This window comes from Paenibacillus sp. Marseille-Q9583 (assembly GCF_976954365.1).
In genome coordinates this window covers 57,197-100,647 of record NZ_CDRJTB010000015.1, presented here as the reverse complement: position 1 = coordinate 100,647, position 43,451 = coordinate 57,197, and the positions used below count along the sequence as shown (strand labels likewise).

Genomic DNA, 43,451 nt, shown 5'->3' with positions numbered 1-43,451 from the left:
TTAACAGGTACAGCCGCAGTCGAAGCAAGAATTTATAGATCACAGGACGAAATACAAAAGAAAGCACAGGGAGTATCGCGGCTACCGCAATAGATTTAGTTCCCCACTGTTCAGTTATTTTGATGGCTCCTATTTGAGGAGTTATTTGGGGTACCGTCCTTACGGGAGCTATAAGCTTTCGCTCGTAGCGTTCAATTTCGGTTGTCGTGGATTCTTGCTCCGTAGTGAATAATCCGCCAGACCAAACCGGTGGAAAAGAAAACATCATTCCTAGAACTAGGACAATACGAAGAAACCAAAGTAGTGACAAGCGCGCTATATATTGCACCGAAATAACACCTCCCAACTGTATGTAGTATAAAAAGCATACCATACCTTTTCATTTGATTCCAAATTGTTTTGTGAAAAAAATTCATTTGAAAACGATGAAAACAAGAAACCGAACGGGAAAAATGACGTATTTCGTAGAAAAGAAGACTTTTATTATCTTGTATCAGTCAGGAGGAATAAATTTGAGCGAATGGCAGGATTTTAACGGTTTTGATAAACGAAGCTTTTTCGGAAGTTTCATTCATGAGATGCCCCTATTTTTTAAATTATTTGCTTTGTTTATTCTAGGTGTTTTCGTTTTTATAATCTACAAATCAGTGAGAAGCTGGATAGCCAACAACGCGAGTCCCTTGATAAAAGCTAGCTCTAAAGCTGTAACGAAGCGGACTCAGGTATGGGGTGGATCGGGTGAATCGAGCGCAAATACTAGTTATTTTGTGACGTTTGAGTTTGAAGATGGTGGACGCTTGGAATTGCAGGTTCGAGATCAGGATTTTGGTCTGATTGTAGAAGGCGATCGGGGAGAACTCCTTTATCAAGGGACTAGATTCAAGAGCTTTGATCGAGTCAAGCAGACGGAACAGCTTAATTTCTAAAATTGTACATAACGTTCTAGAATCACCATGCCTTTTTTGGGTAAGACTCATATGAGAGGTTTTACCAGAATCTCAATCCCGGAAGGAGGCTATTGTCTTGAATTCAAATGATCCAAAATCGCAGGGGCAGGTACCTTTTCATACACTAAGTGAGGAAGAAGTGCTCAAAAGGCTGGAAACAAGGAAAGATGGTTTGTCTTCCGGTGAAGCGGCTAAACTTCTGGAGCAGTATGGGAAGAACGTACTTCAAGAAGCAAAAACCAAATCTCTGCTAGGAAAATTTATTGAACAATTTAAAAATGTAATGATCTTTATTTTGCTAGTGGCGGCAGTATTGTCTGGGGTTTTGGGAGAATGGACAGATACAGTTATTATTTTGTTGGTAGTCATCCTGAATGCCGTACTTGGCGTTATTCAGGAAAATAAGGCAGAGCAGGCGCTAGATGCCCTGAAAAGTATGTCCTCTCCGCATGCCAGAGTGCGACGTGGAGGTCAGGTCTCAGAGATTAAAAGTGAAGATCTCGTACCTGGGGATATCGTATTGCTGGAAGCTGGAAATGTAGTTCCGGCGGATATTAGACTGTTAGAAGCTGCTTCTTTGAAAACAGAGGAAGCCGCATTAACCGGAGAATCATTACCTTCAGAAAAGAAGGTAGGTGTGCTTGAGGGAAGCGATATTGTTATCGGGGATCGCACCAATATGGCTTATATGAGCAGCAATGTAACTTACGGTAGAGCGGTTGGTGTAGTCACAGCTACAGGAATGCAGACTGAAGTCGGCAGGATTGCTGGGTTTATCTCGGAGGAAGAGAATGATGTAACACCGCTGCAAAAGAAACTGGATGAACTAGGAAAATATTTCACCTTTATTATTCTTGGTGTCTGTGTAGTCATTTTTGCCGTCGGTATATTTGAGGGTAGAGAGCTGCTGGATATGCTTCTCACCTCGATCTCACTTGCAGTAGCAGCGATTCCTGAAGGGCTGCCAGCAATTGTGACGATTATCTTGGCACTCGGAGTGCAGCGGATGGCTAAACGTAAAGCGATTATTCGCAAACTCCCCGCTGTAGAGACGCTCGGAAGCACCGAAATTATTTGCTCTGACAAGACAGGTACTTTGACTCTAAACAAGATGACTGTCGAAAAAGTGCATGTCAATGGAACTACGAAAGAAGCTGCTGAAGGTCTTGAAGGAACACCGGGTGGTGAACTATTGCTTCAGGCTATGACGCTTTGTAATGATTCCAGCATTGACGAAAGAAATTCCTCTGAAGAACCTGGAGGGAATGAAGGAGCTAAGGACCCACAAACTAAGAGTGGTAAAGCGATTATCGGGGATCCTACGGAAACAGCTTTAGTGGACTACGCGCTCAGTATAGGTACTGACAAAAGGGATTTAGAAAAGAAATTCCCACGTAAAAATGAACTGCCATTTGACTCCGATCGCAAGCTGATGACGACGATTCATGAGGTTGAGAACGGACGTTATCGTGTATTAACGAAAGGTGCACCAGATGTGCTTTTGTCCAAATGCAGCCATATCTTCGTGGATGGAGAGATCGTTCCTTTTAATGATGAACATTCACGACATATCATGGAAAGTAATACAATGCTTGCGAATGATGCACTGCGGGTACTGGCATTTGCTTTCAGAGATGAACAGCAGCTACAGACTAACCTCTCCCCGGAAGCTACGGAGAAAGAACTTGTATTTATCGGTTTAGTCGGTATGATTGATCCTCCACGAGAGGAAGTACGGGATGCGGTAGCTATCTGTCGTAAAGCAGGGATTAGACCTGTAATGATTACAGGAGATCATCGAGATACCGCAGCGGCCATTGCTAAAAGATTAGGTATTATCGAAGATGAGACGGGCGTATTGACCGGCAGTGAGCTGGATAAATTCAGTGAAGAGGAATTTGCTGAGAAAGTCACTAATTATTCGGTTTATGCACGTGTATCTCCTGAACATAAAGTTCGGATCGTTAAGGCGTGGAGGAAAAAAGGGAAGATTGTTGCTATGACGGGTGACGGTGTGAATGATGCTCCTGCGCTTAAATCATCAGATATCGGCGTCGGGATGGGTATCACAGGAACGGATGTAGCAAAGGGCGTCTCAGACATGGTGTTAGCAGATGATAACTTTACGACCATAGTTGTTGCTGTTGAAGAAGGACGGAAGGTTTATAGCAATATCCGTAAGGCCATCCAGTTCCTACTCTCAGCCAATCTTGGGGAAGTGCTTACGCTATTCATTGCAACCATGATCGGCTGGCGTATACTCGAGCCAATTCATATTCTGTGGATTAATCTTGTTACCGATACCCTACCGGCACTAGCTCTTGGGCTTGAGAAGGCGGGGGATGATTTAATGTCGAAAAAACCACGCAAAGCCAGTAGCAGTATCTTTGCTGGTGGCGTGGGAATCGGGATCATCTACCAGGGGATATTAGAGGCCGCTCTTACGCTGTTTGTATACCAGTGGGCACATACCCATTACAATGAGGGGATTGCGGTTACGATGGCATTCGCCACATTAGGATTGCTGCAAATTTCTCATGCGTTTAACGTCAGATCCAATACGAAATCGTTGTTCCAGATTGGCTGGTTCAGCAATCGGTATATGCTGTGGGCATCACTGATCTCTACACTTATGCTGGTGCTGGTGATTATCATCCCAGGACTGAATGACTGGTTTGGTGTCTCACATTTAAGCGGGTTACAGTGGGGAATTGTAATTGCTGCAGCACTGGCGATTATAGTGATTGTAGAGTTTGTAAAGCTGTTTGTACGTTTAAGTGGCAAGGGCAAGAACTGGGATTAAGAATACCGCTTTATGCTGCAACAAAGAAGCCTGAACCCTTCCATAGCGGAGGATTCAGGCTTTCTTAATAGGTGCCTTTAGCCAGTGAATATGGGTTACAGAATGCGCTGCATATGCAGGATTACGTTGCTCCAATACCCTGAGTCAAGCTCACTGATCTGAACCCCGGGATCACCCCAGGTATGAATGAACTTTCCATCCCCAATGTAAATACCGACATGCCCGGGTATAGCGTCACTTTCAAACCGACCTGGGACAGTGAAGAATATAAGATCGCCGACATCTAATGCACTGCGTTGTACGCGAGAACCTATATTATCTTGATCCTTGGCTAGGCGCGGTAAGTTTACACCGAATTGTTTGAATACATGCCTTGTAAAAGAAGAGCAATCAAATTTCTTAGTCTCTTCATAAGGCCCGGTACCGAATTCATAAGGCACACCTAAGAATTTTTTGGCATAAGTAACTAATTCCTTCTTGTCTGCTTCAGAAATACTTTGAATGTGAAATGGTTTAGCTTCATTCGATGATTTAGCAGATGGTGTTTTTATAATAGCTTCATGGTCGGTCGGTGTGGCTATGTTGATTTCACCAGACTGAGGATTCCAACCCACCTCCGTTTGAAGAAATTTGGATAGAGCTAACGGTGTGATATAGATTTGACCTTCTTGTCGTCTAGGTGCCTGTGGTAATGTGATTTTCTCACCTAGGGAGAAGACTTGAGTAGAGCCAGGGCGCAGCATATACATAACATCACTGTAGCCAATTTTGGTGTATCCGCCATGAGTAGCATCATCTTTCATACGATAACCGAGTGAAGTAATCGCAGGTTTGAGTGGAATCCAGTACTTTCCTTGAGCATCGGTGATGGCGGACTTTTCATAATAACTTGAGGCTTGCATGCCATCGGGAGTTACGGCGTTTACCTTGGGTTTCTGTGATTGTGAAGAGTAACCGCATGCGGTACTTGATAAAACGGCAGCAAGCAATACAGTAGCAGTGGATAGTAATTTTTTGTGGTTATTAGGCATATGACACGCTCCATGTTCAAACTGTAGTTTAAGTTTGTGCAGGGGGCTTTTTTTTATGTAATGAGGACCAAGGCAATCACTGTAAGACATAACCAAGTCCTTCCTATATTGGTGAGTTATGCGCTATAAAATTTGTATTCTATGGAAGTAGGATAAGTGATTGACGGATAAACAACCTCCATATAATATAGGTTTAATAGATTTCCATCATTTTTGTGAGGTACGTGTAAGCTTATGCTTTAATGCTTTTATCGATAAAAGTGATAATGCTGAGTCGCTCACTTTGATGCACGCGTTAATAATCTAATGAAATGGGGTAATTTAATGAAAAAGAGAAACATTTTTGCAGGTTTAAGCTTATGCTTCATGCTAGTAGCTGCTGGCTGTGGCAACAATAATGCAGCTGTAAACTCAGGAAACGCAACAAACACTGGAAATGCGCCAACGAATGCTGGAACCGCTGATTCCAAAACGTACAAAATCGCAATTTCGCAATACGTTGAACATCCATCACTTGATGCTACACGCGAAGGTATTCTTGCTGCTTTGAAGGATGCCGGTCTTGTTGAAGGAGAGAACCTGAAGGTTGACCTTGAGAATGCTCAAGCTGACCCTGCGAATAACTTGACCATTGCTCAGAAGATTGCTGCTGACACTAATGATTTGGTATTGGCTATTGCGACACCTTCTGCTCAATCGATTGTTCAAGCGCTTAGTAAATCAAGTAAGGACACTCCGATACTGTTCGCAGCAGTGACTGATCCACTCGATGCAAAGATCGTAACTGATCTGGAGCACCCAGGTGGAAATGTTTCTGGTGTATCAGATACGAATCCTGAAGCTATTAATAGATTAATGCAATTCATTGCTACTCAATTTCCTAATGTGAAGAAGCTGGGCATTGTTATCAATGAAGGTGAACCGAATGCTGTAATTATGGCGGATATTGCTAAGAAAGAGCTGGATAAACATGGCATTGAGCTTGTGAAGGCAGCCATTACAAATACTTCTGAAGTGAAGCAAGCTGCTGAATCACTAGCTGGTCGTGTAGATGCATTCTACATTACTTTGGATAACACAGTAGTGAGTGCTGTTGATACGATTATTCAAACAGCTAATGATAAGAAAATTCCGTTCTTCTCCAGCGACCGGGATACCGTTGAAAAAGGCGCATTTGCAACCGTTGGCTTCAAATATTTCGACCATGGTTACCAAGTTGGACAAATGGCAGTGGACATTCTGAAGAATGGTAAAAAGCCAGCAGATATGAAAGTAACGATGCAAGAAAAGCTCGATCTTATCCTTAACCTTAAAGCGGCTGCCGCACAAGGCATAGAAGTGACGGATGCGATGAAAAAAGAAGTTGCCGATCAAGCTAACAATATTATTCAATAAGACATTCTATAGGGGCGATTCCATGAGGGCGCCCCTTGATGCTTGAAAGGAGAAGACTTCTATGTATGATTCAATGCTCGGGGCTGTGGAAATGGGGTTGCTCTATGCATTTATGGCTCTAGGGGTGTATATTACTTTTCGCATTTTGGATTTTCCTGATTTGACTGTAGATGGAAGCTTTACTACTGGCGGTGCTATTGCGGCCGTTATGATTACCAATGGTTATGCACCCTGGTTAGCCACGCTTGCTGCTATTGCAGGTGGGATGCTGGCTGGAATGTGTACCGGTCTACTACATACGAAGGGCAAGATTAATGGATTGTTATCCGGGATTCTAATGATGATCGCACTTTATTCCATCAATCTGAGAATTTTTGGCGGTAAGCCTAACTGGTCACTAATGGGTGATACCACGTTGTTCTCGTCCATCAATCCGCTTCTTGTTCTTCCTTTTATTGTTTTATTTGTGAAAATTCTAATGGATTTATTCTTGCGTACTGATCTTGGGCTTGCTTTAAGGGCTACCGGAGATAATGCAAGAATGATCCGCAGTCTGGGTGTAAACACAGATAACACAACAATTCTCGGCGTCAGTTTATCCAACGGAATGGTGGCACTTTCAGGTGCATTGATCACTCAGTATTCTACTTTTGCGGATTCCTCCATGGGTATAGGGATGATTGTTATCGGCTTAGCTTCGGTAATCATTGGTGAAGCCATTTTCGGTGCTGGAAATGTATTCCGTGCGACGTTGGCAGTTGTGCTGGGATCTATTGTTTACCGAATCGTAGTTGCATTAGCCTTGTATGTCCCATGGTTGAGACCTTCGGATCTTAAGCTGATTACGGCGATTATCGTTATTTTCGCACTTGTATTCCCATCGATTCAGCGTTTCTTGAAGCAGAAGAATATGGCGCGTAAACGTTCGCTTGAATTAGCTGAACAAGCGCTTAGCAGCAAGAGAGGAGGCACCGTCGATGCTTAAACTGGATAACGTATCTAAGCTGTTTAATCCTGGGACACCGGATGAGAAGATCGCGCTACTTGGCATTGATTTGGAGCTTCTTCCTGGTGACTTTGTTACCATCATTGGAAGCAACGGTGCTGGTAAATCAACGCTAATGAACATTATTTCTGGTGTGATGAAGCCGGATCTTGGTTCAGCAAGTATTGAAGGGAATTCGATTAGCCATTTAGCAGAATATCAGCGCAGTCGCTGGATCGGACGCGTTTTTCAGGACCCGATGGCAGGTACGGCTCCTCGGATGACGATTGAAGAAAATTTAGCGATGGCTTATAAAAGAGGGAAGAGCAGAGGATTATCGTTTGGTGTAAATACAGCGAGACGGACGATGTTTCGTGAGGAGTTAAGTCGTCTCGGGATCGGACTTGAGAATCGTCTGCGAGCTAAGGTAGGGTTATTATCCGGTGGGGAGAGACAAGCGCTGAGTTTGCTAATGGCAACCTTTACCCAGCCGCAAATCTTGTTATTAGACGAACATACAGCGGCACTTGATCCTTCACGAGCGGAGCTGATTACTAAACTGACAGAGTCTATCGTCCGTGAGATGAAGCTGACTACGCTTATGGTTACCCATAACATGGAACAGGCTATACGTCTTGGCAATCGTCTTATCATGATGGATAAAGGCCGTATTATCCTTGATATTGATGAAACAAGGAAAAAGGATCTTACGGTAGAACGCCTGCTGGGAGAATTTGAGACCATCAGTGGTCATAAACTGGCGGATGATCGAATGATGCTTGGTTAGTCTTAGTCTTCTATAGGAGTGTCTTAGGCTCAGGATAAGGGCTTAAAGTGAATTCTGACTCTGGATTTCGCTTTAAGTCCTTTTTGTTGTAAATTTTTCCAAATGCTTCAATATCATTTGTGATAGGATATAGTGATGATAAATATTACTTCCCATAATAAGGGTTTGGAGTGAATTGGAGGATGCTTATGTTTTGGAAAAATGTTAGCGCTTACAGGAGTTCGGGAATTTTTAATAAAATGATATTGATCATTTCATTTTTGCTGCTGCTGTCCTTTCTGTTCTCTTTAACCGTCCTGCAGTATGTTTATCGAATTTATGACAAGCAAATCTATGAAAAGGCATCTGAAGTGCTGGGAATGTCATCTATCAGTATAGAGAGTACTTTGAGAGAGCTGGAACAACTTTCTTTTACAGTGGTCTCTGATGAGCAAATTCAGGAATGTCTTCGCCAGTTGCAGGATGATCCTCAACCATATGAGCGGCAGGTCCTACATAATAAAATCATTAACAGATTAGTTGCCTTTGCAGGAGCAGAGAAATACGTTTATTCCATGATGTTGTTGGATACGAATGGCGGCGCTATGACTGCGGGTAATCGGGAAGGTGTATCACAGGATCTCCAGGATCAATTAAAGCCTCTGGCTAAGGAAGCTAGCGGTAGTATTGTGTGGTATCCCCAAGGGAATAAGAATTCACTCCTGGCTGTTCGGCAGATTAAATCTTACACCGGATCAACCTTTACGTTGGACGATTTAGGGACGCTAGTCATTCGAATTCGGATTGATCGTATTATTGCAGATAGCACGAGTAACACTTCGGATGGCGATCAGTTGATTGTTGCAGATGCGACTTCAGGGCTAGCGGTGTATCCCCAAACTCCGATGTTGCTGCCAAATGAGCTTAAAGCGGAAACGGAACGTTCCGAACTTTATCGTACGGCTAAGTATGAAGAAGGAACATATTTTATAACGAAGACTAAATCATCTTATATGGAATGGATGTATATCAATGCGACCCCCTTCAATGAGATGTTCAAACATATTACTTTTGTAAAAAAATTGGTCGTCATCATATTCGCGCTCATATTACTAATTGGATTGCTCTTAGGCTATCGATTAGCCCGAAGTATTGTACGCCCGATTTCAAAGCTGACCAAAAAAATGAAACAAATCGAAAAGGGAGATCTGGATAATCTGGAGGAACAGTCGCTAGGTGTCGTTTCGCAAACTGCGCAGGACGAGGTAAGTCAGCTTAACAGAACCTTTAAAATGATGATCCGCAGAATAAGAGAACTTATCGATGAGAATTATGCGAAGCAGCTCATTATTAGAGAGACCGAGCTTAAAGCACTGCAGGCACAGATCAATCCGCATTTTTTGTACAATACACTTGAATCGATCAATTGGTTAGCGAAGATGAACAAGCAAGCTAAAATCTCAGAAATGGTAGAAGCGCTCGGCTATTTGTTTCGCAGTTCGATTGGTCTTAAAGACCCGTTGATTACGATTGAAAAAGAGCTCACCATTGTGCGCAATTATGTCATTATCCAAAAGTCACGATTTGACGAGAGACTTGATTTCCGCATGGATTTTCCAGAGCATTTGCATGACGCTTTAATTCCGAAGCTGACCCTTCAGCCATTGATCGAGAATGCGATCCGATATGCATTGGAGCCTAATATCGAGCCTTGCACGATTTCTATAATCGTGAGTGAGGAGGAGCATGGCCTTGATATTCGTGTTAGTGATAATGGGCCGGGGATGAGTGCCGAGTTCATCAAAGATTTACAGCAGGGAAGAGTTAAGACACGTGGCGAAGGCATTGGGCTAGCGAACATCGCAGAGCGTATTCAAATCGTATTTGGCCCAGAATGGGGTACAGTGATTGAAAGTGAGCCAGGTCAAGGAACGACAATACATGTACGTATACCTTATTTAAAAGGAGTGCAAGAGAATGTATAAGTTACTGCTGGTTGATGATGAACGATTGATACTAGAAGGCATATCTCAGGTAGTGGACTGGGCGCAGGCAGGAACGGAACTTGTGGGTACTGCGCGAAACGGGATAGAAGCCTTAGCGAAAATAGAGGAACTTCGCCCTGAAATAGTGATTACTGATATTTCCATGCCCGGATTGGATGGACTAGGCTTGGTGCAGAAATGCAGTGAACGGTTTCCTGAGGTAAAGTTCATTATGTTGACGGGGTATAAGGATTTTGACTACGCCTGTATCGCTATGCAGCATGGAGTGAAGCATTATCTGCTTAAGCCGTGCAACGAGAATCAAATTCATGATGCGTTAGTTGAACTGGTAGCAGAGCTCGATGAACTTAAGGGCCGGACGGAATTTGTAAATGATATGAAGCAACGTTTTACTAAAGTTCTACCGCATGTAAAGGAACAATTTTTGAAGGAATGGATCTCTAACAAAACGTACGGGAGTCAAGATTTAGAGTATTATCAGGAGCTGCTAGGCATCGAATTAAATGACAAAGTGGTGCGTTTGATCTTGTTCAGACTGGAAGGCTCTTATGAATATGAGCAACTATTTGCTTTGCAAAATATTGCACAGGATATGCTGCAAGAAACGCTGCTTAGTACAAGGATAGGCGGATTTATTCTGATACTAATGGAAGTCGAAGGAGAGACTGCGCTGAATAGTACACTGCTTGAACGAATTTCTGATGTACGGAAAATGTTCTACAAATTTTATAAAGTGGATGTAACCATTGCGATTAGTGATGCGGACTTCATGATACATTCACGGAGATTGTATCGTCAGACACTGCAATGTCTTAACCACTGTTTTTATATGGAAGAGGGAGGTTTGATCACAGGAAGTGATATTCCTAGTGATGAACTAAGCGGAAGAAATGACATTGAACTAGATGAGGAGCAAATCTGTCTGCTGATTAAGGCGGGCGAACAAAGTGCAGTGGAGTTTGAATTAGAGCGGTTATTTAATCTGCTAGCTGAACAGCGTGTGGATATTAATGTAACGCGATCTTATGTTCTGCAATTGTATTCTGCGATGATACGTTTAGCCGTCCCTGATGAAAGAAATACATTTACTTCAAGTATGGTGGAACTGGCTGAGATCAGGACTTTAAGTGGCCTTAAAGCCTATGTAAAAGATGCTGCTGCTCGTTTAACAGCGATGTATGATCGTCATTTTCGCTGTCGCCAATCCTTAATCGTAGATAAAATGTTCAAAATTATTGCGGATGATTATAAGAATGCGGAACTGTCACTTAGCTCAGTCGCTGCTGAGATGTTATATATGAATCCTGATTATCTCGGGAAAATATTTAAGAAAATCACGGGGGAGAAATTCTCTAATTACGTTACCAATTACCGGATTACTAAAGCATCAGAACACATTATGCATAGTGGTGATGTAAGAGTATTCGAGCTCGCTGAAATGTTCGGCTTCGGTGGGAATGCACAGTATTTTAGTCAAGTGTTCAAAAAAGTAACTGGGCAGACACCCACTGAATTTATGAAACCCTCTCAAGGGAACTGATTATTGAACAAACAAGACGGTTTTTTGTATTCAACAATCACTGAATATTTGAGAAGATTTATACATGAAAGCGCTACCTAAAGGGATCAGAGCCTTTATACTATTATAGGAAAAGGGGACATGAATTTGAAAAAGAGATTCGCTTTACTAGCCGTACCATTGTTGTTGTCATCGATGTTAGCTGGTTGTGGTGGAGGTAATAACAATAATAGTGCTGCCGCTACGGATTCCGCTACAAACACGCCTTCAGAAACGAACCCCGCAGCTACAACTTCAGCAGAACCCGTAACTCTGCGTATAGCTTGGTGGGGTGGAGATACACGGCATTCTTATACACAACAAGTGATTGATATGTATGAAGCCAAATACCCGAATGTAACGATTGAACCTGAATATGCTTCATTCGATGATTACTGGAAGAAGCTTGCGCCTCAAGCTGCAGCGAATAGACTTCCTGATATCGTTCAAATGGATATTTCTTATATTAATCAATATGGGTCTAACGGACAGCTCGAAGATTTGAAGCCTTATTTGAACTCTCAGATACAAGTCGGCGATGTGAATGAGAACGTCCTTAGTACTGGGGTGATCAATGAGAAGCAATTCGGAATTCCATTAGGCGTTAATGTACTTGGTTTTCAATATGACCCAGAATTGCTAAAGAAGGCAGGGGTGGATTCCATTCCTGAAAACTGGACTTGGGATCAATACAAAGAAATTGCTGCGAAAGCCAAATCAGCAGGGCTGTATATTGACGGTTCCATGGCAGCTGACATATTTTTCAACTATTATCTGCGCACAAAAGGGCTGGCACTATATAACAATGAGGGTTCAGCGCTTGGATATGAGGATGATGCCTTGTTCGCTGACTTTTTCGGAATGTTGTCTGGTTTAATTAAAGATGGATCGGTTCCATCCCAAGACAAACTGAGCCAAAACAAAGGTGTTATCGAAGAGTCGGATATTGTAAAAGGAACAGGTATTGGCGTATGGCAATGGTCTAACCAATATGTTGCTTTGCAAATTGCTGTAAATCGTCCTATGGCACTGGCACAAATGCCTGGTCCGGATATGGAAAAAGGACTCTACATGCAGCCAAGTATGTATTGGTCGGTGACTTCTAACTCAAAAGTGAAGGAAGAAGCAGCGAAGTTTGTTGATTTCTGGATTAATGATCCCGAAGCCAACAACCTAATCAAAGGCGAACGTGGTGTGCCAATTTCAAGCAAAATCAAAGAATCTGTAGCTTCACAATTAACGGATTCCGGTAAGCAAGTATTTAAATTTGTAGCTGACATGGAGACTACTACTTCTCCAATGAGTCCGCCAGTTGGATCGCCAGAGGTAGTAGCACTCCTTACAGACCTTGCTGAACAAATGAACTTCGGCAAAATTGACCCCGCCGCCGCCGCCGCACAGTTCCGAAAAGAAGCGAACGCTATTCTCTCCAGCCGGTAATAGAAGGTAACAGATAACTATACTGCGTCTAACATGGGAAACGGCATGCCATTTGGTTAGGCGGCAGTCCGTTTCCCTTATTATTCACATAAAAAGGAGTTGGAGACCCTTGGCATCTACGAATCCCCTTCCTTCGAATCCGCTGGCTTTTAAGAAAAAGAAGCTAACAGGCCGGAGTTTACGAAGCAACCTTACAGGATATGCCTTTATCAGTCCATTCGTCATAGGCTTCCTTTGCTTCACATTGATCCCGATGATCATTTCTCTTTATCTTTCTTTTACCAAATACAATTTGTTCGCTCCACCTAAATGGATCGGATTTGATAATTACATCAAAATGTTCTCGAATGACCCGAAATATTTACATTCATTAAAGGTGACGCTGCTTTACGTATTTATTGGTGTGCCTTTACGCCTCACCTTTGCACTATTTGTAGCTATGATTCTAAATACAAAATCGCGCATGATCGGAGCCTATCGTACAACTTATTATTTACCTTCTATTATAGGTGGCAGTGTGGCGGTATCCATCATGTGGCGTAATATTTTTAGTGATACTGGAATTATTAATGGCATGCTCGGTTTTTTCGGCCTTGGTCCAGTAAGTTGGTTTGGTAATCCGAGCGCTGCCCTTATTATGTTGATCACCTTATCCGTGTGGCAGTTTGGTTCATCCATGTTGATCTTTTTGGCGGGTCTAAAGAATATTCCTGGTGAAATGTATGAGGCAGCTAGTGTAGATGGAGCAGGCTTTTTCAGAAAGTTCTTTAAGATTACAATGCCCCTCCTAAGCTCAGTTATTCTGTTCAATCTAGTCATGCAGACGATTAGTGCATTTATGACCTTTGTTCCAGCTTATATTATCTCTAAAGGTGAAGGCGGACCCATGGACGGTACCATGTTGTATTCTCTATATCTATTCCGTCAGGCTTTTATGTTTAATAACATGGGTTATGCTTCAGCTATGGCGTGGGTGATGTTGTTGCTAGTCGGCATCATGACCGGAATTTTGTTCAAGACATCCAAATCGTGGGTCTTCTACGAATCGGAAGGAGGAAAATAATCCATGGTGAAAATGAAACTGAAATGGCCACTGTATCACATTCTTATCGGTGGCCTCGCTATCATTATGCTGTATCCGATTTTGTGGATGATCATGAGCTCTTTTAAAGAGAGCCGGCTTGTATTTGTTACCGCTCAGCAGCTTCTTCCCGATCCATGGGTATGGGGGAATTATGCTAAAGGCTGGGAAGGGATTGCCGGATATTCCTTTGGTGTCTTCATAAAGAATTCATTAATTATTGTCGTTGTAGCCACTCTAGGAGCGGTGGTTTCTTCTTCCCTGGTAGCCTTCGGATTTGCACGTAATAAGTTTGTAGGGCATGGCTTATGGTTCGGTATCATGATGATGACGCTTATGCTTCCTTCAGATGTAGTGCTCGTCCCGCAATATATCATCTATGCGAAATTGGAATGGCTCGATAGTATCAAGCCGATCGTGGTTCCACAGTTCTTCGGTGTTCCGTTCTTTATTTTCCTAATGCTGCAGTTTATTCGGACAATACCTGTTGAACTTGACGAAGCGGCTACGATTGACGGATGCGGGAAATTTGGTTTGTACTTCAGAATCATTCTTCCACTCATCCGACCATCTATGGCTACTGCAGCGATCTTTTCCTTCTATTGGCGCTGGGAAGACCTGCTTGGGCCAGTGTTGTACCTGAACTCTCCATCTAAATATACAGTTTCTATGGGGCTGAAAATGTTCCTCGACAGTGAGTCCGTGTCCAACTGGGGACCCATGTTCGCCATGTCCGTTCTTAGCTTGGCACCCGTCATGATTATTTTCTTTATCTTTCAAAAGCAGATTGTGGAAGGAATCAGCACCAGTGGTTTGAAAGGATGAAATATATCTATTGAAGAAAGGTGCAGCTGAATTTGGATAGCTATCATTTTGACTTTGGGATTAAAGATACAGCGCCCGGCTACACCAAAATTAGTCCGGACTCACGATACTCTACGGATGCGCGATTTGGTTTTACTTCAGACTCGACAGTATTCGGGCGTTCCAGGGGAGGAGCAGATCCATTAAGAAGTGATTTCTGCATTCCGCAGAAGGCAGTCTTCCTGTTAGATATTCCTGATGGGATTTACCGGATTTCTATGTTACTTGGTGACTCCTTAGCAGATACGAGTACAGTAATTCGAGCAGGTGATGGTAAGTACGTATTAGATACATTGAATGTCCCGGCAGGTCAGTATATACGAGAATCATTTGCGATGCGAATCATGGGTGGTCAGCTAAAGCTCTCCTTCTCAGGTATTGCGCCTCGAATAAATGCTCTCGATATTGAGCCTGACAACGAAGCGCTCGTCTTATATTTGGCTGGTGATTCTACGGTGACCGATCAAGGAGAAGCCGGTTATCCTTATGCTGGCTGGGGCCAGTTATTGCCACGCTGCTTCAAAGCAGGTCTTGTAGTAGATAATCGGGCATTTTCAGGACGTAGCTCCAAGAGCTTTATTGAGGAAGGGCATTTGGACAATATTTCTACTGTGCTTCGTCCCAGAGATTATATGTTCATACAGTTTGGTCATAACGATTCGAAAGGGGATGAACATAGACACACCGAGCCTTTCACTACATATAAAGAATATTTGCTGCGGATGATTACAGTTGCTAGGAAAGCAGGAGCCTACCCGGTACTGGTGACCGCTGTACATAGGCGGAGGTTTGATCCTGCAGCAGCTATAGTAGACAGTCATGGAGAGTATTTAACGGCAATGAAAGAGTTGGCTGAGACTAAACAGATCCCCCTAATCGATTTGGCGGAGAAGAGTCGTAAGCTTTTTGAAGCCTATGGTGTGGAAGGAACGAAGGATCTGTTCATGTGGTCCTATCCGGGAGAATATATCTTGCATCCAGTTGGCGTACAAGACAATACACATTTTCAGATTTTAGGAGCACGTCTGCTTGCTGATCTTATTGTAGAGGGCATCCGTGAAGCCGGTTTGAATGATCTCATTATCCATCTTCGGCAAGGTGATTAAAAATATTCCTTTGGGGTATTAAAGATCTTCGATTCAACTTCTGTATGCGAGGTTAAGGTTAAGGAAAGAACTTAACTGGAAGGCTTGCATGACAAGAAGGAGGATATTTAAACATGGCAGATAAGAAGCTGGAAGGTAAGGTAGCGATTGTAACAGGAGGTGGTTCCGGCATTGGACGAGCAACTGTGCTTGAGTTCGCTCGTAACGGGGCCAAAGTTGTGTTGCTAGATAGAACTGTCGAGAACGCAGAAAAGGTTAGAAAACAAGTGGAGAAAGAAGGCGGAGAAGCCCTCGTAATTGAATGCGATGTTGCTGAACCCCCGCAAGTGGAAGCTGCCATAAACAAGGCGGCCGCGAAATGGGGTCGTCTTGATGTTGTTTTTGCAAACGCAGGGATTAATGGAGCCATGACGCCCATTGAAACGATGGATATTGAGTCTTGGGACCAGACGATTCACATCAACCTTCGTGGAACCTTCGCGACTGTTAAATATGCGATACCGCATCTAAAAGAAAGCGGTGGCAGCATCCTGATTAACAGCTCCATTAACGGAAATCGTGTATTTTCTAACATCGGTTTTTCTGCTTACAGTACGACAAAGGCAGGTCAGGTTGCTTTTATGAAAATGGCAGCATTAGAACTGGCGCAATTTCAAATTCGCGTAAATGCGATCTGTCCTGGGGCTATTAAGACCAATATAGATGACAACACTTTTCCATCCGAGGATCTCAAAGAGGTAAAAATCCCTGTTGAATTTCCGGAAGGGGATCAACCGCTAGAGGAAGGTCCTGGGCGTCCTGATCAAGTTGCAAAGCTGGCACTTTTTCTGGCCTCCGAGGATTCCGATCATATTACAGGAACTGAGATTTATTGTGACGGTGCAGAATCGTTGCTTCATGGTTAAATAATCTTTCACCAAAACGGATTCTATCCTCTTCGTTATGCGGATTTTATAAGCTGTCTGCGCATATACATGGAGGATAGGAGTGCCGTTTTTTTGCTGTAAAATAAAGCTAATCATAATCTCCGTTTTCCGTTATAATGGAGTATCTGTGGAGAAAGGAGAATGAACTATGGATTTTCATATTGAATCATTAGTTAAGCTGCTAGTGGCCATGCTGTTCGGGCTGTTCATCGGGATTGACCGACAGATCAAGCAGAAACCGCTGGGGATTCGGACCAGTATGGTCATTAGTATTGCCTCTTGTCTGGTAACAGTAGTGTCTATTCATGCCTTTGATAAGTTTGCAGGTCCAGAGCATCCAAATATGGATCCGATGCGCCTCGCTGCTCAAATTGTCAGTGGGATAGGGTTCTTAGGTGCTGGTGTTATCCTGCGAAGAGGCGGTGATGCGATATCAGGCTTGACCTCGGCAGCACTCATCTGGACAGCTTCGGGGATTGGTATAGCTGTGGGAGCAGGATTCTATATTGAAGCAGCATATGCGGTTATTCTTCTAATGTTTGCGGTGAATTTGGTTCCTCATTTAATTCGTTCGATTGGTCCTGAAGTGCTTAACAAGCATGAAGTTTCGGTGAGAATCATCATGGAAGCTAATTTTGTCCTTACTGAAGTGATCCAAAAAATTGAGAGACCCCAGGTTAGTACCCAACGAAGTACTAGAAGTCCATCCCGGGCGATCCGCAGAATGAAAATTAAGGATTTGGAAGATGGAAGACAAATGATCGATATGGTGATCTCAGCGCCGGATAAAGATTACGCAACAGAGATCTATTATGATGTGAAGAAAATTGATCATGTCATGAGCGTTGAAGTGGAACAGCTGTAAAAAAAGGGCATGTCACGTCAAGACCAGATGTGGTAATCTATCAAGTAGAGACAATTATCAGACACTGGAAGGGAGAACACATTATTATGTCTATCACAGCCTATGAAGGACAATATGAAGGAGAAGCAGCTATCTGGTTGAAAGCTGGCCGTTATGAGGCAGCTATCCTACCAGGCATCGGTGGCAACTTGATCTGTTTCCGTGATACCGAAAACGGTTACCGTTTCTTGCATGAACCGGGAGCTGAGGAAATGGAAGCCTTCAAAGCAAGTCCAGGCATCCATGGTATTCCTGTATTATTTCCTCCGAATCGTTATGAAGATGGCAAATTTCCTTGGAATGGTCAAACTTATCAACTCCCGGTAAATGAAGTCGCAACAGGCAACCATTTACATGGATTTTTACATACGGCAGCTTGGGAAGTGGAAGAGTTCGGTAGCGGTAAGACCGAAAGCTTCGTAACCGTATTCATCAAAGTGGATGAGAACCATCCTTCTTATCAATACTTGCCGTTTAAATACACAATGAAACTACGTTATACCCTTGGTGAAGGTGGCTTATCTCAACAGGTACAAGTCCATAACGATGGTGATGAAGAGATGCCTTGCTTACTGGCATTCCATACCGCGATTAATGCACCATTCGCACCAGGTAGCACACCACAAGACTACCTTGTAAAAGCGACCATCGGTAATCGCTGGGAATTGGATGACCGTATGCTGCCGACTGGTAAATTCCAAGAGCTGGAGCCAGGTGAAGCTCAGCTTCGTGATGAAGGAGTGAATCCTTATTTCGCTTCGATGGACAACCATTACACAGCTGTAGCTCAGAATGGACGTAACCGGATGGAGCTTACCGACAGCAAAGCTGGAGTCACTTTAGTATATGATGTAGGGACTTCATACAAGCAGTGGATGATCTGGAATAATGGTGCTTCTGAGCAGTTCTTCTGCCCAGAGCCGCAAATCAACTTGGTTAATGCGCCAATGGTAGATCTGCCAGCGGATGAGATCGGCTTATTCAGTCTCAAACCAGGCGAGTATTGGGATGAAAGCAGTCGTCTGTACGTGAAATAGTGTTCCTGTGAATATTAATATGTGATCAAAGAAAGGGCTGTCTTGTTCGTAGATTTCTACGATAGACAGCCCTTTAACGTTTAATTTGAAGCAGAACTTTATTTTTTACTAACTATTTCTTCACTAATCTGCTCAATAATCTCTTGGATACTCTTTGAACCAAGATCACCCTCACCACGTTTTCTTACAGAAACACTGCCAGAGTTTTTCTCATTCTCACCGAGAACGAGCATGTAGGGTGATTTTTCAAGTTGGGCTTCACGAATTTTGTAACCTAGCTTCTCATTTCGGATATCAACCTCTACACGAATGCCAGCTTGTTCTAAGGATTGTTTCACCTGAAATGCATAAGCAACGTAGTTCTCAGAGACGGGCAATAGCTTCGCTTGAACGGGTGCTAGCCATAGCGGGAATGCTCCAGCATAATGCTCCGTAATAATCCCCATAAAACGATCAATCGACCCATAAACAGCGCGATGGATTACGACCGGGCGATGCTTAAGGTTATCTTCCCCGATGTAAGTAAGATCGAATTTCTCTGGCATTTGCCAATCTAGTTGGATGGTTCCACATTGCCAGCTTCGTTTTAGCGCATCTAAGATATGGAAATCAATCTTTGGTCCGTAGAATGCGCCATCACCTTCATTCACACGATACTCGATCCCGAGATTGTCTAATACATTTTGTAAAGATTGTTCAGCTATATCCCATAGTTCTTCTGATCCCATATAATCTGCCGGGCGAGTAGATAATTCAATCTTGTACTCAAAGCCAAACACTTGATAAATATGGTCAATCAGTGAGATTACCCGGCTTATTTCATCCTCAATCTGCTCTGGTAATACGAAGAGATGGGCATCATCCTGACAGAAAGTACGAACACGCATCATTCCGTTAAGTGCCCCAGAGAACTCATGGCGATGTACTTGACCAAATTCGGCAATTCGGATAGGCAACTCTCGGTAAGAATGTAGATTATTTTTGTAGATCATCATATGACCCGGGCAGTTCATCGGTTTGAGTGCGAATTTTGTTTCGTCTACATTGGTGAAATACATATTGTCCTTGTAGTGATCCCAGTGTCCGGATTGCTCCCAAAGCCGATTGTTCATCATCAGTGGTGTACGAACTTCATCGTAATCTCTCTGTCTTTGTAATTCACGTGCGAAATTCTCAAGCTCTGTACGGATAGTCATCCCCTTGGGAAGATAGAAGGGCATACCTGGAGCTTCTTCAGAGAACATAAACAATTCCAGTTCCTTGCCGAGCTTACGGTGATCACGTTTTTTAGCTTCTTCAAGAAAGAGTAAGTGCTCTTCAAGTTGAGCTTTCTTAGGAAAAGCGGTTCCGTAAATACGTTGCAGCATTTTATTATTGGAATCTCCACGCCAGTAGGCACCTGCTACATTCAACAGCTTAAAAGCCTTGACCAAGCCAGTTGAGGGAAGATGCGGGCCTCGACAGAGATCCGAGAATTCACCTTGATCATAAATAGACAATACTGTGTCTTCCGGTAGATCACGGATAAGCTCCAGCTTTAAGGGCTCATTCATCGCTTCAAAAAGCTTGATTGCTTCAGCGCGGGGAACGACACGGCGGACAATCGGGTGATTCTCTTGAATAATTCTCGCCATCTCTTGTTCGATTGCTACAAGATCATCCGTGGATAGAGGTGTCTCAATATCAATGTCGTAATAGAAGCCATCTTCGATTACTGGACCTATGCCGAGCTGGACGCCCTTATCTCCATATATACGTTTTATGGCCTGCGCCATGATATGTGCTGTACTGTGTCTATAAATTTCCAGGCCTTCTTTGCTATCCAACGTAACAATTTCGAGCTGGCAATCATGTTCGATCGTTTGGTTTACATCAACGGATCTTCCATCGATTATTCCAGCTACAGCATTTTTTTTCAGACTGGTACTTATGGCACCTGCTGCTTCTTTAATCGTCGTTCCTTGCAGTACCTCTCTAATTGTTCCGTTTTGCAGTGTTACCTTGATCTCCATAATTGTTAGCCTCCATTTCTCAAAAATTGTTAGTGGTGAACGCAAAAAAACGCATCTCTCCCAGAAAGGGACGAGTGCGTTCAGCTCGTGGTTCCACCCTAATTCGACCTATCACAAGGATAGGACCTCATTGGTATCCTTTAACGTGGATAAGTCGGTGCCACATACTACCGCAAAATTTAGATCTGCGGATTCAGCGCCACGGCTACAAAGGGGTAACTTCACAATCGTGTACTGGAGAAGCTTTCAGCCTAGACCTCTCTCTCTGGACAGTTCGTATAGGAAATCATGTCTTTGATCATTGCCATATGATGTTGCTCGTTCATAGTACTCAATTGCACCCCATAAAGTCAAGAGGCAAGAAACCAGAAATTCAGTTCTCTTTTATTGGCAGTCATCATTTGTGTACAGGCGAAGGAGATGAAGTACTCATTGGCGAATGTATGATATCAACTTATTTTAAGGAGGTTTGATATGCAGATTCTCGCCATGCTGACGATGCTAATCGACCATATTGGCTATATCTTTTTTCCAGAGGATATTGCTTGGAGATATGTAGGAAGAATAGCCTTTCCAATCTACTGTTACGGGCTTGTGCAGGGGCATATCCATACATCATCCAGACCGAAATACTTGTTCCGACTGCTCATTATCGCTATTTTTGCTCAGATCCCATATAATTTAGCGATTAATCCTGGTGGATGGAACGTGGTGTTTACGCTTTTGTTATCCGCAACCGTATTGGTTATTTTAGATAAACTGCCTACTCCATGGCTTGGAATACCAGTCGTCATTGCAGCTATCGCGTTAATGGATTATTTCCCCATAGACTATAATGCGTATGGGCTGCTGTTAGTATTGATATTCCGTTATACGAAGTCATTTTGGCTTGTTGTGGCACATCTGGCACTAAACCTGTTTTACATGTTCTATAACTATTGGGTTGTCCAAATGCTTAGTATTTTACCGACACTGTTGATTGCTTTGGCGCCTGCACTTTGGGGATATTTAGAGCGTCACCGGGTACCACGCTGGGTGTGGTGGTCTTTTTATCCTGCGCATTTACTGATTTTAGCGTTATTTAAAGGCGTAATATACAATGAATGGGTTTCTATCGAATGGCGAACTTTGTTGAATCTATAGTATTTTTACAATAAGTAATACTTTGATTTACAAATGTTACCTTAGCTGAGATAATGGATTGATTTCAAAAAAAATTCTTAAATAAGGAGACTTGCTATGAGAAGAGTAATAGCTAGAACAAAATGGTTTCTTCCTTTTGTCGCACTGCTGCTTGTTCTGGCCGGTTGTCAATCGGTTGGAGGTTTCGATGTTAATAAGGCATTGATTGGGGATGTCGATGTTAAATCATCAGAATCCAGCATGACTTTTTCTATGAACGCTGAACCTTCAGAAGGCATTAGCGCAGAAGATAAGGAAATGGTCGATCTCATAAATTCTTTTTCCCTGAGTATTAGCAATGCAAAGTTACAAGAGAATGGTAATGTATCTGCCAATGGAACGATCGGCTATAAACAATTGAATATTCCTTTCGCATTGTTTATGGACAAACAAACTTTAGTCTTTACGGTTGAAGGAGCAAAAAAACCGTTTTACTTCCCGGTTCAAGGCTATGATGAGGTCTTTGCTGAAGTTGGATTGGATCTGACTAAAGCTGAGGATCTTAGTAAGCTGCTAACGAAGTTTGTGGTGAAGAATCTTCCTAATCCAAGCACAATTAGCGTAACACCAGTTAGTGAGGCTGTGTATGGCCAGCAGGTGAATATGACGAAGTTACATACCGAAGTGACGGGTGATGAGCTTCCAGCATTGTTAAAAGGATTCCTGAAATCGATCTCTAAAGATACTGAAGGCTTTACAGAATTGGTTGGTGGTTTATATGACTATCTGTATCCTGTGATCAAAGCTATGGACGAAAAAGGCTCCGGCGATTTACGAGATTTTGGTTTTGGTGAAATTCCTCTAGGTGATAAAGAAGCTGTCGTAACGGTGCTGCATGATGCTGCTAAGTTGGCTGTTGATGCACTGCTGTTGGTTTATGACAATCAGCTAGACAGTCTTTACAAATCTACCCCTGAGCTTAAGACAGTTCTGAGTAAGGATACAAAGCTTGCTGTCGATATTTTTGTAGATAGTGGACTACATGTTCGTAAACAGAATGTTGATCTGAAAGTGGCGCTTCCAGGTACTGAAGATATGCCATTAAAGAGCTTCTCTCTTAAGGCTTCCAGTCAGATTTGGAATATTGGTGGTGCTGTAACGGCAGATCCAATCAGCACTGAAGGAGCACTTGATGTTTCTTCCGGTGACCTGACTCCTGGAGAGACTTTGAACAATTTTGACCCAAATTCTAACGTTTATCGTATATTGAAAGACGATCTTGGTATCACCAAGAGAACGATTGTCATCGAGCCAGACGACGAATATTATTATCCGATCGTTGACAATAATACGACGTACATTCCTCTTCGGTATTTTGCAGAAGATTTAGATGCTATTGTGGAATGGGATACAGTCAATCGTGCTATTATCGTAACTGATGGTGTGTACGGTGATAAACTGGTATTCAAAATCGGTTCTTCCGAAGCCGTGATTAACGGTGAAAAAGTGAAGCTTGCAGAGCCTGTATTTGTTGACGAATATGGTGATGCCTATGTATCGCTACGTCTGCTTGCTGAAGCACTTCATGCTACTGTGTATGTAGATGAAGATGGTTGGATTACTATTACACGTAAATAGTTAGTTCGATCATCATTGGCTAAATAACACAAACAAACCCAGCTTCTAACTTCGCAGTATTGCGGGTGGAGCTGGGTTTTTTATATGAAGTATGGCATCTTTTTATTGCTTCGTTAAAACCACTTCTAGGTCGACATTACTTAACGCTTTTTCTTCAGCCATACTTTGGACATACCCTCCTAAGAAACCGTCCTGCTGTTCCTCCCAAAGCTTGTAGCCAGGCAACGATTTAATATCCTTAGCAAAAGTACCCGCAGTTCCTGCGAAGTATCGTACATTCAGCTTGGACATTACCTTCGCCATGGATTCTTTTTCAGACTCCGTTAAAGGACTTTCTTTAAGACTATCCATAGCTTTGTCATAGGAGTTAGTAGCAAAGGCTTCTTCGGCATAAGCCTTGAAATTTAAGAGATTGTGATCTGTAATCTGGTTAGCTTCAGCCCAACCTTCTACGTTCAAAGACGTTGCTTTATAATTTACGGTTCGCGAGACGGGATCGAAGGTCATGGCTCCATATTGATGCGGATTGACGGCCATCGCACTCGTAGCGATATCATAGATTGGCAATGGTTCAGAGGATGCTGTATCTTGATTCGCGTCTGCTGGATCTACTTGAATGTCCTGCATATGAATATGTCCTGAGAGAACTAGATTAAGTCCATTCTTCCGTAAGGATTTTATAGCTTCCTGGCTGTTATTAAGCTTGAAGCCTGAAACAGACATAGAAGTGTGACTTAATAAATTATGATGCATCACCGTGATCACAGAAGCGTGCTCTTTGGCTGCAAGTTTAACGGATTCATCGATCCATGAAAGCGTAGAGGAAGCAATACGCCCATCGGTCTGAGGGAAACCGTATTTTTTATTATTAAGGTATTGGCTACTGTCTATCATGAGAATCCATAAGTTGGGGGCAGCCTTGACGATATAGCTTAGTGATTCCTTATCACGTGATGCAGCTTCTTTGTAGCCGAAATCCGCATACATTTTGACGAAATCCTTATCTGTAATTGAATCGGTAAGGAGCTGTTTATCTCCACTGAAGGATCTAGCCCAAGGATTAAATAAGTCGTGATTGCCTGGAATGACATAAACAGAGGTTCCTTGTTGTTCGATTCGTTTTAAATTTTCGGTTAACTTTTGATGGCTGCTGCGTTCTCCATTATTAGTTAAATCGCCACTGAGGATGATAAACGCAGGTTTTTTCTGTTCAGCGTCATAGACCAAAGCTTCAGCCATTTCATCACTGTAGGGCAGCATTTTTCCATCGCCTCCAGTGACATAAGTTTGAAAAGCCTGCCCACCATCCTGAAGATCCTTATCCAAAAAGTGAGTGTCTGTGGCGACCCAGAAAGAGACAGGTTTTAGCTCAGCTTGATCAAGTTCCACAGCGTTTAAATTAGACGATTTTGTGTCTTTACAGCCAGTTAGTGCCAAGCCAAGGAAAAAGAGCACCACACAAGAGAATATGACCGTTTTTTTATGTAGAATAAGAACTTTATCTGTTGAAAAATTCATTTATATAACCTTCCTTCTGCACTTTTGCTGCACTATTGTAGCTTATTTTTAGCCGAAATGTATATCGGAAAAGTGAAGGGGAGATGTTACTAACCGAGGCTAATTGTATATCCGACAAAATAAGTTGTGAATAGATGTTGTGTTTTCAGAAAAAAGGTGATAAGATGTACAAAAGTAAGTTACTTAAATAAATGGAGGTAGTTATTTTATGTCTAACAATTTTCTTGAAGCAGTTAAAGGAAGACGTTCCATCTATGCCATCAGTAAAGAATCCACTGTAGCAGATGCTCAAATTATTGAAATCGTTGAGCAAGCGGTTTTGCATAGCCCAACCTCATTCAACTCCCAAAGCTCTAGAGCGGTTGTTCTTTTAGGTGAACAGCATGATAAATTATGGGATATCACGACAGAAACTTTGCGCAAAATCGTTCCAGCTGAACAATTTGAAGGAACAGCGCAAAAATTAGCATCTTTCAAAGCAGGATACGGTTCCGTACTGTTCTTTGAAGATCAAGCGGTAGTGAAGAACCTTCAAGAAAACTTCGCATTGTATGCCGAGAACTTCCCAGTTTGGTCTAACCAATCTTCAGGCATTCTGCAATTCGTAGTATGGACTGCACTTTCTGAAGCAGGTTTAGGTGCATCCCTGCAGCACTATAACCCGCTAATTGATGACGAAGTGAAAGAAGCTTGGGGCATCCCGCAAGACTGGAAACTGATTGCTCAATTGCCATTTGGTAAGACAGTAACTCCAGCAGGTGAGAAACAATTCCAACCGGTTGAAGATCGCGTTAAAGTCTTTAAATAAGCTTAAGAGAGTGTTTAAAACCTCCTAGACCAGGCTAATTAATTATATAGTCAGGTTAAGGAGGTTTTTTGTATGCCGTGGAACAAAGAAGATTATCCAGATTCACTCAAGAACTTCACTGCACCTATTCGTAATAAGGCGATTGATATTGCTAATGCACTCCTGGAAGATGGATATGAAGAGGGAAGGGCCATCTCTATTGCTACCGCACAAGCGAAAGAGTGGGGAGAGAATCGTGATAAGCAGGTCCGTAAAAAAGGACATTAATTAAAAGTTCGAAAATAGAGGTACAAAAAAAAGCAGGACAGCGTCTCTTAACGCTTGTCCTGCTTTTTACAGTCATATTATTTAGCAGATTCAGTTCCTGCTTCTGCGCTTGCAGATGGCTCAGGAGAAGCTGTTGCATCTTTTTTGGCATCCGTAAGTGAATTTGTGATTTTTGCTTTTGCAGTTGTATCTGTCAACCAAGTGTTGGAAAGAGTGGAAACCTTTTGAGACACAAGGGTCTTTTTGATTTCATCTTTCTTTTCTTCCATAGTGTAGTTTTTAGCGTCTTTGTGGTCGGTTACTTTAATGATGTGATAACCGTAATCGGATTTCACAGCACCACTTGTTTCCCCAACTTTAAGTTTAAAGGCTACATCGGAGAATTCAGCTACCATATCTCCACGTTTGAAGAAGTCTAGATCTCCACCATTAGCCTTGGAACCAGTATCCGAAGACTTTTCTTTAGCTAGTTCAGCGAAATCTGCTCCATCTTTCAATTGCTTCAGAATTGCATCTGCTTCTTCTTTAGTCTCAACGAGAATGTGGGAAGCACGAACTTGTTCTTCTACATTGAAAGTAGCTTTATTTGCTTCATAGTAGTCTTTGATTTCTTGATCGGTTACAGTTACTTGCGGCTCAAGAATCTTACGTAGTTTTACTTGCAACGGCATTTGCTTCTTCAAGTCCTCAACAGTCATTGAGCTTTGTTGCAATGCAGCATTAAATGCAGCTTCTCCGCCGAATTGTGCTTTAAGGTCTTCTAATTCAGAATTGATGTCTTCATCAGTAACGGTTACGTTGGCTTTTTTAGCTTCTTGATCAACGAGTTCAGTAGTAATCATAGCTTGCAGGGTGCTTTCTCCGCCTGCTTCGATCAATTTATCATAAAGTTGTTCTTTAGTAATGTTAGTTCCGTTAACGCTTGCAACAGCTGTGTTGTCGCCGCCACTTTGGAATGGAGGCTTTATCAGTACAATGATGAGTGCCGCAGCCAGAACCACAGAGGCAATCATCCAGCCCTTATTCCCTTTAGGAGAAACTGGTGGAGCAGGTGGTGTCGTATTATTGTTACTGCCGACTTTGTTCATTACTGGAATACCTTCCTCTTTTGTTGTATTCACAGGTTCTTCAGCAGCTACGACCTCCACTTCATTTACTTCATTGGTACTCTCGGTAGTGTTCAATTCTTCTTCCGGAGTACCGTTGTTTTCTAAGTTCTCATTTCCATTCAGATCTTTTTTGTCCATTATTAGTAATGACTCCCTTCAATATAGGTGTTGCTTGTCTATTTACAACTTTAACAGAAATCCAGATCCTAAACCTTAAGAAAGTATAAAAAAAGATAGGATCTTTTTAAGTTTCTATTAATAAAAAGCAAAAAGCCGGAAATGGCATCGGTAACATGCCCTTCCGGCTTATGGGAATAAGATGTTTACTTCAGTCCTTTCAATAGATGACGAATACCTTCTTGTTTTCGTCTTGGGACCCGTACGTTTTTAGCGAATAGGCCCTTTTCTCCGAAATAAATGCAGTCGTCTTCGATAGAACTGATCTTGTTTAGATTGACATAACAGCCACCGTACACATGATAGTAAGTAGAATTGGATAACAATCGTTTTAATTGCTCGGCAGTCATTCTCTTTTTTATGTTGTAGTTTCTGCCGTGAAAAATGACCAAATCATGGTCCCCGACCTTAAAGAACAGAATGTCTGTTTCCACCTCGAAGTCCTCGTATACATTTCTGGCTTCCAGCAGGATGCTACTCATTCATGTTCCCCCTTTATACTTAATAAAAGACTAATGTTAGCGCTTTCATTATAGCACAATCCCTAATCATTGGAAAGCCTTATTTTTGAACTATTTGTCACACTTTTTACTTTATAGTTTGTCTTTAACGTTTAAAAATTGTAAATTATATAATAGCAATACTTTGAAGGAGGATGTAAAGATGGAAAAGCAGACTAAGTTATTGCTGTTTACGGGTTCCTATGCAAGTGCCACGGAAAACGGTGTGCAGGTATTTGAATTCGATGGCGAAGCAGGAGGTACGTTAAAATTAATCGAATCGGTTCAGGGTCTAACTAACCCCACCTTTGTTAATGTAGATGCTTCAGCCCAACGTTTATATGTCATAGGAGAAAAGCCAAATGGTGAAGGTGGAAAAGAGGGAGAAGTCGTTACCTTTGCTATTGATGCTAAGCGTGGGAAATTGAGCGAATTGAATCGAATAGCCTCAATGCCTGCTTCAGGTAATGGTCAAACGACCACATGCCATATTTCTAGAGATCTAAGCGATGAATACATTGTTGTATGTAGTTATCATGGTGGCAGTGTAGGCTTGATCACATTAGATGAAGAAAAAGTTGCTAATCAACTGGCGGATATCGCGATTCATTCCGGTCATGGTCACCATCCTGAACGTCAGGATCGCCCGCATCCCCATTCGGCTATTTTTAGTCCGGACGGACAGTATCTGTTTGTTTCTGATCTTGGGCTTGATATTATTCGGTCCTATAGAATCAATAGAGACTTGAACAAACTAGAAGTTCACGGAGATACAGCGCTTCATCCAGGGGCCGGCCCTCGTCATTTTACTTTTCATCCAGATGGAAAGTCTGCTTATGTTATAAACGAGGTGGATTCCACGATAACATCGTTTACATATGACAGTGCTACAGGGACTCTTCACACGGTAGATACAATTTCAACTTTGCCTGAGGATTTTAAGGAAGAGAATACTTGCGCTGAAATTGCTACTTCAGTAGATGGAAGATATCTTTACGCTTCTAACCGTGGAGCTGATAACATCGCAGTGTTTGCAGTGGATAACGCTACTGCCAAGCTTACACTAATTGAATATGTATCTACTCGTGGAGGGCATCCACGACACTTCTCATTAACTCCGGATGGGGCTTATCTTATTGTTGCTAATCGTGACGCTAATAACCTGGTTGTGTTCTCTATTGAAGAGACCAGTGGTCGTCTCGTCTTTACAGGAAATACTGCCGAGGTATCTAAGCCGGTGTGTGTGAAGCCTGTGATTTTCCCTGTATAAAAGAAACTAGTTTTGAAGAGTGAATAAGACAATTTAAGAAAATAATAAAGGGAACACCGGAGATGTAGTCCGGTGTTCCCTTTATTATTGAAAATAGGATGAAGAAGTTTAATGAATGTGTGAACTATTTGAGTGAGACGGGCTTAAGAGGTACAATAGTGGATACTGCAGATTTGAAGAGCACATTCTGTCTGCCATCACCTTGACCCTGTAAAGTGATTGTGAATGCATCATACGAGGTTACGACGCCTTGCATTTTTACACCATTTGTTGTAAAAATCGTCACGGGCACCTTTGTGGAAATAAACTGATTCAACAAACGTTCCTGCAATTTTAGACTCTCCACTTTGGCAGCACTCCATCTTTTTGTATATTTATTTCTCTATAATTATAGCACGGGTTATAGCTTCTCAGGAAATGTGATCGACAGGCACAAAATTAGACACGGAGGTATTTATGCTTTATTATCAGAACTGGTCTAGAGGTTTTCGTTATTTTATAGGGTTTGCTGCTTGTTTCGTCGTTATTGCGATTCTAGTTCATTTGAATAAGGTATCATCATTTGATAATTATATGATTCATTTTGTTCAATCCGCTGAATCACCTGGACTGACCACATTCGCCAAAGGACTATCTCTGATTGGTTCCTCCAAGGTAGCAATTGGCATATCTATCGTTACGATGGCACTGCTGTATTTTCTGCTGAAACATCGGCTTGAGCTAATTCTGTTCCTATGTGTTGGACTAGGCTCACAGCTATTGAATACACTTATGAAGTTATGGTTTCAAAGGGAACGTCCAAATTTCAATCGTATTGTCCAAGAGCTCGGTTACAGTTTCCCAAGTGGACATTCCATGGCAGCCTTCTCCCTCTATGGGGTAATTGCCTATTTACTGTGGCGTCATTTGCCGCGAAGAAGTGAAAGGATCCTGTTGATAATGTTTGCGGTATTCATGACTGTGGGCATTGGCTGGAGTCGTATTTACCTGGGAGTTCATTATCCTAGCGACGTAATTGGTGGTTATGCTGCAAGTGGCGCGTGGCTGATGTTATCCATCAGTCTATTTGAAGCCTATAAAAAACGGATATCCTCATAAGAAATGAAGATACCCGTTTTTGTGGGGATATTTTAAAATATAAGAATATATATGTTTCACGCTATACATTATCCTTATATTTCTTACATAAATGCTTACCGTCCTAAATAGGACACCGAAGGCGTTTTTGCTTAAGGGTTCATCACATGATGTTCCGAAGATTTATGATCTTGGAAATGACCCATTTTACTTATTTTTTTCTTCAGCATAGAAGGAAGTCCAGCCTTTAGCTTTTGAGCTTCGTCTTTTGTTAGACGTCCCTCGCTGATAGCTTGATCCAGCCGCTTACTTGCGGATTCGCTGAGCTTTTGAATATATTGATCTTCTGTCCAGCCTTTCTTCTCATGGGCAAGCTCGGGGAGGGTTTTGCCTGTTTTAAGGCTATTGATTAGCTCCGTACGATCCATCTCAAGCAGCTTGGCTGTTTCGAAAATAATGAAATGTCCGCCGGCTCTGAATTTCCCGTCTTTCCCTGGTGGGGGTCTATGACCTTTTTCCGAAGGCCTAGAATCAGGTGTAGTGGAGGTTACATTCTCAGCTGACACGCTCCGAGTAGGAGCAAGTGCTGGAGACAGACTGAGGAAAAGAACAGCTGTGATGGTCACTAATTTTTTGATGTTGTTATTCATTCACTCACCTCGTATGTTATATGTGATAGGTACTTACTTGAATTAGTATTCCCTGAAAGCTGAAAGAATCATAAGTGAGAGCTTAAATGATCATAAAATTCATCAACTCTAGGCTTGGGTAATTAGAGGAATGAGGGATTCGTAGATGTCCATATTGCAGAGTGGGCCAATTTTTAGGGGGGATATTTTTGGCTTTTGGAGCTCGCATATTTAAAACAGGAATGGCAGTTACGCTTGCCTTGTATTTAGCCGAACTGCTACATTTTCCATCTTCTGTGGGCGCTGCGATTGCAGCGATTTTCGCTATGCAGCCATCTATTTATCGCTCTTGGCGTTATTTTCTTGATCAGCTAACAACGACTACAATGGGCGCGGTACTCGCTCTTCTGGGAGGAATGCTGTTATCCAATAGTCCAATTGCGGTTGGGTTGGTCTGCATTCTTGTCATTATGATCAGTATGAAAATTAACCGAGCAGATACTATTAGCCTGACACTGGTCACCGTTATAACAGTGATGGAGGCTTCTGGTGAATGGCAGTTCGCGCTGAATCGTTTCTTATTAACATTGACAGGGATTGTTTCTGCCTTTCTAATCAATATTATAGTAGTTCCTCCGAAACCACGGAAACAGTACATCAAGCAAATCGAGAACGTCTTTGCCAGTCTTTCCTTGCTGCTAAGAACGGCTGTATCCCATGAGATGAAGGAAAGTGTGTTTCGTGATGAAAAACTTGCACTGGAGTCATCTATTAAATCTTTAGCGGATAAGTACGCTTTGTTTGAGGAAGAGCAGAAACAGCTTAAGAGGGCGAAGTACAGTCAGACTAGACAAATGGTTGTCTATAAGAACCTGTTATCTTCTTTGCAAAAAGGCTTCGATGTTCTTGAGGCTGTGGATCGGCATTATTTTCAAGCGGATCGAAGTGAAGAGACAGATGCATTGTTTGACAGTCATTTGGAGCAGTTAATCAAATATCATCAACTGATCTTGTTGAAATTTGAAGATAAACTAAAACCAAACACTAATGAATCGGAACCCTTGGGAGACGAGAATGATGGATTTTTGAATTCAACGATCCTGGGGTATAATGCGGAGAAAATAGGTCAACTACGATTGTATGTTGTAGCCGCAGCTATTTACGATTACGGTTATCAATTAGAACGGCTTGATAAAGTGGCAGATCAGATGAACCGTATAGCGACTGAGGAAAAAGAAACGGATCGCGAAGCTTAAAACATAACCTTGTGATGTGCAACATATAAGCTAAAGGATTATGTTCAGGGTGAAACTCCAAAGGGGATGAAATGTAGTGGAGAATCATGAAATTGAATGGAAAGAGGAACAGCAGCGGGTTGACGGATTGACTAAGCTTTTGTCTGCCCATATCCGGCGATTATCTGAGGAGCTCGGACTCCATCGCAGTGATGTGGTGGATATGCGGAAAGACTTCTGGGAAGAGGTAACAGTAAACTTCAGTAGTCCAGACGATTTAGGGGAAACTTCAACAAGTCTGCGCCAACAATCCCAAATCTTGAATGAACGTGAACGCCATCATTTACAGTCGAGCAAGGCTCTAAAAAAATATAAAAAGCTACTCGTCTCTCCTTACTTTGGGCGTATTGACTTTACAGAAGCACCAAATGGAGAAACGGAAAAGATTTATCTGGGAATTGGATCCTTGATGGAGGATGATGGCACCTTCTTGATCTATGACTGGCGGGCGCCTATATCGAGCTTATATTATGACGGAGCTCCTGGCCCAACAGCTTATGAGACACCCGGTGGACTTGTTTCCGGTACAATGAATCTTAAACGTCAGTTTGTGATTTCTGATGGTGTTATTGAAGTTATGTTTGATACTGGGGTAACGATCGGCGACGAGCTTTTGCAGCAAGTGCTTAGCCATAGTGCCGATGATCGAATGAAGAGTATTGTAGCTACCATCCAGAAAGAGCAAAATGCGATTATCCGCAACGATAAAAGCCGAATGCTGGTCGTTCAGGGTGCCGCAGGAAGCGGGAAAACCTCTGCAGCATTGCAGCGGGTTGCTTATCTTTTGTATAAATACCGTGAAGTTCTGCAAGCAGACCAGATGTTGTTGTTCTCACCGAACCCGCTGTTTAATAGCTATGTTTCAACTGTGCTCCCAGAGCTAGGTGAAGAAAATATGCAACAAACCACTTTTCAGATGTATCTTGAGCATCGTTTAGGACATGAATTCCAGCTGGAAGATGTCTTTAGTCAGACGGAAAACCTATTGAATGCCCCTGATGGCCCTGAAGTGGGTATACGTAGAGAAGGCATCGCTTATAAATCATCCGTACCTTTTCTCGATGTGATTCGTCGGTATGCTACGATGCTGGAACATGAGGGCATGCTGTTCAAGCCTTTAATGTTTCAAGGTAGAGCGGTAGTCAGTAAAGAAGAAATGGAACGTCATTTCTATGCCTATGATCCTGCCATTAAGCTTGCGAACCGTGTAGACTTAATGACACGCTGGTTACTGAAGAAGATCGCTGATTTTAGCCATGAGGAAAGAAATGCTTCATGGGTTGAAGATCAAATTGAGCTATTGGACTCCAGTGATTACCATCGTGCATATCAGATGTTGCGACGTAAGAAGAAAGCCACGCAGGATAGTTTTGATGATTTTGATACTGAAAAAGAAGTGTTATCCCGATATGTAGTCAGCCAACGCTTAAAACCGCTGCGCGGATGGACTAAACGAGGTCGTTTTGTGGATGTTAAGGGGTTGTACAGTACGCTGTTTACGGATCGTGAGCTTATGGAACGTCTGAATGGTGTTAATTCTCTGCCGGAAATATGGGATGAGATCTGTGAACAAACACTAAAATCAATCGCAGTGAACGAGCTTGCCTACGAAGATGCTACACCATTTCTTTATTTGAAGGAGTTAAGCCAAGGCTTCCGTACCAATACGCTGATTCGTCATGTGATTGTGGATGAAGTACAAGACTATTCACCTTTCCAATTAGAGTTCATGCGCCGTTTATTTCCAAGGGCAAAAATGACCGTATTGGGTGATTTGAATCAGGCGATCTATGCACAAGGTGAGGTGCTCGGTGATTTGTCTAGTTTGGTAAGCATTTATGGGGAAGAGAATACAGAAGTGATCTCGTTAACCCGAAGCTATCGCTCCACTTTTGAGATTGTAGAATTTACGCGTTCAATGATTCCTGGAGGGGAAAGAATTGTGCCGTTTAATCGACGAGGAGAAGAACCTCAGCTTAGTGTGGTGTCTAACCAGGATGAGCTTCTGAATGCAGTTGAAATGGATATCCGGAATTTGCAGTCCAAGGGGTATCATTATGTGGCTGTCATCTGTAAAACAGCAGAAGAAAGCGCAAGAGTTCATGATGAACTACATAGTAGGCTACCCGTAAGGCTCGTTACGAAAGAAACGCCGAATTTCCAGAAGGGAACATTGGTGTTACCTGCTTACTTAGCTAAAGGTGTGGAGTTTGATGCTGTCATCATTTATGATGGCTCAGCTGAACGATATGGCAGAGAAAGTGAGCGTAAACTGTTCTATACAGCTTGTACTCGAGCGATGCACTTGCTGCATATTTTTAGCCTAGGAGAACCAAACCGGTTTCTTCCATCTGTAAAAGCGAAGACCATGATTACAAATTCGCTGTAAAGCCCTATCTTCTGATCATAAGATCGTCCTTTCGCATTCGCGGGGGACGGTCTTTTTATATGTATGAATAAAGAGGGATGAACAAACCACAATATAGAGAGTCGCCGCAAACAATGACAAAGGTGGTCAGTTCATGAAGGAAAGAAAATGGGATCTGCTTGCACTGGCATCCATTCCGCTAATTATGACCCTCGGTAACTCCATGCTGCTCCCTATTTTGCCGCAGATTTCTAAAGAACTAGGCATTAGCTCTTTTCAGGTGAGTATGCTGATTACTGTTTATGGATTGATGGCTATCGTGATGATTCCTATTGCAGGGTACCTGTCTGACGCTTATGGACGAAAAAAGGTGATTCTTCCGAGTTTGATCATTGCTGCTATTGGTGGAGTCGTCTGCGTGGTGGCGGCTTGGTTTATGAAGGGCGTTAGCGCCTATTGGGTCATTCTGGCCGGACGTTTGTTACAAGGGATAGGTGCGGCTGGTGCTTTTCCTATTGTGCTGCCCTTCGTTGGTGATTTATTCAAGGAAGAAGAGGATGTAAGCAAAAGTCTGGGAATTATTGAAACCTCAAATACCTTTGGTAAAGTACTCAGTCCGATTCTTGGTGCTTATCTTGGAATATGGCTCTGGTTTGCACCTTTTATCGCTATTCCTGTTCTATGTCTAATTTCATTTGCTTTAGTTCTTTTTCTGGTTCGAAAGCCGGAAGCGAAGGAACAACCTGAGAAACAGGGTATAAGAGAATTTTTATCCGGAATTGTGAGCATATTGCGTGAAAAGGGACGATGGTTGTATGCTATTTTTGCCATAGGCGGTATCTGTATGTTTGTAACCTTTGGCGTTCAATTCTATTTATCGGAAATGCTGGAATCTAAATTTAATATGCATGGGGCAATGAAGGGGTTTGTGCTGGCAATACCATTAGCCTTGTTATGTCTGTCTTCATATGGAACAGGAAAGATCATTGGTCAGAACAAAACGCTAATGAAATGGCTGGGCTTTGGAGGTATGGTGCTACTAACTGCAGCAATGATCTTTGCGGGGTTCAATAAAGGTATATATTTCTTAGTCGGGTTTATGGGCTTAGGTTGTGTTGGAATCGGGATTGTGCTTCCTTGTATGGATGCTTTAATCACGGAGGGAATTGAGAAAGAGAACAGCGGTACGATAACCGCTCTCTATAGCAGTATGAGGTTTATAGGGGTAGCCGCAGGACCGCCAGTGGTATCGCTGCTGTTAAGCAGTGGTCATTGGGTATTATTCGCTTTGATGGCTACAGTCGGCGCAATTGGTGGATTACTGACCTTATTTGCAGTAACGCCAAGCAAGGGGAGCAAGGGAGAATCTGGCGTGAAAGAAACGGAGCAGGTAAATCCGCGCCTCTTGTCAAAGCGTGTTCGTCAGACTTCTGCAAGGACTTTAGATGGAAAAAAGAGCTATCCTTAAGCTACGTTGCCGTAACTTGCGGGATAGCCCTTTGATAAAAGAATGAAAGATAATTTTATGCTTGTGGTACGGATTCCCAATCCTTCAGGAAGCGTTCGATTCCGTTATCTGTCAGCGGATGCTTCCAGAGGGTAGGCAGGAGCGAACCTGGGATGGTAGCAATGTGAGCACCAGCAAGAGCGGCTTGCTCAACATGCGCAATGTTACGGATGGATGCTGCAATAATTTCGGAAGTCATACCGTAGTTAGTTAGGATGGTCTTCAGATCCTTGATCAGCTTCATTCCGTCAACACCGATATCATCCAGACGTCCTACGAAAGGAGAAATATAAGTTGCGCCTGCTTTTGCAGCCATCAAGCCTTGAGCCGCTGAGAAGACAAGCGTTACGTTAGTTTTGATACCTTTTTTTGTAAGCTCATAACATGCTTCGAGGCCATCTTCAGTCATAGGGAGTTTAATGACAACGTTTGGAGCCCACTCAGCAATTTCGTATGCTTCTTTAAGCATTTCTTCTGCTGTAAGTCCGATTACTTCTGCACTTACAGGACCTGGAACGATTGCAACGATTTCTTTGATAACATCTTTAAACAATCTTCCTTCTTTAGCGATGAGCGACGGGTTAGTCGTTACGCCATCCACTAATCCGAGGCGAGTAATACGTTTGATCTCTTCAATATTTCCGGTGTCCAAGAAAAACTTCATTTTAAGTTTCCTCCCTTGATTTCCATATGGATTGACAAACAATATTCATATTTTCATTATGAGACATGTCAAACGAAGTTTCAACTGTTATTTTGAATATTTCAAAATAACTTTATAGATTGAATATCGCTTACACTTGTTATAGTGTTGATAATATAGGATTGGTCTATGCAGATATCCATGATAATATATAATCGGTATTGTTATTATGGAGTATTGGGTGGGACGTGATGAAATGTACTCGATATTAGTTATTTTGCTTGTGCTCGTGTTGTCAGTTGCCGGATTCTTGGCCTACCAGAACAGCAAATTGGTATCTAATCAGAAAAAATTAGGAACTTTATCACGCAATCCTTCTCTAATGTATTCTATCTTTGACCAATCTTGCGCTGCTAGTGTGGAAGACCCAGACGTAATTCCTTTAGTTCAATACACAGTTTTTGTGGAGTCCAGCGGGCAGGCAGTTGTGAATAAGCCTTTAGCAATCATTAATCTATGTAGAGTAAGTGCAGGTAGAGGAAATCTAGTTCTCGCTGATGTCGAACGCAGTGTGCTGGAGCACATTAAATTGGCAGCCCCCTCAGATGCTTTCATTGAGCATAAAGCTTACTTACATAGGGCTGCTAACCACGCTGAAAAAGAGATGATCCTAAACTTAGAGGATGTAGTGAAATTACAATATACATAAGACAGAATGAAGAATATTGATTTTTTTGGCTGCAAGAAGGATAATACGAATTTGAATACAAGAAAAGAGGGAAATAGAGTGTCGCCCGTAACAGAAGTGAATTTTGAAGTAGTTGATCCAGAGAACGCTGATTTAAGAGAACTTATTACGTTTCTGGATGAGGAACTGAAGATGCGTTATCCGCATGAGACGATCTATGTTGTTGATTTCGAGGATCCCAAAGTAAAAGAAATGACTTTCGTAGTAGCCTACTTAAACGGAAACCCAGTGGGCTGTGGTGGGCTTCGTCCACTGGATTATATCGGAATAGAGATTGCAACGATGGAGTTGAAGCGCTTTTATGTAGATTCTAGTTATCGTAAAATGGGCATAGCTACAAATATGCTGTTATTCCTTGAAGAACAAGCATTAGCGGCGGGGTTTAAGGAGATCCGATTGGAGACCGGAATTAAGCAGCCAGAAGCGATTGCGCTTTACGTCAAGCATGGCTACCAACCGATTGATTTATTTGGACCCTACATAGGTGATCCGGATAGTCTCTGTTACGGCAAAATACTATAAAACTTTATAATGGATAACATGGGGGTATTGAAATGAGTATCAACGTTAAACAACTAGCAGCTGAAAAAGCAGTGGAATATGTAGAAGATGGAATGAAGGTAGGTCTGGGTACGGGATCAACTGCCTACTGGGCAATCCGCAAGCTCGGTGAACGCGTCAGTGAAGGCTTGAAAATTACCGCAGTAGCTACTTCACGCGCTTCCGAAGATCAAGCACGAGAGCTAGGAATTCCACTGGTAGCTTTTGGTGATATTGATAGTCTGGACTTAACCATTGACGGAGCGGACGAGTTAGACAGCAGTCTGCAACTAATTAAAGGCGGCGGCGGCGCTTTGCTTCGTGAGAAGATTGTAGCTAGTAATAGTACCCGAATGATTGTGATTGCCGATGAAGGTAAAGTTGTAAACACGCTAGGCAAATTTCCATTGCCGGTTGAAATCGTTCCTTTCGCGTGGGAATGGACTGTGGCAGAGCTTGCCAAACTGGGTTGCCAACCTGAATTGCGTCGCAGCGGAGAAGAGTTGTACAAGACGGATAATGGCAATTACATCGCGGACTGCCGATTTGAAGCGATAGAAGCTGCACCGAAGCTAGCACTGACCATCCAAAATATCCCGGGTGTTGTAGATCACGGCCTATTTATTGGAATTGCAGCGATGGCGATCGTAGGTAAACTTGATGGAACTATCGAAATTATTGAAGCTCAACCTAAGAATTGATTAACCGCAGACATAAAGAAACTTACCGTTCATGGCCGCTAAAAGGATTGACACGGGTAGTGCTAACTCTGTATAGTGCTACTGTTATCTATTGGATGTTTATCGGATTTGGACGTGAGGTACATACCGGAGGTCCTCTTCAGTATAATCTGGTTCCATTTCGCACGGTGTCACTTTATTTCAACTTGGATAACGGTTTATCACTTATCAATCGGCTAGTAAATCTGCTAGGAAATGTTGTAGTTTTTATTCCATTTGGTTTTCTTTCGCCAATAGTAAAGATACGTCCGGTTTCTTGGCTTAGGATCTCGCTATATGCTGTCCCTTGTATTCTGCTTTTGGAGTGCTTGCAAATGCTGCTGCATGTGGGAAGCTTCGATATTGATGATTTACTATTAAACATGCTAGGTGTGTGGACAGGCTACGGATTGTTTCGAGTGATTAGCTGTAAAAGGAACAAAGAAGGAGAAATGTGAAGAATGTTGATTGATCTTAAACCCCTCATTGGTACACCTGAGGTGAATGAGCTGCTGACTTATGCGGTCATAGATGATCCGAATGCTTTACAGCAGACTTCGTCTGAGTATAGCGAACAAGCCGGGCTAAAGTTATATGGCTGGGAAGAGGAAGAATTACTGCTTGGTCTTGTAGGCTTTGAAGAAACAGAAGATGGTTCTTTGGATATTCGGCATATTGCTGTATTGCCAGAGAATAGAGGAAAAGGCTACGCACGGGGGATGATTCTGGAGCTGCTTACTACACGTCAGCCGCGTTATCTGGTAGCTGAAACAGAGGATGAGATTGCTGCAGATTTCTACCGTAGTCTTGGATTCATGGTGTACAGCCTCGGCGAGAATGCAGCAGGCATTGAAACGCTGAGATGTGTTTATGAAGTAGAAGAGATCGAGGATGAGGAATAAACAATTTTTTAAAAGACATAGAATGGCAGGTCGAGATGAAATCTCGGCCTGTTTTTTTGTTGGGTACACCTTAAATTGTTCCTAAGAATTGTAAAGTTGACTTTTGAAATAAATGGGATTATAGTTTGACAGTGAAACTGTTCTACAGTTGAACTATATTTGGAGGTAGGAAGCTTTGGAAGATGAAGTTCAGCATTGGATTAACCGTTATATGGATGCTTATATGATGGTGACTCGACAAGTAGCCGCAAGAATTAAAGATAGCATTGCTGCAGATACAACGAATGATCAGTATCAAATTCTGCGTCTGATTAATGCTCAGGAACAATGTACGTCTACATATCTAGCAGAAACTTTTTGCGTGGGTAAAAGCTCCATTACAGCAATAATCAACAGACTGGTGCAAGCGGGCATTATCGAGCGAACTCGTGACGAGAATGATCGTCGTCAGGTGTATTTATCGATGTCAGAGCATGGTAAAAGAGTATTTGAAGCAGCTGAGTCGCAAGTACATGAAGTAGTTGCACCGTATTTGTTTCATTTTGAAAAGAAGGATATTGAGACATTCATCATGATGTTTGAGAAGCTGGCAAGTCTAATTCAGAATGATAATGGAGGGAAGAGCCAATGAAGACGATTCTAAAAGCAAGATGGGCGGTTATCGCAATCTGGCTCGCTGTAGCGGTGGTGCTAGTGATGACGGCCCCGTCTTTCTCTGATCTTGTCCGTGAGAAGGGGCAGGTTACCGTTCCAGAGGGATACCCTTCATCAAGAGCAGCAGAAATCATGAAGGAAGCGTCAAGTGACAAGGGAGGCGAATCACTCCATCAAGTAGCCCTTGTGTTCAATAACCCGAAGGGAATCGGAGCGGAAGAAACAGCAAGTATTCAACAAGGCGTTGAGAAGCTGGCTGCGAATAAGGAAGCTCTGCAGTTAGATTCCATCACTGATCCTTTTTCACAAAGTGAGCTTAAAGATACACTGATTGCCAAAGATGGCAAGACTATTATGGTGGCGTTGTCCGTAAAAGGTGAAGGAGAGGCTGTTACTTCGCTGCCAGATAAAGTGGATGAGATGCTCTCAGGTGTTAAAGCAGATCATTATTTGACCAGTGAAGGTCTGATTACAGAGGATATGATTGCAAGCTCAGAAGCAGGGCTAAAGAAGTCGGAGTATATTACAGTTGTCTTTATCCTACTTATTCTATTCGTCGTGTTTCGTTCGTTCGTAGCGCCTTTTGTACCGCTGCTGACCGTGGGTATCAGCTATATTGTATCCCAATCTGTTGTGGCTTTTTTGGTGGCTCGTTATGATTTTCCTTTATCAACGTTTACTCAAATCTTTATGGTTGCGGTCATGTTCGGGATCGGTACGGATTATTGTATTCTGCTGATCAGTCGCTTTAAAGAAGAATTGATGACCGCAGAAGATACTAAAAGTGCAATCATTGCAACTTATCGAAAAGCTGGAGGAACGGTGTTCTATTCGGGCTTAGCGGTGTTTGTAGGTTTTATAGCGATTGGGTTATCGAAATTTATTCTTTATCGTTCAGCAGTAGCTGTTGCAGTTGGTATTGCAGTTATGCTATTGGCACTTGTGACAATTGTTCCATTCTTTATGGCTGTTCTAGGCAAAAAGCTATTCTGGCCCTCCCGTGGCAAACTGGAGCATAGTGAGAGCCGTATTTGGGGATGGGCAGGTTCTTTTTCTTTAAAAAGACCGTGGGCCGCACTTCTAATCGTTGCAGTAATCGTATCCCCATTCCTAGTCACCTATAGCGGTAAGCTGTCTTTTAACAGCTTGGAGGAAATTGGCTCGGAATATGCTTCCGTAAAAGGCTTTAATATTATTTCGGAGAGCTTCGGACCAGGTGAATCGATGCCTGGCAAGATCGTTATCAAGAATGATGATCGTATGGACAATTCAGAATATCTGGGACTTGCGGAGAAAATTAGCCGCGAGCTGGAAAAAGTGGATAGTGTAAAATCTGTTCGGAGTATGTCACGTCCAACAGGTGAGCTGATTAGTGATTTCTTGATTCCGAATCAGGTGGGTACTCTTTCTGATGGACTGGACCAGAGTAACGAAGGTCTGGCCAAGATTCAGACCGGCTTGTCTGAAGCTAGTAAACAGCTTAGCGATAATGCCCCTAAACTTACAGAGGCTGTTGCAGGGAGTGCTAAGCTGACAGAGGGCACAGCGGATCTCAAAGACGGAATTGTTGCTTTAGGTGCTGGGCTCACCCAGATTGAGAGCGGGATTAAGAGTGGCTCAGCGGGTGCAGGAGAGATCAAATCCGGTCTTCAGCAGGCAGCAACAAGTGCTAAACAGTTAGCAGATGCAAATGCGAAGTTACTTGAGGGCTATAAAAAAATCGGTGGAGGCTTAACCCAGCTGGATGAAGGACTCCGGCAGCTTCCGAAGCAGCTACAAGGTGTTGCAGAGGCATTAAAAGGACTGGACAGTTCCTTCGCTGGCCTAGAGAGCAGTTATCCGGAAATTGTTCAGGATGTAAATTATTTGACGATCAAAGGTACAGTAGCACAAAGTGGTACGGGTGCAGCGCAACTAGCAGCCGGTCTTGGTCAGGTTTCAGAACAGCTTAAAGGTGCAGCTACTGGCTTAAATGAGGCGAATGCCGGTTATGCCAAAGCTGCGGCTGGGCAAACCGCGCTCGCACAAGGTTTAGCTAAGCTTGTAGCAGGAATCGGTCAACTGCAATCTGGACTCGATCAGGCAGCAGCAGGTCAAGGACAGATCGTAGATAAGATTCCATCTATCACAAGTGGTCTTGATCAATTGCAAGGCGGACAGAAGCAGCTTGCAGATGGTTTTGGTGAATTGACAGGTCAGATTGGGGCCTTAACCACTGGACTAAGCGATAGTGCTGATGGATTGAAGCAAATTACAAGTGGTCTGGGCTCGGCACAAGAATACTTAAATCAGATTCAAGCGGCTAAGGATGAAGAGCTGAGCGGATTCTTCGTACCAGCTGAGGCACTTAAAGCTGAAGGTATAAAGCAGGTATTTGATACGTACTTGTCTGATGACCGTAAGGTGATGACGTTGGACGTGGTATTTACCGAGAATCCTTACAGCTCAGAGGCTATAGATAGTGTGGGTGATATTCAAGCAGCAGTAGATCGTGCCGTTAAAGGTACGAAGCTTGAAAATGCTGAAACAGCTATTAGCGGGGTTACAAGCAGTCAAAGCGATTTAAGGAATATTTCCAATGAAGATTATACGCGTACGGTAATCTTGATGCTGAGCGGTATTTTCATCATATTAGTGTTGCTGCTCCGTTCAATCGTAATGCCGATTTACCTTATCATTTCACTTTTGATCACTTACTTTTCAGCGTTGGGCGTTACAGAGGCTATTTTCGTTAATCTTCTGCACTATGAAGGGATTACCTGGACGACGCCATTCTTTAGTTTTGTTATGCTGATTGCACTAGGTGTGGATTATAGCATTTTCTTAATGGCCCGGTTTAACGAAAATAAAACATGGGACGTAAAAGAAGCGATTCTACACGCTATGCGCAATATGGGTACAGTTATCCTTTCAGCTGTAGTTATTCTGGGTGGTACCTTCGCTTCGATGTATCCTTCTGGGGTATTGTCGATGATGCAGATTGCTACAGTGGTGCTCGTAGGATTGGCCTTGTACGCTTTAATCTTCCTGCCGTTCTTTGTCCCTGTAATGGTACGGATCTTCGGCCGAGGAAATTGGTGGCCATTTTCGGTTAAACAA

General features: G+C 42.7%; 38 protein-coding genes and 1 pseudogene (1 of these 39 cut by a window edge). 30 read left to right on the top strand and 9 right to left on the bottom strand.

Features of this window, described 5'->3' with window-relative positions:
- On the bottom strand, positions 1 to 328 hold a 328-nt coding region (locus ACWNM1_RS09995), incomplete at its 3' end, for a hypothetical protein (protein WP_449600857.1).
- A gap of 184 nt (positions 329 to 512) precedes the next feature.
- On the opposite strand from ACWNM1_RS09995, the gene ACWNM1_RS09990 reads away from it, so the two are divergent.
- Both ACWNM1_RS09990 and ACWNM1_RS09985 read left to right on the top strand, forming a co-directional pair.
- Positions 513 to 926, top strand: coding sequence for a DUF2500 domain-containing protein (locus ACWNM1_RS09990; RefSeq protein WP_449600856.1), 414 nt, complete (start codon positions 513 to 515; stop codon positions 924 to 926).
- A 97-nt stretch (positions 927 to 1,023) separates the two neighbouring features.
- Positions 1,024 to 3,750: a calcium-translocating P-type ATPase, SERCA-type gene (locus ACWNM1_RS09985; RefSeq protein WP_449600855.1), complete on the top strand. Its 2,727-nt coding sequence runs from the start codon at positions 1,024 to 1,026 to the stop codon at positions 3,748 to 3,750.
- 95 nt (positions 3,751 to 3,845) lie between these two features.
- Here ACWNM1_RS09985 and ACWNM1_RS09980 read toward each other — a convergent pair whose 3' ends face one another.
- A complete protein-coding gene (locus ACWNM1_RS09980; RefSeq protein ID WP_449600854.1) occupies positions 3,846 to 4,781 on the bottom strand; it encodes a C40 family peptidase in 936 nt (311 codons plus the stop codon).
- 324 nt (positions 4,782 to 5,105) lie between these two features.
- Between ACWNM1_RS09980 and ACWNM1_RS09975 the strand changes: the two genes are divergently transcribed.
- The 12 genes from ACWNM1_RS09975 to ACWNM1_RS09920 all read left to right on the top strand — a co-directional run bounded on the left by ACWNM1_RS09975 (position 5,106) and on the right by ACWNM1_RS09920 (position 18,849).
- Positions 5,106 to 6,176: an ABC transporter substrate-binding protein gene (locus tag ACWNM1_RS09975; RefSeq protein ID WP_449600853.1), complete on the top strand. Its 1,071-nt coding sequence runs from the start codon at positions 5,106 to 5,108 to the stop codon at positions 6,174 to 6,176.
- Positions 6,177 to 6,237: 61 nt separating this feature from the next.
- Positions 6,238 to 7,161, top strand: a complete 924-nt coding sequence (locus ACWNM1_RS09970) for an ABC transporter permease (RefSeq protein ID WP_449600852.1) — start codon at positions 6,238 to 6,240, stop codon at positions 7,159 to 7,161.
- Positions 7,154 to 7,948, top strand: a complete 795-nt coding sequence (locus tag ACWNM1_RS09965; RefSeq protein ID WP_449600851.1) for an ABC transporter ATP-binding protein — start codon at positions 7,154 to 7,156, stop codon at positions 7,946 to 7,948. Before ACWNM1_RS09970 ends, ACWNM1_RS09965 begins: the two co-directional genes overlap by 8 nt.
- Positions 7,949 to 8,136: 188 nt before the next feature.
- Positions 8,137 to 9,912 carry a sensor histidine kinase gene (locus tag ACWNM1_RS09960; RefSeq protein WP_449600850.1) on the top strand — a complete coding sequence of 592 codons (1,776 nt, stop codon included), beginning with the start codon at positions 8,137 to 8,139 and terminating at the stop codon, positions 9,910 to 9,912.
- Positions 9,905 to 11,473 carry a response regulator transcription factor gene (locus tag ACWNM1_RS09955; protein ID WP_449600849.1) on the top strand — a complete coding sequence of 523 codons (1,569 nt, stop codon included), beginning with the start codon at positions 9,905 to 9,907 and terminating at the stop codon, positions 11,471 to 11,473. The genes ACWNM1_RS09960 and ACWNM1_RS09955 overlap by 8 nt, the downstream gene beginning before the upstream one ends.
- A gap of 120 nt (positions 11,474 to 11,593) precedes the next feature.
- Entirely contained in the window at positions 11,594 to 12,931 is a 1,338-nt protein-coding gene (locus ACWNM1_RS09950; RefSeq protein WP_449600848.1) for an extracellular solute-binding protein, read from the top strand.
- A 142-nt stretch (positions 12,932 to 13,073) separates the two neighbouring features.
- On the top strand, positions 13,074 to 13,994 hold the full coding sequence (locus ACWNM1_RS09945; protein ID WP_042132108.1) for a carbohydrate ABC transporter permease: 921 nt from the start codon (positions 13,074 to 13,076) through the stop codon (positions 13,992 to 13,994).
- Positions 13,995 to 13,997: 3 nt separating this feature from the next.
- The gene (locus ACWNM1_RS09940; RefSeq protein ID WP_449600847.1) at positions 13,998 to 14,837 is read left to right on the top strand and encodes a carbohydrate ABC transporter permease; all 840 of its coding nucleotides are present in this window, start codon (positions 13,998 to 14,000) and stop codon (positions 14,835 to 14,837) included.
- Positions 14,838 to 14,869: 32 nt separating this feature from the next.
- Positions 14,870 to 15,982, top strand: a complete 1,113-nt coding sequence (locus ACWNM1_RS09935) for a rhamnogalacturonan acetylesterase (RefSeq protein ID WP_449600846.1) — start codon at positions 14,870 to 14,872, stop codon at positions 15,980 to 15,982.
- 113 nt (positions 15,983 to 16,095) lie between these two features.
- Positions 16,096 to 16,887 carry an SDR family oxidoreductase gene (locus ACWNM1_RS09930; protein ID WP_042187431.1) on the top strand — a complete coding sequence of 264 codons (792 nt, stop codon included), beginning with the start codon at positions 16,096 to 16,098 and terminating at the stop codon, positions 16,885 to 16,887.
- 169 nt (positions 16,888 to 17,056) lie between these two features.
- A complete protein-coding gene (locus tag ACWNM1_RS09925) occupies positions 17,057 to 17,773 on the top strand; it encodes an MgtC/SapB family protein (protein WP_449600845.1) in 717 nt (238 codons plus the stop codon).
- Positions 17,774 to 17,859: 86 nt separating this feature from the next.
- On the top strand, positions 17,860 to 18,849 hold the full coding sequence (locus ACWNM1_RS09920) for an aldose epimerase family protein (RefSeq protein ID WP_449600844.1): 990 nt from the start codon (positions 17,860 to 17,862) through the stop codon (positions 18,847 to 18,849).
- A 98-nt stretch (positions 18,850 to 18,947) separates the two neighbouring features.
- Here the strand turns inward: ACWNM1_RS09920 and thrS are convergent, their stop codons facing one another.
- Positions 18,948 to 20,861, bottom strand: a complete 1,914-nt coding sequence (gene thrS / locus ACWNM1_RS09915) for a threonine--tRNA ligase (protein WP_449600843.1) — start codon at positions 20,859 to 20,861, stop codon at positions 18,948 to 18,950.
- A 474-nt stretch (positions 20,862 to 21,335) separates the two neighbouring features.
- Between thrS and ACWNM1_RS09910 the strand changes: the two genes are divergently transcribed.
- The gene (locus tag ACWNM1_RS09910) at positions 21,336 to 22,004 is read left to right on the top strand and encodes a TraX family protein (protein WP_449600842.1); all 669 of its coding nucleotides are present in this window, start codon (positions 21,336 to 21,338) and stop codon (positions 22,002 to 22,004) included.
- A 96-nt stretch (positions 22,005 to 22,100) separates the two neighbouring features.
- Positions 22,101 to 23,621 carry a copper amine oxidase N-terminal domain-containing protein gene (locus ACWNM1_RS09905; protein ID WP_449600841.1) on the top strand — a complete coding sequence of 507 codons (1,521 nt, stop codon included), beginning with the start codon at positions 22,101 to 22,103 and terminating at the stop codon, positions 23,619 to 23,621.
- Between the two features lie 102 nt (positions 23,622 to 23,723).
- Here the strand turns inward: ACWNM1_RS09905 and ACWNM1_RS09900 are convergent, their stop codons facing one another.
- The gene (locus tag ACWNM1_RS09900; RefSeq protein ID WP_449600840.1) at positions 23,724 to 25,139 is read right to left on the bottom strand and encodes a metallophosphoesterase; all 1,416 of its coding nucleotides are present in this window, start codon (positions 25,137 to 25,139) and stop codon (positions 23,724 to 23,726) included.
- A 208-nt stretch (positions 25,140 to 25,347) separates the two neighbouring features.
- Between ACWNM1_RS09900 and ACWNM1_RS09895 the strand changes: the two genes are divergently transcribed.
- Positions 25,348 to 25,947, top strand: coding sequence for a nitroreductase family protein (locus ACWNM1_RS09895; RefSeq protein WP_042187439.1), 600 nt, complete (start codon positions 25,348 to 25,350; stop codon positions 25,945 to 25,947).
- Positions 25,948 to 26,019: 72 nt separating this feature from the next.
- Positions 26,020 to 26,181: pseudogene (locus tag ACWNM1_RS09890) on the top strand (DUF2188 domain-containing protein); the annotation flags it as partial.
- A gap of 110 nt (positions 26,182 to 26,291) precedes the next feature.
- On the opposite strand, the gene ACWNM1_RS09885 reads toward ACWNM1_RS09890, so the two are convergent.
- Both ACWNM1_RS09885 and ACWNM1_RS09880 read right to left on the bottom strand, forming a co-directional pair.
- A complete protein-coding gene (locus ACWNM1_RS09885; protein WP_449600839.1) occupies positions 26,292 to 27,461 on the bottom strand; it encodes a foldase protein PrsA in 1,170 nt (389 codons plus the stop codon).
- A 185-nt stretch (positions 27,462 to 27,646) separates the two neighbouring features.
- Entirely contained in the window at positions 27,647 to 27,982 is a 336-nt protein-coding gene (locus ACWNM1_RS09880) for a hypothetical protein (RefSeq protein WP_449600838.1), read from the bottom strand.
- Positions 27,983 to 28,163: 181 nt separating this feature from the next.
- On the opposite strand from ACWNM1_RS09880, the gene ACWNM1_RS09875 reads away from it, so the two are divergent.
- Positions 28,164 to 29,270, top strand: a complete 1,107-nt coding sequence (locus ACWNM1_RS09875; protein ID WP_449600837.1) for a lactonase family protein — start codon at positions 28,164 to 28,166, stop codon at positions 29,268 to 29,270.
- A 124-nt stretch (positions 29,271 to 29,394) separates the two neighbouring features.
- Here ACWNM1_RS09875 and hfq read toward each other — a convergent pair whose 3' ends face one another.
- Positions 29,395 to 29,616 carry an RNA chaperone Hfq gene (gene hfq, locus ACWNM1_RS09870; protein ID WP_042126951.1) on the bottom strand — a complete coding sequence of 74 codons (222 nt, stop codon included), beginning with the start codon at positions 29,614 to 29,616 and terminating at the stop codon, positions 29,395 to 29,397.
- A gap of 110 nt (positions 29,617 to 29,726) precedes the next feature.
- On the opposite strand from hfq, the gene ACWNM1_RS09865 reads away from it, so the two are divergent.
- A complete protein-coding gene (locus ACWNM1_RS09865; protein ID WP_449600836.1) occupies positions 29,727 to 30,368 on the top strand; it encodes a phosphatase PAP2 family protein in 642 nt (213 codons plus the stop codon).
- Between the two features lie 131 nt (positions 30,369 to 30,499).
- On the opposite strand, the gene ACWNM1_RS09860 is transcribed toward ACWNM1_RS09865, so the two are convergent.
- Complete coding sequence (locus ACWNM1_RS09860) at positions 30,500 to 30,997, bottom strand: hypothetical protein (protein ID WP_449600835.1); 498 nt, start codon at positions 30,995 to 30,997, stop codon at positions 30,500 to 30,502.
- A 188-nt stretch (positions 30,998 to 31,185) separates the two neighbouring features.
- Between ACWNM1_RS09860 and ACWNM1_RS09855 the strand changes: the two genes are divergently transcribed.
- From ACWNM1_RS09855 to ACWNM1_RS09845, 3 genes are all read left to right on the top strand, one after another.
- Positions 31,186 to 32,232, top strand: coding sequence for an FUSC family protein (locus ACWNM1_RS09855; protein ID WP_042187452.1), 1,047 nt, complete (start codon positions 31,186 to 31,188; stop codon positions 32,230 to 32,232).
- Between the two features lie 76 nt (positions 32,233 to 32,308).
- Entirely contained in the window at positions 32,309 to 34,660 is a 2,352-nt protein-coding gene (helD, locus tag ACWNM1_RS09850; RefSeq protein WP_449600834.1) for an RNA polymerase recycling motor HelD, read from the top strand.
- Positions 34,661 to 34,793: 133 nt separating this feature from the next.
- Positions 34,794 to 36,107 carry an MFS transporter gene (locus ACWNM1_RS09845; protein ID WP_449600833.1) on the top strand — a complete coding sequence of 438 codons (1,314 nt, stop codon included), beginning with the start codon at positions 34,794 to 34,796 and terminating at the stop codon, positions 36,105 to 36,107.
- A gap of 55 nt (positions 36,108 to 36,162) precedes the next feature.
- Here ACWNM1_RS09845 and fsa read toward each other — a convergent pair whose 3' ends face one another.
- Entirely contained in the window at positions 36,163 to 36,810 is a 648-nt protein-coding gene (fsa, locus tag ACWNM1_RS09840; RefSeq protein WP_042126959.1) for a fructose-6-phosphate aldolase, read from the bottom strand.
- Between the two features lie 235 nt (positions 36,811 to 37,045).
- On the opposite strand from fsa, the gene ACWNM1_RS09835 reads away from it, so the two are divergent.
- The 7 genes from ACWNM1_RS09835 to ACWNM1_RS09805 form a co-directional block, all read left to right on the top strand.
- Positions 37,046 to 37,498 (top strand): hypothetical protein, encoded by a 453-nt coding sequence (locus ACWNM1_RS09835; RefSeq protein WP_143759423.1) that lies wholly within the window; start codon positions 37,046 to 37,048, stop codon positions 37,496 to 37,498.
- Positions 37,499 to 37,576: 78 nt separating this feature from the next.
- Complete coding sequence (locus ACWNM1_RS09830; protein WP_449600832.1) at positions 37,577 to 38,059, top strand: GNAT family N-acetyltransferase; 483 nt, start codon at positions 37,577 to 37,579, stop codon at positions 38,057 to 38,059.
- A 38-nt stretch (positions 38,060 to 38,097) separates the two neighbouring features.
- Positions 38,098 to 38,778: a ribose-5-phosphate isomerase RpiA gene (rpiA, locus tag ACWNM1_RS09825; RefSeq protein ID WP_449600861.1), complete on the top strand. Its 681-nt coding sequence runs from the start codon at positions 38,098 to 38,100 to the stop codon at positions 38,776 to 38,778.
- The gene (locus tag ACWNM1_RS09820) at positions 38,775 to 39,254 is read left to right on the top strand and encodes a VanZ family protein (protein ID WP_341054186.1); all 480 of its coding nucleotides are present in this window, start codon (positions 38,775 to 38,777) and stop codon (positions 39,252 to 39,254) included. The genes rpiA and ACWNM1_RS09820 overlap by 4 nt, the downstream gene beginning before the upstream one ends.
- Before the next feature lie 3 nt (positions 39,255 to 39,257).
- A complete protein-coding gene (locus tag ACWNM1_RS09815; RefSeq protein ID WP_283911593.1) occupies positions 39,258 to 39,698 on the top strand; it encodes a GNAT family N-acetyltransferase in 441 nt (146 codons plus the stop codon).
- A 175-nt stretch (positions 39,699 to 39,873) separates the two neighbouring features.
- Positions 39,874 to 40,329: a MarR family winged helix-turn-helix transcriptional regulator gene (locus tag ACWNM1_RS09810; protein WP_076282879.1), complete on the top strand. Its 456-nt coding sequence runs from the start codon at positions 39,874 to 39,876 to the stop codon at positions 40,327 to 40,329.
- Positions 40,326 to 43,451 carry the 5' portion of an MMPL family transporter gene (locus tag ACWNM1_RS09805; protein ID WP_449600831.1) on the top strand. It continues 36 nt past the right edge of the window, so only the first 3,126 of its 3,162 coding nucleotides appear in the window; it begins with the start codon at positions 40,326 to 40,328; its stop codon lies off the right edge, out of view. The genes ACWNM1_RS09810 and ACWNM1_RS09805 overlap by 4 nt, the downstream gene beginning before the upstream one ends.

Bases quoted from the DNA above. Each gene is read 5' to 3' on its own strand.
- ACWNM1_RS09980 (WP_449600854.1), bottom strand. From the start codon at position 4,781: ATGCCTAATAACCACAAAAAATTACTATCCACTGCTACTGTATTGCTT.
- ACWNM1_RS09975 (WP_449600853.1), top strand. From the start codon at position 5,106: ATGAAAAAGAGAAACATTTTTGCAGGTTTAAGCTTATGCTTCATGCTA.
- ACWNM1_RS09970 (WP_449600852.1), top strand. From the start codon at position 6,238: ATGTATGATTCAATGCTCGGGGCTGTGGAAATGGGGTTGCTCTATGCA.
- ACWNM1_RS09965 (WP_449600851.1), top strand. From the start codon at position 7,154: ATGCTTAAACTGGATAACGTATCTAAGCTGTTTAATCCTGGGACACCG.
- ACWNM1_RS09960 (WP_449600850.1), top strand. From the start codon at position 8,137: ATGTTTTGGAAAAATGTTAGCGCTTACAGGAGTTCGGGAATTTTTAAT.
- ACWNM1_RS09955 (WP_449600849.1), top strand. From the start codon at position 9,905: ATGTATAAGTTACTGCTGGTTGATGATGAACGATTGATACTAGAAGGC.
- ACWNM1_RS09950 (WP_449600848.1), top strand. From the start codon at position 11,594: ATGAATTTGAAAAAGAGATTCGCTTTACTAGCCGTACCATTGTTGTTG.
- ACWNM1_RS09940 (WP_449600847.1), top strand. From the start codon at position 13,998: ATGGTGAAAATGAAACTGAAATGGCCACTGTATCACATTCTTATCGGT.
- ACWNM1_RS09930 (WP_042187431.1), top strand. From the start codon at position 16,096: ATGGCAGATAAGAAGCTGGAAGGTAAGGTAGCGATTGTAACAGGAGGT.
- ACWNM1_RS09925 (WP_449600845.1), top strand. From the start codon at position 17,057: ATGGATTTTCATATTGAATCATTAGTTAAGCTGCTAGTGGCCATGCTG.
- ACWNM1_RS09920 (WP_449600844.1), top strand. From the start codon at position 17,860: ATGTCTATCACAGCCTATGAAGGACAATATGAAGGAGAAGCAGCTATC.
- thrS (WP_449600843.1), bottom strand. From the start codon at position 20,861: ATGGAGATCAAGGTAACACTGCAAAACGGAACAATTAGAGAGGTACTG.
- ACWNM1_RS09910 (WP_449600842.1), top strand. From the start codon at position 21,336: ATGCAGATTCTCGCCATGCTGACGATGCTAATCGACCATATTGGCTAT.
- ACWNM1_RS09905 (WP_449600841.1), top strand. From the start codon at position 22,101: ATGAGAAGAGTAATAGCTAGAACAAAATGGTTTCTTCCTTTTGTCGCA.
- ACWNM1_RS09900 (WP_449600840.1), bottom strand. From the start codon at position 25,139: ATGAATTTTTCAACAGATAAAGTTCTTATTCTACATAAAAAAACGGTC.
- ACWNM1_RS09895 (WP_042187439.1), top strand. From the start codon at position 25,348: ATGTCTAACAATTTTCTTGAAGCAGTTAAAGGAAGACGTTCCATCTAT.
- ACWNM1_RS09885 (WP_449600839.1), bottom strand. From the start codon at position 27,461: ATGGACAAAAAAGATCTGAATGGAAATGAGAACTTAGAAAACAACGGT.
- ACWNM1_RS09880 (WP_449600838.1), bottom strand. From the start codon at position 27,982: ATGAGTAGCATCCTGCTGGAAGCCAGAAATGTATACGAGGACTTCGAG.
- ACWNM1_RS09875 (WP_449600837.1), top strand. From the start codon at position 28,164: ATGGAAAAGCAGACTAAGTTATTGCTGTTTACGGGTTCCTATGCAAGT.
- ACWNM1_RS09865 (WP_449600836.1), top strand. From the start codon at position 29,727: ATGCTTTATTATCAGAACTGGTCTAGAGGTTTTCGTTATTTTATAGGG.
- ACWNM1_RS09860 (WP_449600835.1), bottom strand. From the start codon at position 30,997: ATGAATAACAACATCAAAAAATTAGTGACCATCACAGCTGTTCTTTTC.
- ACWNM1_RS09845 (WP_449600833.1), top strand. From the start codon at position 34,794: ATGAAGGAAAGAAAATGGGATCTGCTTGCACTGGCATCCATTCCGCTA.
- fsa (WP_042126959.1), bottom strand. From the start codon at position 36,810: ATGAAGTTTTTCTTGGACACCGGAAATATTGAAGAGATCAAACGTATT.
- ACWNM1_RS09835 (WP_143759423.1), top strand. From the start codon at position 37,046: ATGTACTCGATATTAGTTATTTTGCTTGTGCTCGTGTTGTCAGTTGCC.
- ACWNM1_RS09815 (WP_283911593.1), top strand. From the start codon at position 39,258: ATGTTGATTGATCTTAAACCCCTCATTGGTACACCTGAGGTGAATGAG.